This window comes from Nesterenkonia muleiensis, from assembly GCF_003600155.1.
Taxonomy (GTDB): domain Bacteria; phylum Actinomycetota; class Actinomycetes; order Actinomycetales; family Micrococcaceae; genus Nesterenkonia; species Nesterenkonia muleiensis.
In genome coordinates, this window is sequence record NZ_QWLD01000046.1 from 55,947 (window position 1) to 109,492 (window position 53,546).

General features: G+C 63.6%; 48 protein-coding genes and 2 pseudogenes (1 of these 50 only partly in view). 16 read left to right on the forward strand and 34 right to left on the reverse strand.

Features of this window, described 5'->3' with window-relative positions; translation table 11 throughout:
• The 3 genes from DVO78_RS13920 to DVO78_RS13930 all read left to right on the forward strand — a co-directional run.
• A protein-coding gene (locus tag DVO78_RS13920; RefSeq protein ID WP_120005582.1) for an HhH-GPD family protein crosses the window boundary here: on the forward strand, positions 1–612 show its 3' portion. The gene continues 336 nt to the left of window position 1, outside the view; the window shows 612 of its 948 coding nt (coding positions 337–948); its start codon lies beyond the left edge, outside the window; the stop codon is at positions 610–612.
• An 87-nt stretch (positions 613–699) separates the two neighbouring features.
• Positions 700–1,848, forward strand: coding sequence for an FUSC family protein (locus tag DVO78_RS13925; protein WP_238385317.1), 1,149 nt, complete (start codon positions 700–702; stop codon positions 1,846–1,848).
• A gap of 213 nt (positions 1,849–2,061) precedes the next feature.
• Entirely contained in the window at positions 2,062–3,585 is a 1,524-nt protein-coding gene (locus DVO78_RS13930; protein ID WP_120005584.1) for a hypothetical protein, read from the forward strand.
• Positions 3,586–3,654: 69 nt separating this feature from the next.
• Here DVO78_RS13930 and radA read toward each other — a convergent pair whose 3' ends face one another.
• Positions 3,655–5,028, reverse strand: a complete 1,374-nt coding sequence (radA, locus tag DVO78_RS13935; protein WP_202912200.1) for a DNA repair protein RadA — start codon at positions 5,026–5,028, stop codon at positions 3,655–3,657.
• A gap of 136 nt (positions 5,029–5,164) precedes the next feature.
• Between radA and DVO78_RS13940 the strand changes: the two genes are divergently transcribed.
• A complete protein-coding gene (locus DVO78_RS13940) occupies positions 5,165–6,040 on the forward strand; it encodes an AraC family transcriptional regulator (RefSeq protein WP_120005588.1) in 876 nt (291 codons plus the stop codon).
• Positions 6,041–6,290: 250 nt separating this feature from the next.
• On the opposite strand, the gene DVO78_RS13945 is transcribed toward DVO78_RS13940, so the two are convergent.
• The 4 genes from DVO78_RS13945 to DVO78_RS13960 form a co-directional block, all read right to left on the reverse strand.
• Positions 6,291–7,418, reverse strand: coding sequence for an alcohol dehydrogenase (locus DVO78_RS13945; RefSeq protein ID WP_120005590.1), 1,128 nt, complete (start codon positions 7,416–7,418; stop codon positions 6,291–6,293).
• Positions 7,419–7,526: 108 nt separating this feature from the next.
• Entirely contained in the window at positions 7,527–8,276 is a 750-nt protein-coding gene (locus tag DVO78_RS13950) for an SDR family NAD(P)-dependent oxidoreductase (protein ID WP_120005591.1), read from the reverse strand.
• An 81-nt stretch (positions 8,277–8,357) separates the two neighbouring features.
• Positions 8,358–10,013, reverse strand: a complete 1,656-nt coding sequence (locus DVO78_RS13955) for a flavin-containing monooxygenase (protein WP_120005593.1) — start codon at positions 10,011–10,013, stop codon at positions 8,358–8,360.
• A gap of 33 nt (positions 10,014–10,046) precedes the next feature.
• Entirely contained in the window at positions 10,047–10,952 is a 906-nt protein-coding gene (locus DVO78_RS13960) for an alpha/beta hydrolase (RefSeq protein WP_120005595.1), read from the reverse strand.
• A gap of 279 nt (positions 10,953–11,231) precedes the next feature.
• Here DVO78_RS13960 and DVO78_RS13965 point away from each other — a divergent pair, with 279 nt between their 5' ends.
• Positions 11,232–13,067 (forward strand): sigma-54-dependent Fis family transcriptional regulator, encoded by a 1,836-nt coding sequence (locus tag DVO78_RS13965; RefSeq protein ID WP_120005597.1) that lies wholly within the window; start codon positions 11,232–11,234, stop codon positions 13,065–13,067.
• 235 nt (positions 13,068–13,302) lie between these two features.
• Here the strand turns inward: DVO78_RS13965 and DVO78_RS13970 are convergent, their stop codons facing one another.
• The 5 genes from DVO78_RS13970 to DVO78_RS13985 all read right to left on the reverse strand — a co-directional run bounded on the left by DVO78_RS13970 (position 13,303) and on the right by DVO78_RS13985 (position 20,281).
• On the reverse strand, positions 13,303–15,822 hold the full coding sequence (locus tag DVO78_RS13970) for an ATP-dependent Clp protease ATP-binding subunit (protein WP_120005599.1): 2,520 nt from the start codon (positions 15,820–15,822) through the stop codon (positions 13,303–13,305).
• Between the two features lie 212 nt (positions 15,823–16,034).
• Complete coding sequence (locus tag DVO78_RS13975; RefSeq protein ID WP_120005686.1) at positions 16,035–16,337, reverse strand: histone-like nucleoid-structuring protein Lsr2; 303 nt, start codon at positions 16,335–16,337, stop codon at positions 16,035–16,037.
• Positions 16,338–16,524: 187 nt separating this feature from the next.
• Positions 16,525–16,692, reverse strand: coding sequence for a hypothetical protein (locus DVO78_RS17670; protein ID WP_162301596.1), 168 nt, complete (start codon positions 16,690–16,692; stop codon positions 16,525–16,527).
• A gap of 16 nt (positions 16,693–16,708) precedes the next feature.
• Complete coding sequence (lysS, locus tag DVO78_RS13980) at positions 16,709–18,223, reverse strand: lysine--tRNA ligase (protein WP_120005688.1); 1,515 nt, start codon at positions 18,221–18,223, stop codon at positions 16,709–16,711.
• Positions 18,224–18,259: 36 nt separating this feature from the next.
• Positions 18,260–20,281 carry a M13 family metallopeptidase gene (locus tag DVO78_RS13985; protein ID WP_120005601.1) on the reverse strand — a complete coding sequence of 674 codons (2,022 nt, stop codon included), beginning with the start codon at positions 20,279–20,281 and terminating at the stop codon, positions 18,260–18,262.
• A 177-nt stretch (positions 20,282–20,458) separates the two neighbouring features.
• On the opposite strand from DVO78_RS13985, the gene DVO78_RS13990 reads away from it, so the two are divergent.
• The 6 genes from DVO78_RS13990 (at position 20,459) to dmpG (ending at position 26,696) form a co-directional block, all read left to right on the forward strand.
• On the forward strand, positions 20,459–21,265 hold the full coding sequence (locus DVO78_RS13990; protein WP_120005603.1) for an IclR family transcriptional regulator: 807 nt from the start codon (positions 20,459–20,461) through the stop codon (positions 21,263–21,265).
• A 61-nt stretch (positions 21,266–21,326) separates the two neighbouring features.
• Complete coding sequence (locus DVO78_RS13995; RefSeq protein ID WP_238385318.1) at positions 21,327–22,769, forward strand: MFS transporter; 1,443 nt, start codon at positions 21,327–21,329, stop codon at positions 22,767–22,769.
• A gap of 126 nt (positions 22,770–22,895) precedes the next feature.
• Complete coding sequence (locus tag DVO78_RS14000; RefSeq protein ID WP_120005605.1) at positions 22,896–23,837, forward strand: 3-carboxyethylcatechol 2,3-dioxygenase; 942 nt, start codon at positions 22,896–22,898, stop codon at positions 23,835–23,837.
• Positions 23,834–24,664: a 2-keto-4-pentenoate hydratase gene (locus DVO78_RS14005; RefSeq protein WP_120005607.1), complete on the forward strand. Its 831-nt coding sequence runs from the start codon at positions 23,834–23,836 to the stop codon at positions 24,662–24,664. Before DVO78_RS14000 ends, DVO78_RS14005 begins: the two co-directional genes overlap by 4 nt.
• A gap of 46 nt (positions 24,665–24,710) precedes the next feature.
• Positions 24,711–25,649 (forward strand): acetaldehyde dehydrogenase (acetylating), encoded by a 939-nt coding sequence (locus tag DVO78_RS14010; protein ID WP_120005609.1) that lies wholly within the window; start codon positions 24,711–24,713, stop codon positions 25,647–25,649.
• Positions 25,650–25,658: 9 nt separating this feature from the next.
• Positions 25,659–26,696 (forward strand): 4-hydroxy-2-oxovalerate aldolase, encoded by a 1,038-nt coding sequence (gene dmpG / locus DVO78_RS14015; protein ID WP_120005611.1) that lies wholly within the window; start codon positions 25,659–25,661, stop codon positions 26,694–26,696.
• Between the two features lie 43 nt (positions 26,697–26,739).
• On the opposite strand, the gene DVO78_RS14020 is transcribed toward dmpG, so the two are convergent.
• On the reverse strand, positions 26,740–27,714 hold the full coding sequence (locus DVO78_RS14020; protein WP_120005613.1) for a zinc-binding dehydrogenase: 975 nt from the start codon (positions 27,712–27,714) through the stop codon (positions 26,740–26,742).
• Between the two features lie 163 nt (positions 27,715–27,877).
• Here DVO78_RS14020 and DVO78_RS14025 point away from each other — a divergent pair, with 163 nt between their 5' ends.
• Positions 27,878–28,351 carry a PaaI family thioesterase gene (locus tag DVO78_RS14025; RefSeq protein ID WP_202912201.1) on the forward strand — a complete coding sequence of 158 codons (474 nt, stop codon included), beginning with the start codon at positions 27,878–27,880 and terminating at the stop codon, positions 28,349–28,351.
• 49 nt (positions 28,352–28,400) lie between these two features.
• On the opposite strand, the gene DVO78_RS14030 is transcribed toward DVO78_RS14025, so the two are convergent.
• The 7 genes from DVO78_RS14030 to DVO78_RS14060 are packed head-to-tail and all read right to left on the reverse strand — an operon-like array spanning position 28,401 to position 35,003.
• Complete coding sequence (locus DVO78_RS14030) at positions 28,401–28,877, reverse strand: hypothetical protein (protein ID WP_120005615.1); 477 nt, start codon at positions 28,875–28,877, stop codon at positions 28,401–28,403.
• Complete coding sequence (locus tag DVO78_RS14035; protein WP_120005617.1) at positions 28,864–30,456, reverse strand: AMP-binding protein; 1,593 nt, start codon at positions 30,454–30,456, stop codon at positions 28,864–28,866. The genes DVO78_RS14030 and DVO78_RS14035 overlap by 14 nt, the downstream gene beginning before the upstream one ends.
• On the reverse strand, positions 30,453–31,304 hold the full coding sequence (locus tag DVO78_RS14040; RefSeq protein WP_120005619.1) for an SDR family NAD(P)-dependent oxidoreductase: 852 nt from the start codon (positions 31,302–31,304) through the stop codon (positions 30,453–30,455). Before DVO78_RS14040 ends, DVO78_RS14035 begins: the two co-directional genes overlap by 4 nt.
• Before the next feature lie 49 nt (positions 31,305–31,353).
• Positions 31,354–31,947 carry an aromatic-ring-hydroxylating dioxygenase subunit beta gene (locus DVO78_RS14045; RefSeq protein ID WP_120005621.1) on the reverse strand — a complete coding sequence of 198 codons (594 nt, stop codon included), beginning with the start codon at positions 31,945–31,947 and terminating at the stop codon, positions 31,354–31,356.
• 26 nt (positions 31,948–31,973) lie between these two features.
• On the reverse strand, positions 31,974–33,194 hold the full coding sequence (locus DVO78_RS14050) for an NAD(P)/FAD-dependent oxidoreductase (RefSeq protein WP_120005623.1): 1,221 nt from the start codon (positions 33,192–33,194) through the stop codon (positions 31,974–31,976).
• A 45-nt stretch (positions 33,195–33,239) separates the two neighbouring features.
• Complete coding sequence (locus DVO78_RS14055; protein WP_120005626.1) at positions 33,240–33,581, reverse strand: non-heme iron oxygenase ferredoxin subunit; 342 nt, start codon at positions 33,579–33,581, stop codon at positions 33,240–33,242.
• Positions 33,582–33,626: 45 nt separating this feature from the next.
• A complete protein-coding gene (locus DVO78_RS14060) occupies positions 33,627–35,003 on the reverse strand; it encodes an aromatic ring-hydroxylating dioxygenase subunit alpha (protein WP_120005627.1) in 1,377 nt (458 codons plus the stop codon).
• A gap of 307 nt (positions 35,004–35,310) precedes the next feature.
• On the opposite strand from DVO78_RS14060, the gene DVO78_RS14065 reads away from it, so the two are divergent.
• Complete coding sequence (locus tag DVO78_RS14065) at positions 35,311–35,769, forward strand: PaaI family thioesterase (RefSeq protein WP_157984051.1); 459 nt, start codon at positions 35,311–35,313, stop codon at positions 35,767–35,769.
• Between the two features lie 18 nt (positions 35,770–35,787).
• Positions 35,788–37,482, forward strand: coding sequence for a bifunctional 3-(3-hydroxy-phenyl)propionate/3-hydroxycinnamic acid hydroxylase MhpA (gene mhpA, locus DVO78_RS14070; protein ID WP_120005631.1), 1,695 nt, complete (start codon positions 35,788–35,790; stop codon positions 37,480–37,482).
• A gap of 58 nt (positions 37,483–37,540) precedes the next feature.
• Here mhpA and DVO78_RS14075 read toward each other — a convergent pair whose 3' ends face one another.
• From DVO78_RS14075 to DVO78_RS14130, 13 genes and pseudogenes are all read right to left on the reverse strand, one after another.
• On the reverse strand, positions 37,541–38,407 hold the full coding sequence (locus tag DVO78_RS14075; protein WP_120005633.1) for an alpha/beta fold hydrolase: 867 nt from the start codon (positions 38,405–38,407) through the stop codon (positions 37,541–37,543).
• 133 nt (positions 38,408–38,540) lie between these two features.
• Positions 38,541–38,813, reverse strand: a complete 273-nt coding sequence (locus DVO78_RS14080) for a hypothetical protein (protein WP_157984052.1) — start codon at positions 38,811–38,813, stop codon at positions 38,541–38,543.
• A gap of 44 nt (positions 38,814–38,857) precedes the next feature.
• Positions 38,858–39,802: a DUF4097 family beta strand repeat-containing protein gene (locus tag DVO78_RS14085; RefSeq protein WP_157984053.1), complete on the reverse strand. Its 945-nt coding sequence runs from the start codon at positions 39,800–39,802 to the stop codon at positions 38,858–38,860.
• A gap of 36 nt (positions 39,803–39,838) precedes the next feature.
• Positions 39,839–40,339 (reverse strand): hypothetical protein, encoded by a 501-nt coding sequence (locus DVO78_RS14090; protein WP_120005640.1) that lies wholly within the window; start codon positions 40,337–40,339, stop codon positions 39,839–39,841.
• Between the two features lie 47 nt (positions 40,340–40,386).
• Complete coding sequence (gene panC / locus DVO78_RS14095; protein ID WP_238385319.1) at positions 40,387–41,376, reverse strand: pantoate--beta-alanine ligase; 990 nt, start codon at positions 41,374–41,376, stop codon at positions 40,387–40,389.
• Positions 41,377–41,503: 127 nt separating this feature from the next.
• Positions 41,504–42,424 carry a Rossmann-like and DUF2520 domain-containing protein gene (locus tag DVO78_RS14100; RefSeq protein WP_120005644.1) on the reverse strand — a complete coding sequence of 307 codons (921 nt, stop codon included), beginning with the start codon at positions 42,422–42,424 and terminating at the stop codon, positions 41,504–41,506.
• Positions 42,408–44,192 carry a PH domain-containing protein gene (locus tag DVO78_RS14105; RefSeq protein WP_120005646.1) on the reverse strand — a complete coding sequence of 595 codons (1,785 nt, stop codon included), beginning with the start codon at positions 44,190–44,192 and terminating at the stop codon, positions 42,408–42,410. Before DVO78_RS14105 ends, DVO78_RS14100 begins: the two co-directional genes overlap by 17 nt.
• A complete protein-coding gene (locus tag DVO78_RS14110) occupies positions 44,192–44,704 on the reverse strand; it encodes a PH domain-containing protein (protein WP_120005694.1) in 513 nt (170 codons plus the stop codon). The genes DVO78_RS14105 and DVO78_RS14110 overlap by 1 nt, the downstream gene beginning before the upstream one ends.
• Complete coding sequence (locus DVO78_RS14115; RefSeq protein ID WP_120005648.1) at positions 44,694–45,233, reverse strand: DUF3180 domain-containing protein; 540 nt, start codon at positions 45,231–45,233, stop codon at positions 44,694–44,696. Before DVO78_RS14115 ends, DVO78_RS14110 begins: the two co-directional genes overlap by 11 nt.
• Before the next feature lie 5 nt (positions 45,234–45,238).
• Complete coding sequence (gene folK, locus DVO78_RS18445; RefSeq protein ID WP_420799097.1) at positions 45,239–45,712, reverse strand: 2-amino-4-hydroxy-6-hydroxymethyldihydropteridine diphosphokinase; 474 nt, start codon at positions 45,710–45,712, stop codon at positions 45,239–45,241.
• A 291-nt stretch (positions 45,713–46,003) separates the two neighbouring features.
• Positions 46,004–46,357: pseudogene (folB, locus tag DVO78_RS18450) on the reverse strand (dihydroneopterin aldolase); the annotation flags it as partial.
• Between the two features lie 258 nt (positions 46,358–46,615).
• Positions 46,616–47,338 carry an ABC transporter ATP-binding protein gene (locus tag DVO78_RS14125; protein WP_120005652.1) on the reverse strand — a complete coding sequence of 241 codons (723 nt, stop codon included), beginning with the start codon at positions 47,336–47,338 and terminating at the stop codon, positions 46,616–46,618.
• 54 nt (positions 47,339–47,392) lie between these two features.
• On the reverse strand, positions 47,393–48,034 hold the full coding sequence (locus tag DVO78_RS14130) for a GntR family transcriptional regulator (protein ID WP_120005654.1): 642 nt from the start codon (positions 48,032–48,034) through the stop codon (positions 47,393–47,395).
• Between the two features lie 113 nt (positions 48,035–48,147).
• On the opposite strand from DVO78_RS14130, the gene DVO78_RS14135 reads away from it, so the two are divergent.
• Positions 48,148–49,152 (forward strand): 1-aminocyclopropane-1-carboxylate deaminase, encoded by a 1,005-nt coding sequence (locus DVO78_RS14135; protein WP_120005656.1) that lies wholly within the window; start codon positions 48,148–48,150, stop codon positions 49,150–49,152.
• On the opposite strand, the gene DVO78_RS14140 is transcribed toward DVO78_RS14135, so the two are convergent.
• The 3 genes from DVO78_RS14140 to ftsH form a co-directional block, all read right to left on the reverse strand.
• Complete coding sequence (locus DVO78_RS14140; protein WP_120005658.1) at positions 49,149–50,138, reverse strand: dihydropteroate synthase; 990 nt, start codon at positions 50,136–50,138, stop codon at positions 49,149–49,151. The genes DVO78_RS14135 and DVO78_RS14140 overlap by 4 nt on opposite strands.
• 7 nt (positions 50,139–50,145) lie before the next feature.
• Positions 50,146–50,733 (reverse strand): GTP cyclohydrolase I FolE, encoded by a 588-nt coding sequence (folE, locus tag DVO78_RS14145; protein WP_120005660.1) that lies wholly within the window; start codon positions 50,731–50,733, stop codon positions 50,146–50,148.
• A 111-nt stretch (positions 50,734–50,844) separates the two neighbouring features.
• Positions 50,845–52,875 carry an ATP-dependent zinc metalloprotease FtsH gene (gene ftsH / locus DVO78_RS14150; RefSeq protein WP_120005662.1) on the reverse strand — a complete coding sequence of 677 codons (2,031 nt, stop codon included), beginning with the start codon at positions 52,873–52,875 and terminating at the stop codon, positions 50,845–50,847.
• Positions 52,876–53,299: 424 nt separating this feature from the next.
• On the opposite strand from ftsH, the pseudogene DVO78_RS18065 reads away from it, so the two are divergent.
• Positions 53,300–53,546, forward strand: a pseudogene (locus DVO78_RS18065) (hypothetical protein); the annotation flags it as partial.

The following is a 53,546-nucleotide window of genomic DNA, read 5'->3' on the forward strand; positions in this document are numbered from 1 at the left end:
GTCCCCTCTGCGGCGGACCAGCTGCGGGCGCTGCCGGGAATCGGCGAATACACCGCGGCAGCGGTGGCCTGCTTCGCCTTCGGGGCACCGGAGGTGGTGGTCGACACCAACATTCGGCGGGTCCACGCCAGAGTGTTTTCCGGCCATGCCCTTCCCGGCAAGACCTACACCGCCGAGCAGCGGAAGCTCGCCCGCGATGTCTTTCCGGACCCTGAGCGCGACGGCGGGCAGTTCGCCTGTGTCTGGAACATCGCAACCATGGAGCTGGGTGCGCTGGTGTGCACCGCACGCTCCCCGAAGTGTGATGAGTGCCCTCTTGCGCAACTGTGTGCCTGGCGCCTGGCCGGATCACCGCCGCCGACCGATGAGCAGCAAACCCGGGGGCAGACCTGGGAAGGCACCGACCGGCAGGTCCGCGGGGCACTGATGGCCGCTCTTCGCGCCGGCGGGCCGGTCCGGCGGCAGCCACTGATCGAGGATCTCCCGCTGCCGGCTGCGGACATGGATCAGCGGCACCGCTGCCTGGAATCTCTGCTGGGCGACGGTCTGGCCGAGCAGCGCGGTGGCGTCGTGGCCCTTCCCGGTGTGCTCCCTGACCCAACCCATGTGTGAAAACTGGAGGACCACCCCACTGGAGAGTTCCCATTCCCACAGTTTTCGCGCACCGCTTCTGAGACGAGACCGCTCTAGACTTCTCCTGTGAGCACACGTCCTGGCCATCTGAAGCACCTGCTGCGTTCGGCACGCCGGGTGGTCGCCAACCGCAGTCGCGCAGGTGCTGTGCGTGCCCGCCGTTCGATGCTGCCGGCGCTGCAGATGACCGCCGCAGGCGTGGGGGCTTATCTGGTCTCCGAACAGGTGCTGGGCCATGAGACACCACTGTTCGCCGCCGTTGCCGCGCTGATCGCCATGGGCTTCACCAAGGAGCCCCGCCTGCGCAAAGTGCTGGAGGTTGCCGTGGGATGCACCCTGGGGGTGCTGCTGGCGGACATGTTGACTCTGGGGCTCGGGGCGGGGATTCTGACCGCTGTGTTCGCGGTCTTTCTGGCGGTGATGCTGGCGCGCTTCCTGGATCCAGGGCCGATGCTCGCCATGCAGATGGGGCTGCAGGCTCTGCTGGTGGTGATGGTCCCGGTCCCGGCCGATGCCGCACTCGGACCTTTCACCCGCTCGGTGGACGCCGTGGTCGGCGGCACCACTGCTCTGCTGATCACTCTGATCACGCCCAAGGATCCGCGCGGAGAACCGGTCCGGGAGCTCAAGGGCGTTGCCGATCAGCTCACCGCCTCACTCCGGGACACCGCTGCGGCCCTTCGCACCTCGGATTCCCGGCAGGCCTGGCATGCGCTGATCCGCGCGCGGGGCCTGCAGGCGCAGGTGGACGACACCACCAAGGCTCTTTCGGCCGCCAAAGAGCTGACCGGGTACTCTCCGGCGCACCGGCGGCACCGGCACTATGTTCGCCGTCTGGACCGGACAGCGGACAAACTGGATCTTGCCGTGCGAAGCCTACGAGTGGTGGCCCGGCGCACAGTGAGCACCATCGACCATGCCGCGCTCAGCGATGCCGGCACCATCAACCTGGCCACCGCCCTGGATGACCTGGCCGATGCCACAGTCCAGCTCTCCCGGGCGTTCAGCGAGTCCGGGCCGGGCTTCGACCGCTGGATGGACACCGCCCGGGACTCCCTGGCGGCTGTGGCCACCCAGATGCATCCTCAGCGGCTGGACATTCACGATCTGGAGGGCGAGGCACTGGTGCTGCTGGTCCGGACCATGTTGGTTGACCTCCTGGAGGCTGCCGAATGCGAGCACGACGACGCCGTGGCGTACCTCCCCGGCCTCTAGCGCGCGCTCATTATCCAAGGTCTGGATGGGCCTGCCTCACCATTTCGATTCTCTGAGCTCCTGGCAGCGTAAGGCGAGACACAGGGTACGATTTCTCACATCGGGGACCCACCGCCCAAGGGCGAGTCCACGAATCAAGGGGAGAGTTCGCATACCTCGACAAGATGTTGAACGCGGAACATATGCACTGCAGAAGAGTTACGAAGAAATCGGATGAATGAAGTGAGAAGATCCCGAGACATCACTGTTTTTGTTTCCTCAGCCAAGAACACGCTGCTCTTGATTCGTCGCAACAAAGAGAACCGCCAGGGAAGAGTTACCCGGATAAATGACGCTGACGGCACCTCAGGTATAGCGAACGCGGAACCGGCGTCACATGGCAGTTCCAACCAGTATCCGAACACAGTCGCTGATTCGGCACCGACGGAGGAGAAGCCCTCACCTAGCGGTCCTCGGGAAGCAGAGCACACTCCGAAGGATGAACAGACTATAGCCGATGAAAGAGATCGCCTGGCAGAAATCATCGCTCAGCGAATCTTCACGTACCTGCTTGTTGGCGTTTTCACCTTTGTGCTCTACGCGGTGTTGGCACAAATGACCGCAAGTCTTGACCTCACCCCGAGAATAATTGCGCCTCAATATCGCGCAGATCTGGTTTTGGGAGCCATGGCCATCGTCACCACAGCAGCAGTGGCGCTCCAGGTGATGGTGCGAGTACCGGGAATCACGCGACCCAGAGATCATGAGTTTTTAGCCAGACGGCGAATATACGCGCTGGTCGGCGATATCGTTGGCATCGTCGCGGGCCTACTCACCGTTCAAGGTTTGAGACTCGCAATGAACACAGCGCCGGATGAAGGTGATTACACAAGCCTATTCGGTGTACTCGCCCTCGGTGGGCTGACTATATTCTTTGCCGCCGATGTGAGCGCGGCGGGAGATATGAAAAACATCCGCCATATCGTGACAAAGGTCAGTCGAAACCGTGAGATAGCGCGCTTAAGAGCTCTTCAGGAATCACTCGGCGAAGGGGTCGGCAAGACCATCGGTAAACGCTGGTGGGCGCTGCATATTGCGCTCGTTCTCCTTGTGCTTGGTCTCTGTGCAGGAATCGCGTGGCTGCTTACTTCCCAATCTTCCACAACACAGGCTCAGCTGTCTGCGTGGCTGATGAGTAGCTCCCTGCTCATCCTGATACCTGTCACCTACGGCTTCGTCTGTGTGCGATCCAGGAAACCGTGGGAGGCGACTCTCAGCTCTTTCGCCGCCATTGGCCTGACATTCGTTTTCCTGTCCTTTTCAACAGAGATTCCTGTAACGCTTGACGTTCCCGACAGACAGCTTGCTAGCCTGATAGGCACCCTCGGCGTGTATCTTTCTGTATGGATAATCGGCTTCGCTCAAGCCATCATCCCACGTAGCGCAGTAAGTCGCCTTCAATACAGCGCGCTGGAAAAACGAGTGAGAAACCTGGAAAACGGAAATGCGAAACAGAACGATAAAGAATCTTCCAGCGAAATAAGAACTCGACTATCGTGCGGCTGCTTGCTATCTATAGTGCCCGTAGTGGGCTTGATTTACTCATACGCTGCCATGCAATGGTACAAGGCGCTCCCGCCATCGGAGCAGACAGAGGATGATCAGCGTCGATTCACACGCCTCGTCCGGTGGAACATCATTATCAGAGTCGTCGTGGTCATCATACTTATCACGACGTTCATCATGTTGAGCGTCTGACGTCTTTAGATTGTCTACTGTGCACAAAAGGTCCAGTACCCCCATCTTCGTGCGAGCAGAGTTCACCCTTTAGAACAGCACGAGATCCAGCGCTTCGGGAAGTGATCCGACTTCCCGCACCGCCAGTCCGTCGGGAATCCCGTAGCTGTCATCACTGCGGTTCTTGGGCAGAATGGCGTGGGTGAATCCCAACCGCTTGGCCTCCTGGAGACGCCGGGCCAGCCCCTGCACCGGTCTGACCTCTCCGGCCAGACCGACCTCTCCGAAGGCCAGGAACCTGTTGGGCAGCGGCTTCTCCAGCGCGGCGGAGGCCACCGCCATCGCCACGGCAAGATCCGCGGCGGGCTCGGTGATCTTGACCCCGCCCACGGTGGCCACATAGGCCTCGGACTTCATCAGGACCGCCAGCTTGGCGCGGCGCTGCAGCACCGCCAGGAGCATCGAGACCCGTGGCGAGTCCAGCCCGGAGACCGCGCGCCGGGGCTGGGCGGCTTGAGACTCAGCCACCAGGGCCTGCACCTCGGCGGTCAGCGGTCTGCGGCCCTCCAGGGTGATGGTGATGCAGGTGCCCGGCACCCGCTCGGTCATCGCGGAAACGAACAGTCCGCTCGGATCGGCCAGTGAGACCAGTCCGTCCTCGGTGAGGTCGAAGCAGCCGACGTCGTCGGTGGGTCCGTAGCGGTTCTTGACCGCCCGCAGCAGCCGCAGCCGGGAGTGCCGGTCGCCCTCGAACTGGCAGACCACGTCCACTAAGTGCTCCAGCATGCGCGGTCCGGCGATGCTGCCGTCCTTGGTGACATGGCCGACCAGGATCGTGGTCATATTGCGGCGTTTGGCGGCTTCGATCATTGAGGCGGTCACCTCACGGATCTGAGTGACACCGCCTGCGGCACCGTCGGCCTCTGCTGAGGACAGGGTCTGCACCGAATCCATGATGGTCAGCTGCGGGTCAACCTCCTCGATCTGCCCCAGCGCCTGACCCAGATCGGACTCGGCGGCCAAGTAGAGTCCATCGGCCAGTGCGGTGATCCGCTCTGCCCGCTTCTTCACCTGGGCGGCCGATTCCTCTCCAGTGAGGTAGAGGACCTTCTGCTGGGAGTGTTTTCTGGCGACTTCCGCCGCGGCCTGCAGCAGCAGCGTGGACTTGCCCACTCCGGGCTCACCGGCCATCAGGATGACGGCTCCGGGGACCAGCCCACCACCGAGTACCCGGTCCAGCTCTCCGATGCCAGTGGGCCGGAACTCCGCCACGGAGGAGTCCACCTCCGCGATGGCCTGCGCCGGAGCGGTAAGGTTCCGCGCGGGCGCGGTGCTCGCCGTCACCACACCCTTCTCAGCAACTGTTCCCCAGGATTGGCACTCCGGGCAACGGCCGACCCACTTGACGGTCTGCCAGCCACATTCAGTGCATTCGAATCCCGTGGTCGACTTCTTCTTGGCCATGACCATCAGCGTATCCGCAACCCCAGATGTCTCTGGGTGCGGTCACGTCCTGATCCGACATGATGGGGCACAGATAGTCGAACATGAGGCCCGTGAGCGCTTCTAATGTGGAATCTGTCAGAAAGGAGGTATCGGAATGGACCAGTGGAACGCCGCAGTCCTGAGCATTGAAGAGAGTCTTGAGGAGCCGATTGATGTGCGGGAACTCGCACGTCTGACCCTGACCTCGGAGTATCACTTCCGCAGGATGTTCTCGGCGCTGGCCGGGATGCCGGTCTCGGACTACATCCGGCGGCGCCGTCTCACCGTCGCTGCCGCTGCGGTGCTGGAGGGGCAGGACGCCATTCAGGACATCGCCGTGCGGTTCGGCTACGCTTCCGCCGATGCCTTCAGCCGCGCTTTCCGCGCCGTCCATGGGGTTGGGCCCCAGGACGCGCGCAGAGCCGGCACCGCGCTGCGGGCCCAGCCGATGCTGCGGTTCGCACTGAGCATTGAAGGGGCAGACCAGATGGAATACCGCCTGGAAACCAAGGACGCTTTCACCCTGGTGGGAAGGCGCCGCAGGATGCCGATGATCTACCACGGCCCCAATCAGGAGATGATCGCATTTCAGGAGGACGTCGGCGAAGAGACCCTGGAGGCGATCCATGCACTTTCTACCACCGAGCCCACAGGAGTGTTCTCGGTATGCGCTGAGTTCGAAGAAGGCCGCGATGATGGAAGCATGTTCGATTTCTGGCTGGCTGCCGCGACCAAGGTAAAGCCCGACCAGCAGATCATCAGCCAGCACGGACTGGAGACATCCCAGGTCCCTGCCCACACCTGGTTGGTGCTGGCCTCTGCTGATGCTGAGGTCGAATCGGTTCAGCAGCTGTGGCAGGATGCCTATGGTAAGTGGTTCCCGGCCAATCCCTACAGCCCGGTGGAGGGACCTGAGCTGGTGACCACGGTGTACGCGCAGGACTGGACGCCGCTGCACTCAGAGCTCTGGCTCGCGGTTCAGAAGGGGTAGAGCTCATGCCGCGTTTAGACCACAATCGAACATGTATGCTAAGTCGACTCATTCCTCGAATGAGTGATTAGGTATCGTTCGATACTGTTTGGCAACATTCGAATACGTGGAGAGTTCCGCGAGATCGTTTACATGCTTTCAACTGCTGTAATGCGCTGTAGGGGCCAACGCGTAGTGCGATCTCGGCAGCTCTCCGCTTCAAGTGCGCAGCATGTGCGCGATCGACCTTTTTGGGCGACGTCGTGGTCACTCATGATCTCAAGGGTTGGGACCTCGCCACTGGTGGTTGGATTAGCGGTGATGTATGCGCCCACCGGTTCTCCCCGCTCAGGACGATCCGGCCAGGAACTCCGCCAGCGGTGAGACGGTCAAGGGATTCGCGCACGCCATCGAGGTCCAGTCGGCCTTCAATAAGTGGGATCTCAGGGAGTTTTCCCTGCTGGGCGAGCCGCACAAATTCTTGCAGCTCGGCGAGCGATCCCACGAAGCTTCCTTCGATGGTGACCATCTTCAGGGCCAACAGTGCGGTGGGAATGGTGAGGTCTCCGCCGAAGAGGCCCACTTGAACCATACGGCCACCCTTGGCGAGCATGTCGAATCCCGCGGGGGCGGTGCGGTCGTTGTTGACAAAGTCAATGATGGCGGCGGCAGGGCCTCCGGTAGCCTCAGTGACATCGCGCACGAGGTCGTCGGTGTCGGCCAAAACGGTGGTCGTTGCGCCCAGGCCGCGCGCGAGTGTGAGGTTCTCGTCGGACATGTCGACTGCACAGATCGCCGGGTGGCCCAAGGCATGCAATGTGGCAACCGCGGTCAACCCGACGCCCCCCACGCCGATCACCACCACCGGGGACGCTGCTGGCAGGGGCAGAACCTTGTTGGCAGCACTGTAGGCGGTGAGTCCCGAGCACGCCATAGTTGCGGCCCAGCTGGGATCGAGCCCCTCGATGTCTAGGAGGTATCGCGGGTGCGGGACGAGAATGTAGTCGGCGTAGCCGCCGTGGCGTGCGACACCGAGGTGGCGGCCGCGCGGGCAGGCGTTCTCTCGACCGGCCTGGCAGGGAGCACACTCGCCGCACCCGAGCCAGGGAAAGATCAGTCGCGTCATCCCGGACTTGAGCCCGTCGACCTCTGGTCCGAGGTCTTCGACGACGCCGACAACCTCATGCCCCATCACGAGGGGATATGGAATCCCACGGTCGGAGAGGTTGAGCTTCCCGCGGCGGCCAAGGTCGTAGTAGCCGGCTCGTAGATGGGTGTCAGTGTGGCAGACGCCCGAGCGAATGACCTTCAAGAGAACTTCGGTGCCGTGAGGAGTGGGAGTGGGGATTGTGAGCTCGGAGATCTCGGTGCTTCCCTCGGAGATTGCGTACGCACGCATGTCGGGGCCTTTCGGGGCGACGGGTGATGGACGGGTCGTTGGTCGAAGCCGCTCTGCGGCCCAGCGACGCTCATGGCTGTCGCCGGGCCGCGGCGTTGGTTGCGCGGGTCAGCCGGTGGTGTAGCCGCCGTCGATGACGAGCTCCGATCCTGTGATGAACGACGCCTCATCAGATGCCAGGAACGCCACGCCCGCCGCAATCTCCTCCGGCCTGCCCTTGCGGCCCAGAGGTGTCGCAGCCAGAAGGGCGGTGGTCACCTCGTCCGGTACGCCGTCGGTCACCATCGCAGTGTCGATGACACCGGGGTGGACCGAGTTGACCCGGATCGGAACACTCGCAAGCTCGACTGCGGCCGTCTTGCTGAGCAACCGCACGGCGCCCTTGGTGCTCGTGTATGCTGCGGCGCCACCGCTGCCGATGAGGCCGAAGATCGAGGAGATGTTGACGATCGAGCCGCCGCCCGCACGCTTCATCGCGGGCACAACTGCCTTCATCCCGAGGAAGACGCCGGTCTGATTGACCGACACGACTCGGTTCCAGGTCTCCAGCGAGGTGTCCTCGACGCCGTTCATGTCGAGCATTCCAGCGTTGTTCACCAAGACGTCCAGCTTGCCGAACGCCGACTCGGCTCCTTCGACGGCGGACTGCCAGGCGGCCTCCTCGGTGACATCGAAGATATGCGTGATCGCCTCTGTGGGCAGTCCCTCGGACAGAATCTCAAGCTCAGCCATGCGAGAGGGCAGGTCGCACAGCACGAGGCGTGCTCCCTCCTGCGCGAAGCGTCGAGCCTCAGCTGCGCCCTGGCCCATCGAGGCTCCGGTGATGACCGCCACCTTGCCATCCAGTCGTCGAGTCATTGTCTGCTCCTTATGTTCTAGGTCATGGGGGGGGTGATTTGCGACCTGCGGCGTAGGTTGGGCTCCGCCGCAGGTCGAGTCTTAGGCGAAGGACGGCTCGGGCGTCTTGTCGAACTCGAACCCGCGGAAGCCGTCGTTCTTGACCTCAGCCAGCTGAGCGCGGTAGTTGGCCAGCCCACCCATGTAGAACATGACGGAGCGCTTCTTGCCCAGGATGTTCGCCCCGAAGATCCAGGAGTCCACCTTCGGGAACAGGGTCATGTTAGCGATCTCGTTGCAGGTCGCGTTCCAGCCGTCCTCCGCCTCCTTGGTTGGTTCAACGGTACGTGCATCGTTGCGCTCGGCGGCACCGATAATGTCGCCGATCCATTCGACCTGGGCCTCGATGCTCGGCGGCAGATTCGTGAACGGGCTGTTCGGTCCCAGGATCATGAACATGTTCGGGAAACCGGCCTTGGTGACGCCTAGGTAGCTGGTCGGTCCGTCCGCCCAGTGGTCGTTGATATGCTTCCCTCCACGACCGCGCAGATCCATGGCCCGGTAGTTGCCGTCCACCGCGTCGAACCCGGTGGCGAGGACCAGGACATCAAGCTGGTGCTCGACGCCGTCGGCGGTACGTACGCCAGCTGGCGTGATCTCCTCGATCGGGTTCTCCTTGATCGAGACCAGTTCGACGTTCTGCCGGTTGAAGGTCTCGTAGTAGCCCTCGTTGCACAGCGGACGCTTAGCGTAGAGGCCGGTCGGGGTGAGCTTGCGCGCGGTCTCTGGGTTCTTCACGATCTCGGCGATCTTCGAGCGGATGAACGCGGCGGCGGCAGCGTTCGCGTCTGGGTTGGTGGCGATGTCTGCAAAGGTCCCGAACATGAACCGGAACCCGTTGCCCTTGTCCCAGTTCTCCTGGAAGACCCGGTTTCGCTGCTCCTCGGAGACACTGGCCGCCTCGATGGCACTCTCCTCGAAACCGAAGGCGACGGCCGAGTTACGCACCTGGTCCCAGATGGCGTCGAAGTTCTGTTTCGTCTGCTCAACCTCGGCCTGGTCTACTGGACCGTTGCCGGACGGCACGCAGTACTGCGGCGAGCGCTGGAAGACGGTGAGGTGGCTCGCCATCTGTGCGGCAGCCACGATGAACTGGGTGCCGGTCGAGCCGGTTCCGATTACGCCAACCCGTTTGCCTGTGATGTCCAAGTCGTCTGGCCAGGCGTTGGTGTGCACCAGGTTGCCAGAGAAAGCACCAAGGCCGGGGATGTCGGGGATGTTGGTCCTAGCCAGCAGGCCCAGCCCGTTGACCACGTATCGGCTCGTGAACTGCTCGCCATTCGCGATGGTGATCGTCCACAGGTCGGTGTTCTCATCGAACATCGCGCCGGTCACTTCGGTGTTGAGCTGAATGTCTCGACGCAGGTCGTAGCGATCCACCACGTGATTCAGATAGGCGAGGATGTCTGACTGCTCCAGATATCGAGTGGCCCAGTCGTACTCCAGCAGAAGGTCCTTGTCGAAGGAGTAACGATACACGAAGCCCTCGGTGTCCGACTTGGCGCCGGGGTACCTGTTGAAGTACCACGTACCGCCGATGCCGCCGCCCTTCTCAAGCCCCTTGACAGATAGCCCTAGCTCGTCGCGCAGCTTGTGCAGCATATAGATGCCGCCGAATCCGGCTCCGATCACGATCGCGTCGTAATCGGGCGCAGAGACCGCGGCGGCGTTAGCATGGTTGCTATTTTGGGTGATCATCTCATCTTCTCCAATGCGATCTGACCAGGCCGCTCAGGCGCCGTACCAGGTGGCGATTCGGGTGATCTCGTCGTTTGCCGGTGTGGTCCGACCGGCATTGAAGGGAAAGACGTGTTGTTGCCCCTCGACGACGGAGAGGGTCACGTCAACCCCTGCCTGCTCGGCGAGCGTGGCGAGGCGGGTCGAGTTGTCGAGCAGGGACTCATCACCACCGACGGCGATGTAGAGGCGCGGGAAGCCCGTGAAGTCGCCGTAGAGGGGGTTGGCGAGAGGAGCCTTTGGGCTGGTCTGGTCGCCGAGGACTCCGGCAATCATTCCTTCGAGAAGCGGGACTGTGATCAGCGCGTCCGTGACGTCGTTGGTGACCAGCGTCTCGCCGGCGTTCTCCATGTCGAGCCAGGGCGAGAACACGATCACGCGACCCGGCAGCGGCTTACCCCGGTCCTTGAGCGCGAGGGCCGTCGCGACCGCTAGGTTACCGCCAGCGGAATCTCCGATCGTCGTGATGTTCTCGGCAGCTACTCCGGTGTCGTTGAGCGCAATGAAGACCGAGACAGTGTCCTCAAGACCGGCGGGGTGCGGGTGCTCGGGCGCGCGACGGTAATCGAGCACGAAAGCTTCGACGCCCAGTGCTTTAGCGATGTGAGCTGCAAGTTTGCGATGACTCGAGGCTGACCCGACAGCGAACCCGCCACCGTGGGTGTAGAGAAGCACCTTGGTGGTGTCAGCGCCGAGCGGTCGGCACCAGATCCCGGGAACGCCGCCCACGGTCTCCTCGGCGTACGTCACGCCCTCGGGCTCCCTGGTGGGCTGATGCCACTCGTCGAAGATGCTGCGGAAAAGCCGCATAGTCAAGTCAGGCTGTGTCGCGAGGATCTCAGACCAGTCGACGTAGAGGTCCTTGAGCGGGTCCTGAGAGACGGAAGTTGGGATCGTCATATGGTTCACTCCTTTCGGGTCTGTGACTGCCATCGCTCGGGGTAAGGAGTGTGATGCAAGCCACGTTGCTTGTGATACACAATGCTAGGTGTGCGGCTTGGCCCGACTTGTGTTCCATTTTGAAACAACATTTAGCACGCCGAGGACTCAAATCAAGGCTGCCCAGAAGTCACAGTGTGGCGAGATCTATGCGCCCACAGCATTAAAGACAGTGGGATTAGTCTCAATCGACACGCCTAAGCTCTAGTCAGGATGTGATGCTCGTTACATACTGGAAACGTGACCCACGTATCTCAACTCACGACGAGCGGCACGCTTATGCCCGACACCATTCGCTCCGCGAAGGAGACTTTGATTTCGCGCGGTCTGCTGCGAAGTGGGAGTGGGCATCCCGACTGGTTGCCGGAACAGATCGACCGTAGTTGGCGACGCTCAATAAGTGCGGGCGCAACGGTCGAACCCAACTCATTGCATTACGTCAATGACTTCGATTCAGATAGCGAACTGTATCGCGCCGCACGCCCAATTCTCGATCGGCTAGAGGGAACACTCCAGGATCTCGGCACCTCGGTATTTCTTGCTGACCGAACCGGTCAGATCGTGGCCCGTCGCGTCGCTGGTGACAGCGAACGTACCAGGTTCGACAATGCGTGCGCCGCTGAGGGTTTTGACTTCTCAGAGGAGAGGATCGGCACTAATGGACTCGGCACCGCCATGCAAGAGGGGGGAGCTGTCTTCATACGAGGTCCTGAACACTTCAACGAAGCGCTCGAACAGCTCGCTTGCGCCGGCGTGGGCATTCGGCATCCAGCAACAGGTCGGCTGGTTGGCTCGCTATCATTGGCCGCTCCGGCGGATGCAGCCGAGAAGCACATGCTTGCCCTAGTCCGTGAGGGCGCCCATCAGATCGTGGACAGTCTCGGCCGCAACGTCGGCTGGCGCGAACTCGCGCTTGGCCGAAGTTATCAACGTCATCGTGACAGAGGTCCGGTCATCGTTCTCAACAGCGATACCGTGATGAGTAACGTCACTGGGCTTTCGTTTTTGAACGTCGAGAGCCACGCGCGGCTGTGGGAGTCACTGATGTCCCAGGACTGGTCCGAAGGGCCACGCCTGCTGGACCTCAACCTCCACACCTTGCAGGCGAGGGCGCTCGCTCACCGGCTCGAAGATCTCGGCGACGAACCTGCCTTTGCCGTTGAGATCCTCAACCGACGACGGCCAGGCGAACCTCAGAAGCGAGAAGTCGACACGCCAACACACGATGAGTTCGTCACCCAATTGCACCGTGCAGCGACGCGAAACACAGCCGCACTTTCGATCACTGGACCCAGCGGTTCGGGGAAGTTGCATGTGGCACTCGACTGGCTGCGCTCGATCGGACAACCTGAGCCCATTATTCTCGAGGCAGGCGATCTTGAGTCACGACCATCCTGGCGGACCGAGGCCGCTGAAGCACTAAGCTCCCAGCGGGCTGTTGTCATCCGACGACTCGAGGACTTGCCCATCAGCCAGCTCAACGCGACGAAGGCTATCAGCGCCAGGTTCTCGAGTTGCCCCGATAACCCCATCGAGGCGTCGCCCGAGACATATGCGCGACTTATCATGACAGCGGACTTGAGCCGATGTTCGAACACCGCGCTTGGCGTTGTTGCCCAAGCAACAAGGGGTGCTGTCCTTCCCCCGTTGGCGAGCAGGAGCCAAGACATTCCAGGGATCACGGCCGCGCTGCTGGAACGGCTCGACCAAGATGAACATCCCATACTGTCCGCGGCAACGATGCAGGTTCTCTTGCGCTGGCACTGGCCAGGAAATATCGCCGAGCTGGATGGACTGGTCAACAATCTGGCAAGAGAATTCCCCGGCCAGCCGGTGAGTCCCTACCATCTCCCCGAACAAATGTGGGACGCGGCAAACCGACACACCTTGACTCGAATCGAATGCGCCGAACGTTCTGAGATCGTCACCGCCTTGCGTCAGGCGAACGGGAACCGCTCGAGGGCTGCTATCCTCCTCGGCATCGGACGCACAACGCTGTACCGCAAGATCTATGCCTTAGGGCTCGAGGAGGATGCTCTCCTAGTCTCCGCCGCCCAACAGCACCTCGCGGGTTGACCTTGCACTGAGCAATAGCTGGGCACCAGGACACCTCTTGACACTAGCAGTTCCTGCGCGGCGAGGCCCTGATGCGGACCAGAGCATGGTCGAGCGGAACGCTTGGCGGATGTGAGCCGAGCTGGGCACGTGGAGTTCGTTCAGAAAACCCAAACGCAGCAAAACGAAAAGACCGGGCCCGGGAGAGTCTGAAACTCTCCCGGGCCCGGTCTGCGGCGTCGTCGTGCGTTTTTCTCTACGCCTCGATCTCGGCAGGTTCCTCGGCCGCTTCGATCTGGTGGTCGGTCGGCACCGTCCAGTCGAAGGTGAGTTCCCGGTCGGCCCCGGACCCTTTCAGACCCACGCTGATCTCAGCGCCGTGCGGAATCTCGCCGTAGAGGATGCGCTCGGAGAGCTGGTCCTCGATCATCGATTGGATGGTCCGGCGCAGCGGCCGGGCACCCATGGAGGGGTCATAGCCCTTCTCGGCTAGGAACTCGCGGGCCTCGATGCTGATCTCCAACGTCATCGACTGCTCTGCCAGACGCTTGCGCAGGCGGTCCATGAACAGATCCACGATCGTGACGATCTCGTGCTGCTCCAGCTGCGGGAACACGATGGTGTCGTCCACGCGGTTGAGGAACTCGGGCCGGAAGTGCTGGCGCAGTTCCTGGGACACCTTGCCCTTCATCCGTTCGTAGTTGGTGGTGGTGTCGGTGGCGGAGGCGAAGCCGGTCATCACGCCCTGGGAGATGTCCTTGGTGCCCAGGTTGGTGGTCATGATGATCACGGTGTTCTTGAAGTCGACCGCCCGGCCCTGGGAATCGGTCAGCCGGCCGTCCTCCAGGATCTGCAGCAGAGAGTTGAACAGGTCAGCGTGCGCCTTCTCGACCTCATCGAACAGCACCACGGAGAACGGACGACGCCGCACCTTCTCGGTGAGCTGTCCGCCCTCCTCGTAGCCCACGTAGCCTGGGGGCGCGCCGAAGAGCCGGGAGACGGTGTGCTTCTCACTGAACTCGGACATGTCCAGGGTGATCAGCGCATCCTCATCGCCGAAGAGGAACTCCGCCAGCGCCTTGGCCAGCTCGGTCTTGCCCACACCGGTGGGTCCGGCGAAGATGAACGAGCCGGAGGGGCGGTTCGGGTCCTTGAGCCCAGCACGGGTACGGCGGATGGCCCGGGAAAGAGACTTCACCGCCTCGTCCTGGCCGATGACCCGCTTGTGGAGCTCCTCTTCCATGCGCTTGAGCCGGTCGGATTCGGCCTCGGTGAGCTTGAAGACCGGAATGCCGGTGGAGAAGGCCAGAACCTCGGCAATCAGGTCGCCGTCGACCTCAGCGATCTCATCGATGGAGCCGGACTTCCAGGCCTCTTCCTTGTCGTTGCGCTCATCGACCAGCTTCTGCTCCCTGTCGCGGAGCTGGGCAGCGCCCTCAAAGTCCTGGGCGTCGATGGCGGCTTCCTTCTCCCGCTTGACGTCCTCGATCTTGGCGTCGTACTCCTTGAGCTCCGGCGGTGGCGTCATCTTCTGGATGCGCAGCCGGGCGCCGGCCTCGTCAATCAGGTCGATGGCCTTGTCCGGCAGGAAGCGGTCATTGATATACCGGTTGGCCAGGCTGGCGGCCTGTTCCAGGGCCTCCTCGGTGATGGAGACTTTGTGGTGGGCCTCGTAGCGGTCGCGCAGCCCGCGCAGTATCTGCACCGTGGTCTCCACCGAGGGCTCGTCGACCTGGATGGGCTGGAAACGGCGCTCCAGAGCGGCGTCCTTCTCGATGTGCTTGCGGTACTCATCGAGCGTGGTCGCACCGATGGTCTGCAGTTCGCCGCGGGCCAGCATCGGTTTGAGAATGTTCGCGGCATCGATCGCGCCCTCGGCCGCGCCGGCTCCGACTAGAGTGTGGATCTCGTCGATGAACAGGATGATGTCCCCGCGGGTGCGGATCTCCTTGAGCACCTTCTTCAGGCGTTCTTCGAAGTCACCGCGGTAGCGGGAGCCTGCCACCAGGGAACCGAGGTCCAGGGTATAGAGCTGCTTATCCCGCAGCAGCTCAGGGACATCGCCGTTGACGATGGCCTGCGCCAGACCCTCGACCACCGCGGTCTTGCCGACACCGGGCTCACCGATGAGCACCGGGTTGTTCTTGGTCCGGCGGGAGAGCACCTGCATGACCCGCTCACGCTCGTAATCGCGCCCGACCACGGGGTCCAGCTGCGCCTCACGGGCGGCGGCGGTGAGATTGCGGCCGAACTGGTCCAGCACCACGGATCCAGAGGGGGTCCCGCCGGAGCTGCCCTGGCCCACCCCGGCACCGGCCTTCTCCTGCTGGTCGCCGCCGGAGTAGCCGGAGAGCAGCTGGATAACCTGCTGACGGACCTTGTTGAGGTCAGCGTTCATCTCCACCAGCACCTGGGCGGCCACACCCTCGCCCTCACGGATGAGGCCCAGCAGGATGTGCTCGGTGCCAATGTAGTTGTGGCCCAGCTGCAGGGCTTCACGCAGGGAGAGCTCCAGGACCTTCTTGGCGCGCGGCGTGAAGGGGATATGGCCTGACGGGGCGTTCTGCCCGGGGCCGATCTTCTCCTGCACCTTTTCGCGCACTCCCTGAAGGTTGATGTCAAGGGACTCCAGCGCCTTGGCGGCGACCCCCTCACCTTCATGGATCAGCCCGAGCAGGATGTGCTCGGTGCCGATGTAGTTGTGGTTGAGCATGCGGGCCTCTTCTTGGGCCAGCACGACGACGCGCCGTGCGCGGTCGGTGAATCTCTCGAACATAGCCAACTGACACTCCCTACAGCGTGATCTTCCGAGGGTTCAAGGCTACGGGCACATCCCGGATCGCCCTACCCTGTTCGCCACAGGGAAAAGAACACCACGCATACACCACCTCTCCGGTCACGCAGCGTCGACCTCTTTGCCTCGGACACGACGGAGCCCCGGCACCACCGCATAGGCGGTTCCGGGGCTCCAGGCAGAAGAGCCGGGGTTCAGCGCTTCTTGGCGTTGCGATATGCCTCGACGATGTCGCGGTGGAGGCGGCCCCGCTTAGCGACGGTGTGCCCGTTGGCCACAGCCCACTCCCGGATTTTCTTTGCCTCATTCTGCGGAGACGGCGGTGGCACGGCCTCCGCTTTGCGAATATATTTCTTCAAAGTCTCACGTAGCTCTTTTGCATTCTCATCCGAGAGGTCTATCGCGTAAAATCGGCTGTCCAGACCGAACTGCACGGTCTCCTTTGCCGGGGATCCATCAAGATCATCCACCAGTATTTCTTGCACTTTCTTCGCCAACTGCAATCACCTCACTGCATAGAATCGACAACCCGGAAGAACACAGCTTCTGATCAGCTCACTGTTGGGTTATCTAATGGTTAATTTTTGCCAGGATCGAAGCATCCTGCAACGACGTTCATTCTTGCAGGGAAATACAATTCAGGTCAACTCTGTAACGATCTGAAACACAAGCGACTTCGGTCACTCAGCGGTCGATATCCGCGTCCTGCTCGTCATGGTCTGTGAGCTCGTGACGGGTCTGCGCCTCAGCCGCGCGTTCATTGCGATCAGCCCTGAATATCGCGCGCATGGCGAGCCAGAAGACCAGCCCTACGCCGACAGAGGGGGCCAGCACCTGAAAATATGGCCACAAGTTTTCCATTATCAGTTCAGCTTTCTGGCTTCAGCAGCGGGAACAGGATGGTTTCACGAATGCCTACACCCGTGAAGAGCATCACAAGGCGATCAATTCCCAAACCGATTCCGCCCATTGGTGGTGCGCCGTATTCCAAAGCGCGCAGGAAGTCTTCATCGAGCTGCATCGCCTCGTCATCTCCTGCGGCAGCCTGCGCGGACTGAGCCACCAGGCGCTCACGCTGGATCACCGGGTCAACCAATTCGCTGAAAGCTGTCCCACGTTCCATTCCGCCGATGATCAGGTCCCAGGCTTCAATGACTCCGGGCTTCTCGCGGTGCGGACGAGCCAACGGTTGTGCTGCGGGCGGGTAGTCGCACACAAATGTCGGCTGGACCAGAGTGGGTTCCACGATCTCGCCGAAGAGCTCCAGGACCAGCTTCTGCGCGTCCCAGGCCGGGTCAACCTGCACCTGTTGTGCCTTCGCCACAGCGCGCAGGGTCTCGGCCTGTGTCTCCGGAGTAATCTGCTGACCGACGGCTTCGGAAAGAGCCGGGTAGACACTGACCCATGCCCACTCCCCATCAAGGTTGACCAAGCCCTGGTCAGTCTCGATCTCTCTGCCGGCTCCTACGGCATCAGCGGCTGCGAGGATCATCTCCTTCATCCGGTCAGCCATGACATACATATCTGCCCAGGCCTCATAGGACTCCAGGGTGGTGAACTCAGGCGAATGGGTGGAGTCCACGCCCTCATTGCGGAAGACCCGTCCGATCTCGAAGACTCGGTCGATGCCCCCCACCACGGCGCGCTTGAGATAGAGCTCGGTGGCGATGCGCAGTGTCATCGGCTGGTCGAAGGCGTTGAGGTGGGTGTCGAAGGGCCGGGCGTGGGCGCCGCCGTGGAGAAGCTGCAGGACCGGGGTCTCCACCTCCACGTACCCGTGAGAGTGCAGCGTGTCACGGATCGCCCGGGTCACCGCTGCCCGCGTATAGACCATTTCCCGTGCCTCATCCCGGACGATCAGGTCGGCGTAGCGCTGCCGGACCCTGGTCTCCTCATTGAGCTCGGCATGAAGCACCGGCAGCGGGCGGATCGCCTTGGAGGCAATGGTGAACGAGCGTGCCATGACGCTGAGCTCACCCCGTCGGGAGGAGATCACCTCACCGGTGATCTGCACGTGATCACCGAGATCCACCAGCGACTTCCAGTCCGCAAGCGCCTCCTGGCCCACCTCTGCCAAGGAGATCATGGCCTGAAGCCGAGTGCCCTGACCCTCGGGGCCGCCCTCCTGCAACGTGGCGAAGCAGAGCTTTCCGGTGTTGCGGATGAACATGATCCGCCCAGCGACCGAGACCGTCTCGCCGGTGGAGGCCCCGGGCTCCAGATCAGGGAAGCGTTCACGGACCTCGGCCAGCGAGGCGGTGCGCTCCACCGAAACCGGGTACGGCGGCACCTCTTTTTCCAGCAGGCGCGCGCGCTTGCCGATGCGCACTGCACGCTGGTCGTTGGTATCGATCTCTGCCGCCGCGGTTGTCTGCTCAGTCACCACGCCAGTTTACTTCTTCTACTCGACGTAGAAGAACTACCAAATGGTCACTCGCTGATCAGGAGCCAGGTACATGCCGTCGCCTTCGGCTGTGGCGAATGCCTGATGGAAAGCATCCACGTTCTTCACCGGCTGGGTGGCGCGGAACTCAGCCGGTGAGTGCGGGTCGATGCTCAGCAGGGTCAGGGCGCGTTCTGGCCGGGTGACATTGCGCCATCCCTGAGCCCAGGCGAAGAAGAACCGCTGATCGCCGGTGAGTTCACCCGCCGTGTCGGCGTCGTTCTCCTCCGGACCTTCGACCTCGGCCAGGGTCTTGCCCCGGTTCTTGGCAGCCAACCAGAGTCTATAGGCCTTATGGGCGATGCCGATGCCGCCGAGGTCACCGATATTCTCCCCCAGGGTGAGCTCGCCGTTGACGGTGTGCTCATCGTCCAGGACTGCGGGAGAGAGTTCGTTGAACTGGCCCACCAGCTGGGCGGTGCGCTCCTCGAAGGCGGTGCGGTCCTCTGCTGTCCACCAGTCGGTCAGCGAGCCGTCGGCGCCGTAGCGGGAGCCCTGGTCGTCGAAGCCGTGACCGATCTCATGTCCGATCACCGCCCCGATCGCCCCGAAGTTCTGCGCCATGTCTCGCTCCACCGAGAAGAAGGGAAGCTGCAGGATCGCCGCAGGGAAGCAGATCACATTCTCCAGCGGATGGTAGTAGGCGTTGACCGTCTGCGGCGTCATATGCCACTGATCCGGATCCGGACCGTCATCGATCTTGGCGACGTCGCGCTCCCATTCGGCTGCGGCGGCACGCGCCACATTGCCGACCACGTCATCGTCGGCCACGTGCACCGAGGAGTAGTCGACCCACTTGACCGGGAATCCGATCTTCGGCGTGAAGGCGTCCAGCTTCTCCAGGGCCTTGGCGCGGGTCTGTTCCCCCATCCACTCCAGAGTGGTGATGGAACGCCGGTATGCCTCAATGAGCGCGGCGATCAGCTCATCCATCGCCTCCCGCGCCTGGAGCGGATAGTGCCGAGCCACATAGATCTGGGCGATATCCTCACCGAGATGGGCGTTGGTGAGGGCGACGCCGCGCTTCCACCGCTCCTTGAGCTGAGGGGTTCCGTTCAGCGTCTTGGAGTAGAACTCGAAGTGCTCATCGACCAGTTCAGAGTGCAGCAGCGGAGCTGCCCAGCGCAGCAGTGCCGTGCGCAGCCAGTGCTTCCACGCCTCCAGGGGCTGCTCGGTGAGGGCTCTCTGGAACGCTGGCAGCACATCAGGCTGGGAGAGCACGATTTCGGCCGCCTGGTGCTCGGACAGGCCCCAGCCTTCGATCGCCTCGGCGATCAGCGGCATCGCCTCTTCCACCTCCTGGCGGGTGCGCAGGTTGTAGCGTTTCTGGGCGTCTCGTGTGGTGACCACGTCCCAGTGGTGGGAGGCCAGCTCAGTCTCCAGGGCGAGCACCGCAGAGGCGGCCGCCGCGGCGTCGTCGACGCCGGCGATGGTGAGGAACCTCTCCAGATGCGCCTGGTACTTCTGGCGGATCTCAGCATAGGACTCGTCGCGGTAGTAGGCCTCGTCCGGCAGCCCGAGACCACCTTGGAAGACGTGGAAGAGCTCGCGCTCCGGGTTGCCGGCGTCTCGGGTGGCACCTGCCAGCAATAGGCCCTCCACGCCGTGACACTGCCATGCGGCGGAGAGGTTCAGCAATTCACCGGGGGTGCTGATGGCATCGATCTGCTCCAGACGGTCCTGGATGGGGGCGAGTTTGAGCTGCTCAGCACGGTCAGCGTCCATGAATGCGGCGTAGAAGGTGCCGATCCGCTGCTGAATCGCACCGAAATCGGGATCAGCCTCGGCACCCTCACTGGTTGCCGCCCCGGCAGCCTCCTCCAGGATGGCACGCACGTCAGCCTCCGCCTTGTCGCGGAGCTCCAGAAAAGAACCATAGGCGTCCAGGTCGTCGGGAATGGTGGCGGTCTTGAGCCACTCACCGTTGACGTGCCGGTTCAGGTCATCCTGCGGACGGACGCCGGAGTCGAGGTACGGGAAATCAGTCGTTGTGCTCATGGATTCACCCTACCGGCCCAGCCTCCCGCTTCTCCGAGCGCCGCAGAGGCCCCACCGGTTGACCTCCGACCCAGGATCCGGCGTGGCAGCAGTCACACTGCGTATAGGATGGCCTCCACGAGGGGAAGGCTCCACCGTGTCCCCCAACTGCTCACGACCGCTCCTGAGTGAGGCCCCATGCCGAAAAGTGCCCCCCGAGACCCCCGCACGGCAGTGGACAAAGCGATGTCATTGCTCAGCGCCTTCGGCGACGAGGCCAACGTCGGTGTTGGCCTCAGCGTGCTGGCCCGCAGGGCGGGGCTGTCAAAGTCCACTGCCTTCCGTCTTCTGGCAACGCTGCAGTCGAACGGTGCGGTCGAGCGGGCTGGAAGCGCCTACCGGCTGGGCAGCATGATCCAGGACCTGGGGCAGACATCGGAGACGGAGTACCAGGGCTGGATCCGGGATGCGCTGACCCCCTATCTGACCGGCCTCTACGAGCACACCCGCCAGACGGTCCATCTCGCAGTTCTCGACGGCACCGACGTGGTGTACCTCAACAAGCTCTACGGCCACCTGGCCGTCAAGAGCCCCTCGCGCATCGGAGGCAGGGTGCCTGCCTACTGCACTGCTGTCGGCAAGATGCTGCTGACTCAGGACCCCACAGCCGTCGAAGAGTCGATCAAGTCAGGGCTGCGCAGCTGGACACCGCAGACCATCACCGACCCAGAAGCCTTCCGAGCCGAGATCTCAGAGGTCAAGCGACGCGGCCTGGCCTACGACCGGGAGGAGGTGACTCCTGGTCTTTGCTGCGTGAGTGCGCCGGTCTTCGACCGTCAGAAGAAGGTCGTCGCCGCACTCTCCATCTCTGGAGCTGCCGGGAAGTTCTCCCCGCAGAACGTCGAGGATGTGCTGCGCAAGGTGTGCTTCGAGGCCTCCCGTGCTGTATTCGCCCTGGGGGGACATCCGCCGGCAGCACGCAAACGACACACCGGCTCGGCGTAGCGACCGCACCGGTCCGTAGAACGAAACGCCCCTTAGGTGTCCTGTATCACATTCCCGGAGGATGACTCTCGACCTCGTCAACAGTCACTCCCCGGGAGAGAACATGCCGCAACGCGACAACAGAACACCTGGCAACATACTCGAGACCGACCCTGTGGCCCCGCCACCGACCGAAGCTTCGCAAGTCACCCCGAAGCAGCGACGCCGGGCACTGGTCTCATCCTTTCTCGGCACCACCGTGGAGTACTACGACTTCCTCCTCTACGGAGCTGCGGCGGGGCTTGTCTTCCCCATCCTGTTCTTCCCCGATGAGATGGACCACGCGGTCGGAGCGACACTTTCGTTCGTCATCCTTCTGGCCGGATACGTGGCACGCCCGCTGGGCGGTCTCCTGTTTGGGCATTTCGGGGACAAGTTCGGCCGTAAGAACATCCTGTTCATCACACTGATGCTGATGGGTGTGGTCTCGATCGCCATCGGCCTGATGCCCACCTTCGCCACGATAGGGTACGCGGCCCCGATCGCGCTGACTGTGCTGCGCGTGGTCCAGGGTCTGGCCATCGGCGGTGAGTTTGCAGGCGCCACCCTCATGGCCACAGAACACGTGAAGAAGGAGCGGCGCGGGTTCGCCTCCTCAGTGGCTGTGACCGGAGGCCCCACCGGATCTGTGCTGGCCACCCTGGTGCTGGGACTGTTCGCGGGAATGCCCGATGATCAGTTCCTCAGCTGGGGCTGGCGAGTGCCGTTCCTGCTCTCTGCGGCATTGGTGATCATCGGCCTGTACCTCCGTTACCGGGTCACTGAGTCGCCCGATTTCGAGAAGGCCCGGCAGGAGGGCAAGGTGGAGACCGGGGTGCCCATTCTCCGCGTGCTGAAGAAGTACCCCATGGAGACCGTCTACGGCATCGTAGGAGGCGCCGGTCCGCTGTTCATGCAGGCGCTGCTGGCGGTGTGGATGATCCCCCATCTCACCGCACAGGGTGTGGTGGAACGCCAGGAGGCCCTTTATATGCTGACCTTCTCCTCCTTCATCCACATCTTCGCGATACCGTTCTTCGCCACCCTGTCTGACCGTTTCGGCAGGCGGCGCATCATGCTGATCGGCGCGGCGATCTCCGTCACCCTGGTCTTTCCCATGTTCGCGATGTTCAACTCCGGGAACTGGTGGCTGATCGCGCTGGCCTTCGTGGTCGGCAACCCCATCATCCAAGCCTCCATGTACGGACCGATCGGTGCCTTCCTCGCAGAGAAGTTCGAGCCGGAGGACCGCTACACCGGCGTCTCTCTGACCTTCCAGCTGGCATCAGTCTTCGGCGCCGGCATCGCGCCGCTGACCGCCGCCTGGCTGTACGGCCTGGACAACGACCAGGGCACCAACAACATCGCCTGGTGGTTCATCGGCATGATCATTCTCGGCGCAGTGGCCGTGATCCTCTCCCGCAGCAAATTCCAGTCCCGGCAGAAGGACCCGGCCGCGCCCGTGGAGGTGGTGGCGGCCAAGTAGGGGGGGACCGCCGTCAGCGATACTGTGCCGATCTGCGGGACACGCAGATGCCCTGCCGGGGCAGCCTCAGGTGAAATAGACAGTAATTACAGGGAATCAAGCAACGAACAGAGCAAGGAGCGCCCAATGCCACAGGCTCTCGTGTGCATGTCACACAGCCCATTGCTGGAGTATACGAATCCGCCGGCCGAGGTCAAGGAGGCCGTGGAAGAGGCGTTCGACGCGGCGCGGTCCTTCGTCCGGGACTACGACCCTGATCTGGTCATCAATTTCGGGCCGGACCACTACAACGGGTTCTTCCAAGACCTGATGCCGCCCTTCTGCATCGGCTACCGCGCACACGGAACAGGCGATTACGACTCATTCGACGGCGAGCTCGACGTTCCCACCGAAATCGCCGAGGATCTCTCGCAGTTCCTGGTCGAGCAGGACCTCGACGTGGCCATCTCCAGGAACATGGAGGTGGATCACGGTGCCGTGCAGCCGATGGAGATCCTCTACAACGGCCGCCCCGACGCCAAGCCGATGATTCCGGTGTTCATCAACTCTGTGGCTCGTCCGTTCACGAAGGTCTCCCGAGTCCGCCGGCTTGGACAGGCCATCGGGGAGTACTTCAGCAACTCCGAGCAGAAGGTGCTCTTCGTCGGGTCGGGCGGGCTCTCTCACGACCCTCCGGTGCCCCGGTATCACGAAGCCACCCAGGAGCAGAAGGAGTTTCTGGTCTCGGGCCGCAACCCCACGGCTGAAGCCCGGGCCGCCCGGCAGCAGCGGACGATCGACACCGCAAACGCCTTTGCCGCAGGAGAGGCCGACATCATGGACCTGAACCCAGAGTGGGACAGGAAGTTCCTGGAGGTCTGCCGCTCCGGAGATGTGACGCAGTTCGATCAGTACCGCGCCTCTGACATGGACCAGGTGGCTGGCCACTCCTCGCATGAGGTCCGCACCTGGGTGGCCGCCTACTCCGCGCTGAGCGCAGCAGGTCCCTATGAGCTGAGCTATGAGTTCTACCGTCCCATCAAGGAGTACATCGCCGGTTTCGCGGTCACCACGGCGGTCCCGGTATGAGCCGCCAGCCGGTCACCTCTTCGGCACGCGCGGGTGGTGCCGCATCCCGGGCAGATCGTCTTCACGGCATCGGGGATGCGCTGCTGGAGGCCACTGCCTCCGGTGAACCGATCGCACCGCCGCGCCAGCTGCTGGAGGCGATGGACCTTGATGACGCGTACCGGGTACAGACTCACCAGCTGACTCGTCATCTCGGCGATGGGCGTCAGCTGGCCGGCCGCAAGATCGGACTGACGTCCTTGGCCATGCAGGCCCAACTCGGAGTCGACTCCCCAGACTTCGGTTTCTTCTTCAAGGACATGGTCTTCACCGCCGGTGACCGGATCCCCACCTCATCATTCATCAGCCCGCGCGTTGAGCCGGAGCTGGGCTTGATGCTCGGCCACACGCTGAGGGGACCCGGAGTGACTCTCGAACAGGCGCGTGGGGCCGTCGACACCGTTCTTCCCGCACTGGAGATCATCGACTCCCGGGTCCGAGACTGGGATATCACGTTGGTCGACACCGTGGCAGACAACGCCTCATGCGGTGCCATCGTCCTGTCAGAGACTCCCGTCGATACCCCGTTGGAGGCTCTGGCAGAGATCCCCTGCGCTCTGCGCATAGATGATGCGATCGTCGAAGAGGGCCGCGGCACAGCCGTCATGGGCGATCCCATCGAACCCCTGGTCTGGCTGGCCAATGTCCTCGGCGAGCGCGGGGAGTCCATCGCGGCCGGTCACGTGGTGCTGACCGGTTCCTTCACCAAAGCCGTGCCCGTGGTCGCCGGCCAGACCGTCACAGCGGACTTCGGCCGCTACGGCTCACTGACCATCGACTTCACCTGATACCGCCCCGGCACCGGGCAACGACAGCGACTCAAGAGGATGTACTATGCAGAAGAAGACGGCCGCCATCGTCGGCTCCGGCAATATCGGAACTGATCTGATGTTCAAGCTGATGCGCCGCTCCGCGCGGGTGGAGCCGAAGTACATGATCGGGATCGATCCCGAGTCAGACGGGCTCCAACGCGCAGCCCGGCTGGGCCTGACCACTTCTGCCGGAGGCGTCGACTGGCTGCTTGCCCAGCCCGAGAAGCCAGACTTCGTCTTCGAATGCACCTCCGCAAAAGCACATGCCGCCAATGCCCCCCGTTATGAGGCGGCCGGGATCCGGGCCATCGACCTCACCCCAGCGGCTGTAGGACCGTATCTGGCTCCGGTGGTGAACATCGACTCGCTCAGCGACGTCCCCAACGTCAACATGATCACCTGCGCGGGTCAGGCCACCACTCCCATCGTTGCCGCCGTCTCCAGTGTTGTCCCGGTGCCCTATGCCGAGATCGTGGCATCGATCGCCTCGAAGTCCGCCGGCCCGGGAACCCGCGCCAATGTGGATGAGTTCACCGACACCACGGCACGCTCACTGGAACAGCTTGGCGGAGCAGACCGCGGCAAGGCCATCATCATCATCAACCCGGTCGAACCTCCCATGATCATGCGCAACACCATCTACTGCATGATTCCCCCGGAGGCCGCAGAGCAGGGTCCGGCCCAGGACTCGATCGCCTCCGCCATCGCCAGCGCCGTCAGCAGGATCCAGGACTATGTGCCCGGCTACGAACTCAGAGTGGCGCCGCAATTCGAGGCTGCCCGGCCAGATTGGGGCGGTCAGGGCCGGGTCGGGGTCTGGGTCCAGGTCAAGGGAGCTGCGGACTACCTGCCGGAGTACGCCGGAAATCTTGACATCATCACCGCCGCAGCAACCCGTACGGCGGACCTGCTAGCCGAGAAGATGGACTCCGCTGTGCTGACAGCGGCGACTGGAAACTGAGGATCACCTGTGAGCGCACCGATTGATACCGCCTTCGACATCCGCCTGACTGATACCACCCTTCGCGACGGTTCTCATGCCATGCGTCACCAATTCACCGAGGACCATGTGCGCGGCGTGGTGCGCGCCCTCGACGACTCTCGGGTGGAGGTGATCGAGGTCACCCATGGTGACGGTCTCGGCGGATCGTCGTTCAACTACGGATTCTCCCTGACGCCCGAGCTCGACCTGATCCGCGCGGCGGTGGATGAGGCCAAGCAGTCGAAGATCGCCGTGCTGATGCTGCCCGGCCTGGCCACCATCCATGACCTCGACCAGGCTCGTGATGCCGGAGCGCGGGTGGCTCGCATCGCCACCCACTGCACCGAGGCCGACATCTCCATCCAGCACTTCGAGCACGCCCGGAAGATCGGCATGGAGACCGTGGGGTTCCTGATGCTCTCCCACCGCGCCACACCTGAGGAGCTCGCAGCTCAGGGGCGGATCATGGCCGATGCAGGATGCGAATGCGTCTACGTGGTGGACTCTGCCGGGGCGCTGATCCTCGATGGCGTCTCAGAGCGGGTCTCCGCCCTGGTGCAGGAGCTGGGCGATGATGCGCAGGTCGGCTTCCACGGCCACCAGAACCTCAGCTTCGGGGTGGCGAACTCAGTCTTCGCCGTCAGGGCCGGGGCCACACAGATAGACGGCACCCTGGTGGCCCTGGGAGCCGGGGCCGGCAATGCCCCCACCGAAGTGCTGGCGGCGGCGTTCGACCGCCTGGATGTGAAGACCGGGGTGGATATTCAAGGACTCATGTCAGCCGCAGAGGATGTCGTCAAACCCTTTATCACCCGGATGCCGGTGATGGACCGTGCGTCCATCATGCAGGGCTACGCCGGTGTCTACTCCTCCTTCCTGATCCACGCTGAGCATGCTGCGGAGCGCTACGGGGTGCCGGCCTACCGCATCCTCGAAGAGGTCGGCCGGGCCGGATACGTGGGAGGACAGGAGGACATGATCGTCGACGTCGCTGTCCAGCTCGCAGAGCGAGGCGTGACCGCCTGATCCTGCGGCCGCCGTGCAGTGCGGCCCCTGGGGCAGAGTCTGCTCAGGAGGCTACCTGCACCACGATCTTTCCGCTCACGGTGCCATCGATCATGCTCGCGAAGCCTTCATGGATGTCCTCCAGCGCGATGACCCGGTCGATGCGGGGGCGCAGTTGTTGGGCCTGGACCAAACGGGACATGGCCTCAGTCTCGGCTCTGGTCGAGCCTGTTGAACCGAGGATGCGAAGCTGCTGGAAGAAGATTCGTCCCAGCTCGGCATCGGGCTCGGTGCCGGTGGTCGCGCCGGCGACGACGATGCACCCGCCGGGCCGCAGACAGCGCAGTGAATGTGACCACGTGGCCTCGCCCACTGTTTCGATCACTGCGTCTACTCGGTGCGGCAGTCGGCTGCCGGCGGGAAAGGCTTCATGCGCACCAAGCCGGCGTGCCAGTTCTTGTTTTTCCGCCGTCCGGCTGGTGGCGTAGACGGTGACCCCTGCTGCCCGCGCCATCGTGATGGCTGCCGAGGTCACCCCACCACCTGCGCCCTGTACCAGTACGCTGTCGCCTGGGCGCAGCCGGGCTTGGGTGAACAGCATGCGGTAGGCGGTGCCCCATGCCACGGGCAGGCATGCCGCTTCTTCGAAGGACAGGTGTGCCGGCTTGTCCACCACACACCGCCGGGGAACAGCGATACGTTCGGCGAATCCACCGTGGTGCTTCTCTGACAGCAGTGATCGTCCCGGGTCCAGCGTCTCGTCACCTTGGCCCCCGTCGGGGTCTGCGATGACGGGGTGGACGATGACTTCTCGCCCCTCCTCGGTCACTCCGGCGACGTCGCAGCCGAGGATCATCGGAATGTTCTCAGGGCGGTGACCGACTCCGCGAAGTGTCCAGACATCATGCATGTTCAGAGAAGAGGCCTTCACCGAGACAGTTGTCCAGCCCGCCGGCGGCTCCGGCTCCGGCATGTCTTTGAGCCGCAGGCCGGAGAGCGGATCCTCCGGGTTCTGTGAGACGGCAACTGCTGCGCGCATACGATCCTCTTTTCGAATGGTGGGGGTATGACCATCTCATCACTGAGAGGCCGGGTCCTCACCGTATGCGTGCCGCACAGTGGAAAGTTGATGTGCCGCCGATCACATGCGTCCGTAGTCTGCTGTTCTGACATTCATCAGCGACGAAAGGGGAGTGCACCGTATGGGCTGGGTACAGGGAGAGATGACCGTTGAGGAGCTCAATCTGAAGTCACAGGGGTGTCTGAACGAGAATCTCGGCATCGAGATCACTGAGCTCACTGAGACCTCGATCAAGGGGCGCATGCCTGTCGATGGGCGCACCACCCAACCGGCAGGAATGCTGCACGGAGGGGCCTCTGTCGCCTTTGCTGAGACATTGGCCTCATGGGGTGCCCATTGCGCCATCGATCGCAGCGCCCAGCACGCGGTGGGCCTGGAGATCAACGCGAATCATGTCAGGCCTGTGTCCTCCGGGAAATGGGTCTACGGGGAGGGCACTCCCCTGACCAGAGGCCGCACCACACACGTATGGGATATCCGCATCACTGACGAGAACGGCAGACCAGTATGCATCAGTCGGTGCACGATGGCGGTGATCGCTGTGGCCAGCCAGTACGTGCGAGCCGATCAGCGCTCAACGCCGCCCTCTGCCTGAGAACTGCCCTTCGACGGCAGGGCTGAAGACAGAGCCGGCTCAGGCAGAGTCAGTCAGTGGGCACGATGTCAATGTTCCGCGACTGCTCCAACACCCACTGAGGCTCGGCGGTCATCAGGGACACCGAACGGTCTGGGAGGTCGACGTCGACCACATACCGGTAGCCGGCCTGTTCGGCTTGAGCGATCTGCTCGACGTCCTCCTCCGGGCAGGCGATCACCAGCCGCCGGCAGTGGGTCGCGTGTGCGAAGAGATGCTCCGACACGAGCTGAATCGCCTCAGCGGCAGCGTCATCGGATACCTCCAGCAGCCGGTCTTGAGTGCCGACGGGATAGGTCACCTCATATGCTGTCGAGACCACACGAGAGACTCTGATCCGGCCGGCAGCAGTGCCTCCGTGCCAGACCTGGTACACCGTGTCGACCGCGGAATCGTCGTCCTTGCTCAGTGTCCAGGCCTCCGGCAGGGGGGCGGGCCATTGCAGCAGGTCGACTTCGTCCGTGTGGTGGTGCTCATGCGCCGACATTGTCATGCTCCCTCTGCTTCGTCAGGTTCCGCACCGCGTTCTTGTCCAGTTTCCCGGCACCATTGCGTGGGAGTTCCTCGGAGAGCACCAATTTCCGAGGGAGCTTGTAGCGGGCCAGTCGCTCTGCGGCGAATTCCTGAAGCTCTTCCAGAGTGGGACTGACCCCGGCTTCGCAGGAAAGGACCGCGACGACGCATTCGCCCCATGTGGGGTCGGGTACGCCGACGACCGCGACGTCGAGAGCACCGGGAAATTCGACGAGCACACGCTCGATCTCCGCGGGATAGACGTTCTCCCCGCCGGTGATGATCATGTCCTTGAGCCGGTCGACGATGTAGTAGTAGCCGTCGGAGTCGACGTAGCCGATGTCTCCGGTGTGGAACCAGCCCTCGGTGAAGGACTGCTCCGTATTCTGCTCGTCGTTCCAGTAGCCGGGGGTCACATTCGGTCCCTTGACCCAGAACTCCCCGGTTGCCCCGGGTTCGATGATCTCCTCTGAGGTGAGCGGATCGGTCAGCCGGATCTGTGTATAGGGCATCGGCACACCGCAGGAGCCTGGTTTGATATGTGTGAGTTCGGCAGGCAGGTAGGTGGCGAAGGGGGAGGTTTCGGTCAAACCCCAGGCCTGCTGCACATCGATCCCCTTGGTCGCGTAGATCTTCAGCAGCACTGGAGGGACGGGCGCACCTGCACAGATCAGCGCGCGCAGGCTGGAGATGTCGTGCTTGTCGAATTCCTCAGTCTTATGCATCGCTGAGAGCATCGCCGCGACCATGAAGGCCTGATTCACGCTGTACTTCTCAATATCGCGCATGACCTGCCGGGGGTCGAAGGTCCGGTGGATCACGGTGCGCCCGCCGCGCAGGATGTTTCGGATGGTCAGGGCATTGAGCCCACCGATGTGGAAGAGCGGGGCCACCGCCAGATTGGTGTCGCCACGCCTGGTATCGACCATCGAGTCAACGTTGATGGAGTTCCACCACACATTGCCGAAGGTCAGCTGGACTCCCTTCGGGAGTCCGGTGGTGCCGGAGGTGAACATCAGCATGGCCAGATCCTCGTTGCCGCCAGGCTCCACCAGAGGCTGGTCGGAGTCGTCAATCTCGCGCAGCTGCGCACTCAGGGCGGTGGCGTACGGGGGCACCGAGCCCTGCAGAGGCGTCAGGTCGTCATTGTCGACCACAAGGACGGTGCTGCCCTTGAGGCCGCCGAGTCCTGCGATGGCCTCGATCACTTCCAGGTGTCCCGGTTCCACGATGAGCACCTCCGGCTCCGCGCGTTCCAGCAAACCTGCGATCTCTCGCGGAGCCAGCCGGAAGTTCAGCGGCAAGTAGACCGCGCCGAGCCACCATGAGGCAAACATCGCCTGCAGGAAAATGGGGCTGTTCAGTCCGAGGTAGGCCACGCGGTCGCCCTTGGCCAGGTCCAATCTCTGCAGCACCCGCGCAAGCTGTTGGGTCTCGGTGACAAAGTCCTGATAGGTCCAGACTCTGTCCCCATAGACGAGAACGTCATCAGAAGGGAAGTATCGCTGCTGCCTGAGCAGTTGAGCTGTCGGATTGATGTCTACAGTGCTCATAACTCGTCGCCTCCTGCGGCTTTGTCGCCGAATCCGCGCACTCCGATGCCTCCGTCTGCCTGGATGATCTGACCGGTCACGTTGCCGGAGTTCTCACCGGAGGCAAGCAGTACGTAGGAACCGGTGAAGTCCCGCGGGTCCACCGAGGCATCGTGCAGCGGAATCAATGGATTGTCGCCAGTGAGCTCTGACTTCTCGAAGGAGGCAGACAGCGAACGGTCCTTCAGCCCGATCGACTCCGGGCCGCGCAGGTCGGTGTTCATCGCCCCAACCGCCACACCGTTGACCCGTACTTTGGGGGCCAGTTCATAGGCGAACTGGCTCACCAGGCCCCGGCAGGCGAATTTGCTGGCCGTGTAGATCGACCCACCGCCGGCAGTGTAGAAGGAGGCATTCGACAGTGTCATCACTATGCATCCTCGCCGGGCGACCAGTTCACGCCATGTCGCCTCCACCGTGAGCAGGTATCCCTTGACGTTGATGGCGAACAGTTCGTCAAAGGTCTTCCCCAGCTCGTCGCCGCCAAGACGCGCGACGGAGCGGTTGTAGTCCCAGATCCCGGCATTCGGCACCACGACGTCGAGCCCTCCGAAGACGCTGAGGGTCTCTGCCACCGCCCGGTGGAGATCCTCCGAGGACCGGACGTCGCCGGCGACGGCGGCCCACCTCTCGGGTGCAGGACTATCGGCGATCACCGCATCCAGCTTCTGTTTTTCACGGCCGAATATGACGACATTGGCGCCCTCAGCGACGTATCGCTCCGCCACGGCACGGCCGATGCCAGAGCCTCCGCCGGTGATCAGCGCGGTTCTGCCTCCAAGCCAGCCATGGGTCTGTGTCTGCGTCATCGGATCAGTCTCTTCCTGGGTGCTTGCGGTTCATCAGGACTGTCAGGGTTCAGAAGAAGGTGCTCAGGTTCTTGGCCTGCAGCACATTGGCGTCGAACAGGATCTCCCGGCGCGATATGCGGAAGCCTCCATCATCTGTGATGCGCACCTGATCGGTGCGGCCGCCGGAGTAGAGATCGGTCTCGGTCTGCAGCCGGTTCCGGTAGACCAGAAAGGCCGAGCGAACCAACAGCTCGTTCTGGGACTTCCACCGCGCGGTGATGTTGCTGATCAGGTGACGGGTCCGGGAAGGCGGGTCCTCCGCCCACGCCATTCCTGAGTCATAGCGGCGGATTCGCCACGCCAGAGAGTCGCGGGTTTCGTCGAAGTAGGCGGCCTCGCCCTCGGCCCCGATGGACAGGGCGGCCTGCCTGCGGAGTCTGTTGGTCCTCAGCGGTGCCCAGTAGAAAAGGTCGTCGTCGAAGATGTCCAACCAATCGGCGTACCGGCCGTCATCGAGTAGTTCGGCCTCGAGGAAGTAGAACTGCTGCACGCGATAGGCCAGTTCAGCGTCGACGAGTTCGCCGGACTGCTCGAAGCTGGTGTCCACGGCCTCTGCAGATCCTGCAGCATCAGCCGGTGCGGTGTTGTTGGGGGGTGCCATAGACGAGCCTTTCTCCTGGACTGGCCTCAGCCGCGCTGCCTGGCCAGCTTCTTCAGCGGAACTTCTGGGTCCTCGAGCTGTTCGACGGTCATGGGGATGCGGCGGTCGATGATGCGGCGGGCGGCACGGACGCTGTATGAATCGTCGATCACCGCACAGCCCAGCAGCAGGCCCTCTTCGGAGACTCGGAGGGCAACGCTCGGCTTTCCCTCCACCTGACGAAGGACGGTCTTGCCTTCGGCGGACATGGATCCGACGCCTTCGACGTGAACGCCGTAACGGTCAGACCAGAACCATGGAGCACCATGCTGTGGTGCCTCCACCTCCTGGATCACGGAGGCAACGGTCATGCCGGTGTTCATGGCATGCTCCCAATGCTCGGCCCGCCGCTGATATGTCCCGTCCTCATTGCGGGTCCGGGAACAGTCTCCGATCGCGAAGACACGCCGATGACTGGTGCGTTGGGCGTGGTCCACCAGGATTCCGTTGTCCACCAGCAAACCGGCCCGTTCGGCGAGGCCGGTTTCGGGGATGATCCCGATGCCGACCAGGACCACGTCGGCTTCAATGCTCTGCCCGTCCTGCAGTCGAATGCGGTGGACCGATCCCTCAGCCTCGATCTGCGCGGAAACGCCTGTCACCGCCCGGACCCCGTGCTTGGCGTGCATGTCATGGAGGTGTCGCGCGATCTCGGGTCCGACGGCCGGTTCCAGGGGCGGGTCCAGCGGGTCGATGAGAGTGACCTCGGCGCCGAGGGACTTCAACGAGGACGCGACTTCAGCGCCGATGAGTCCTGCACCGATAATGGCTACCCGGGTTCCCGCCTCGATTCGGCTGCGCAGAATGTCGGCGTCTTCCCGGGTGCGCAGGGTGAGCACACTGTCAAGATCACCTCCGGGCACCGGAAGTCTCCGCGCCGCCCCGCCTGTGGCGAGAACAATGGCATCTGCTGTGCGCTGCTCACCGGAGTCGGTGGTGACGGTCCCGGATTCTGGATCCAGATCGGTCACCTCGGCAACCAGAACCTCGACGGCGTTGTCCTGATACCAGGACTCCGGGGCGAGCAGAATCTTCTCCTGGTCGTAGGTTCCCAGCAGGTACTGCTTACTCAGCGGTGGCCGGTCATAGGGCAGCCCCTGCGGGTCGATGATGGTCAGTTCGCCGGCGAACCCTCTGGTACGCAGCTCCCGTGCTGCGGTGAAACCCGCGAGGCCGCCTCCGATGATGATGACTCTCTGCGCTGGCATCTTCTCTCCTGGTGTCTGTCTCTGCTGAGGCTGTTCAGTGCCGGTTCAGCCTGCTGCGCCCATGCCGGGATAGAGCAGCACCTGGTCATCGACGACTTCGACCTTGTGCGTACGGGCGGCGATAGTTGCCGGCATGCACAGCGCCTCACCGGAGAGCAGGCAGAATTTTGCCGAGTGAACCGGGCATTCGACCTCGGTTCCCTCAACCCAGCCGTCACCCAGTGAAGCGGTTTCATGGGTGCAGTTGTCATCGAGGGCGTAGAAGTTTCCGTCCTCTGCGTGGAAGACCGCGATGGCCTCCCCGGTTCCGGTCTGCTCGGCCTCGACGACCTGGGCTTCGCCCTCCTCAATGTCATCGATGCTGCCGACGGTGATCGGTTCACTCATGGTGGTTCCTCTTCTCAGGTGCTTGCGCGGCCGCGGGGTAGCGAATCACTGGTCGGACTCGGCCTGGTCCTCAGCAGTCTTGTGCTGAGTCTCGTGCCAGGCCGGGGTGTTCATCTGGGTGGCCCAATGGCGGTAGAAGGACCGTCCAGCGGCGTCGGAGTACAGCTCAGAGGTGGTGCCGGGGTAGACCCCGTCCTCACGTTCGCTGCCGACACCCATCTGGAAGTTCAACGGGACGGAGTTGGTGACGAATCCGTGGGAGATCGCCTGCACCTCGGACCAGTTCTCACCGTCATCGGCTTCGAAGATGCCGGAGGGCCCGAAGGTCCTGAGGTTGTAGAGCCGCTGGGCGTCCTTGACCTCCTGAGGCATGGACTTATCCACCAGAATCCATGCCCAGACCTCCATCTTGTCCGGACCCTTCGGGTGCCAGACACGGATGGACCCGTTGACAGGAAGGTAGGAGAAGCTTGGAAAGACTGTCGCGTGCCCGGTGGTCAGCGGGCCCTCGACCCGCTCATCGCCAAGACGTTCCCGCAGCGCATCGTAGTCGTAGTATTCGTGCACCGGCGCGGCATCGAAGCGGGACTTCGGGTGGGTGGGGAAGCCTGCGCCATGGCCCTTGGGGCTGAGGTACTGGCGGCCAGGGGTGGCCACGACCTCTGGTTTGGGCCCCTTGCCGGTGGGGGAGAGAACCATCAGGGCCGAGGCATGGGACATATTGACGTGGTACCAGTCGGTGGCGAACTGCTCGGCAGCGAGCTTCCAGTTCCCCTCCAGCTGCCATTTCATCACTCCGCCGACCACCTCGGTGCCTTCTGGATCACGGTCCAGCATGGCGTCCATGTAGTAGCGCATATCCCCCAAGGTCTCCTCCAGGGGTTCGGCGTCCGGGTCCCAGCTGCCGAAGATCAGGCCTTTGTAGACCGCCAGGCTGGGAACCTCGATCAGTCCCCAGTTCTCCTTCTGGAAATCCTCTGGATAGGCGTCCTGATTCGGGACCGACTGCAGTGCGCCGGCTAGGTCGAATGACCATCCGTGGTAGGTGCAGGTGAACATCTTGGTGCGCCCTTCATCGGCTCGGCAGAGGCGGACGCCCCGGTGCCGGCAGGAGTTCAGATAGGCGCGGATGTTTTTCTGTTTGTCCATGGCGACCAGGACTGGATCCTCACCCATGAATGTGGTGAAGAAGTCACCGGGCTTCTGGAACTGACTGGTATGGGCCAGAAAGAGCCAGTTGCGGGCGAAGATTCGCCGCATCTCCTGACCGTAGATTTCTTCATTGGTATAGATGGAACGGTCGATCAGCCCTTTGTCCGCATCCACCAGGGTGGAGACATCGATGTTGCGGCTGAGTGGGGGACGGCGCATGGTGCCAATCGCCTGGTTGGCAGGTGAGGTATTCGAGCTGTCGGAGCTCATGTGGACCATTCCTTACTCACGAGGGTGCAGATCTTGTGGCCAAACGGGTCTGGACTTTGACCTACATCACACCTCAGAGTCCTGCAAACCACCGAATTGGTGTTCCAAACCACAAAATGGCACCTTCTGTCAAGGCGCGGCGACAATCTGGTGTCAGCGTGAAAAGTGTTCCGGTCTTCGGCACTGTCAATCTCAGCCCCCGGTGGAGACACCGTAAGGTCTGTGGCGGAGCTTACACTCACCAGCGAACCCTGCGGTGCCTCCGCAGCATCCTGCCGGGGCTGCGCGATCGACGAAGGGACTTTCAGTGGCCGTACCGACAACTCTTGAGGAGTTCACCGACTTCTTCGAGAAGTTCACCGAGAAGCGGGGATTCGACGATATCGCGGCGACCCTGGGGCTGGAGCCCGCAGCGGCTGATGGCGAGACGATCAGCATGACCATGCCGCTGAGCGACCCGATCGCTCAGGCCAATGGCATGTTCTCCGCGGCTGCGCTCTTCGGCGCCGCCGACATCACCGGAACCCTCTTGGCCATGCAGGCCTATGCCGGCTCCGGTCAGTTCCCGCTGGCGGTTCAGTCGAACATCAACTTCATGTCCAACACCACGGCATCGCCCGCCGTCGCCACCGCCAGCATCCTCCGGGGCGGCAGCACCATGGCAGTAGTCTCCGCGTCCGTAGCCGATGCAGAGGGCAAAGCCCTCGTGCATTCAACGTTCACCTATGTCATCAAAGAACGCTCCCTGGGCAGCCAGCGGGGCTGAGCGCAGGTGAGTGTTGCCATGTCAGAGAAGAGCATTGATGCTGAGGTTCTGATTGTCGGAGCCGGTCCCGCCGGGCTCATGCTGGCCAATATGCTTGGCATGTACGGCCGCAGCGTCATCGTCTTGGAAGAACGAGACGAGCTGATCGACTTTCCACGAGGGGTGGGAATCGATGACGAGTCACTGCGGACCATCCAGACCATCGGGCTCACCGAGGAGGTTCTGCCCCATACAACGCCGCAGCACATTATGCGGCTGGTCGACGGCTCTGGCCGGACCATGTTGGTCAATGACCCGAAGACCACGGTCTTCGGCTGGGGACGCAAGCACGGATTCATCCAGCCCGAGGTCGATCGCGTGCTGTGCAAAGGCCTCGACCGGTTCGATACGGTGGACATCCGGTTCGGGCACCGCGTCACAGAGGTCACCGAAGACGCCGATGGTGTGGTCGCCACCGTTGAGACCACAGCAGATGCCGTGGCGGGAAAGCCCTCGACCCGCTCAGTGCGCGGCCAATACCTGGTCGGCTGTGAAGGCGGGCGGTCGGAGACCAGGAAACGCATAGGTGTCGAATTCACCGGTGATTCTCCCCCCACCCGGTGGCTGGTGGTCGATGTGAACAACGATCCTCTGGGCACACCCAATGTCTTTCTCGGTGCGGACCCCCGCCGCCCCTATGTCTCCATCGGCCTGCCGCACGGGGTGAGGCGTTGGGAGTTCATGCTCCACAAGGACGAGGACGCCGAGCAGATGCTGGCCCCGGACACAGTGGCCTCCTTGCTGAGAGACCATGTGCCGGACCCGGAGAACCTCGATGTCATCAGGCATCGGGTGTTCACCCACCACGGCCGGGTCGCCTCGAGTTTCCGCAGAGGCCGGCAGCTGATCGCCGGTGATGCTGCGCACCTGATGCCGGTGTGGATGGGACAGGGGTGGAACTCCTGCCTCCGTGACGCCACGAATCTGGGATGGAAGCTTGCCGCGGTGCTCTCCGGGCAGGCCGGCGATAAGCTGCTGGACACCTACACCAGTGAGCGCCGAGATCACGCCCAGGCCATGGTGGACCTGTCGATGACCTTCGGTTCGGTCATCAAGATCACCAATCCGGTGGCTGCTGCCGCTCGTGATGCCGCAGCCCGAGTCCTCAACTACCTGCCCTCAGTCAAGAGCTACTTCGCAGAGATGCGGTTCAAGCCCATGCCCAGGTACCACCAGGGGGTGCTCGCCGATGCCGCCGATTTCAGCTCGGGGCGGGCCGCGGAGAGTATCCGGCGTTCGCTGATCCCGGTGAAGACCTCACAAGTCCTTGTCTCCCCGGTGGGCACGATGTTTCCACAGCCTGATGTGATGTTCGGCGACCAGCTGCGCAAATTTGACGATGTGCTCGGCACCGACTGGGCAGTGGTGGTGTGGGGCAACGATCCGGCCCAGGTTCTTCCCGAACGCTCGCTCAGACTGCTGCGGCACCTTGAGGCGCGCCTGGTCACCGTCGTTCCGGAGACCCAACGGCTGTGGTCTCAGCATTCGATGAGCCCCGACACGTTGGTGCTCGGGGACAGCACTGGCTCATTGAAGACCTGGTTCGACGACAGACCGTCTCCGGTGGTCTTCCTGCGTCCTGATCGTTTTGTCGCCGGGGCCAGCCTGATCCAGGAGGCGCCGAAGACCCTCGATGCGATTCTGAAGGCGATGAGCTTCCAGGGCGCCGCCTAGCGGATCGCACCACGGCCTGTCCGCTGCGGGAATACCTTGCTGGCAGCCAACCTGCGCCTCACCCTTGGTCGACTCCATGTGCTCGGAGATAGTCGGCGATCAGTCGGTTGAAGTCTTCGGCACGCTCCACCTGCGACCAATGTCCGCACTGGCTGAAGATATGCGCATCGGCGTGCGGAACCACGTTGAGCAGATCCCAGGTGCGGGACACCGGAATGACTTTGTCCTGGACCCCATGAATCAGCAGCACGGGAATGTCCAGAGCGGCCAGTTTCTCAAAGTCCAGAGGCAGCTCAGTGCGGTCACGGTCCCGGGCTGCGACGACGTCTTTGAGCCGGTCCGAGGCCGTGTCGTTCAGCGCTGAGGCGTGGCGCAGCCTCACCAGCTCATCGGTGACCAGGGACTTGTCCACCACAAAGAGCTCCAAGGTGTCCCGGACGCCTTCTTCGGTGAGCGTCGGATTGGCATGCCCCTTGAGCGCGCCGGTCAGCTTGGCACCGCCGGTGCCCATGGACACGATGCCCAGCAGTCGTTCCGGGTAGTCAATGGCGAATTGAAAGGCCAGCCAGCCTCCCAATGAGTTGCCCACAATCCAGGTCTTCTCGATGCCGAGAGCGTCGAGCACCCGGACCGCGTGACGAACCCACTCCTTGATGCCGTACTCGGTCCCCTCAGCAGTGATGGACTGACCATAGCCGATGGAGTCGATGGCAATGCACCGCCCGGTCTTGGACAGCTCCGACAGATTGAGCCACCAGTTGGCCGCTGCGGTGACTCCTGTGCCGGAGCCGTGGAGGAACAGAACAGGTGTTCCTTCACCGAGCTCGTGGTAGTGGGTCAGCTCGCCGGGCGCGGTCTCGACCCATTGGTCCTCAAGGCCGAAGAACGAATCAGTGGTGTAGTCCGGAACAGTCGTGGTGGACATATGTGGTCTCCTGAGCGATCGGCGGCGAAGGGCACAGCTGTTCTGCTGGCTCTCAATGGTGCCAGGCTAAAAGAGGACGGCGCTGCCGTTCTTGTCACTGTGCCGAAGACTGGAACGGTGCACAAGAGGCAGATCAGAACTGCCGGGGCATCAGGAGCCGCTGATTGATCGCAGCCTCACGCCCGAGTTCGGCCTCATGCGCCCGGCCACTGCGCCGGCGGACCGCCTCAAGGGGCTCCGCCGCAGACCCCTGCCTGCGTGCGGAGGCTTCTGCCCATGCGGCCAGCGCGGCCGATACTGTCAGGGCCGCGCGCTGAAGATGACTCCGCCGCAAGGGTGCGGGGTCTGAGGCCGGAAGCTGCTGAGCTGTTTTGAGGCGCGCTGAACCAAGGGACATATCACTCATGACGCGACTTTCTGTGTGAGGGCGAGCGTTGTGGGACGGTGGCGTCAGCTGGCGCGGTGCACCGCGATATCGCCGCTGACGGTGCGGGCGCGCAGCTCAAGGCGCTGCTCGGCCTCGCCGGGGCCGTCTGCCTCGTCCAGTGCGGAGCTGAGGCCGCCGGAGACGGTGGAGCAGTCCTTGAGCACCGCTGTGCCCAGGGGTATCCCCACGCTGATGTCTCCTGAGGCTGCGGTGGCTGCTACCACTCCGGAGACTGCCCGCTGAACAGTGACATCGCCAGAACCGGTCTTGGAGCTGAACTGCCCGCTGAGCTCCCCCACCTCGATGTCACCGGAGCCTGCCAGTGCCGAAGCGCTGGCGACTCTCCCGAGGCGGATATCACCGGAACCGGTCTTGAGCTCCAGGTGGTGGTCTGCGGCACCGACGCGGAGAGTGCCTGACCCGGCTGTGAGATGGGCTTCACCCAGAGTGCTGGCGGTGATGTCCCCGGAGCCTGCGGTGGCCTCGAGCTTCTGAGCGCGCTCAACGGTGATGGTTCCGGATCCGGCCTTGGCGTAGATCTCGCGGGCTTGCTCCACAGAGATCCGGCCGGACCCGCATTTGGCCAGCACACTGTCCATCCGGCCGACGGCGGTGATGCCGCCGGACCCGGCCTGAGCCCTGATGCTGGAACCCTCCGGAACCTGGACGTCGATGTGATACCGATGGGAGGTGAAGTTTCCGATCTGGATCGGCCCGAACTTCAGTCCGCCGCCTTGGGTTTCGGGGACTTCGATCCGCAGGGTTCCGGCTGAGTGTTCGACGATCACCTCCTGCGGATCCGAGTTGACGTGGACGCCCTTGGCCAGGGCAACCTCCACGGTAATCTGGTCCACCGTGCCGGCGGTGACGCTGAGGGTGCTGGAGCGCAGGTGGGCGTCCAGATGCAGAGGCCCTCCCACGTCAAAGGTGTGGAGAACGGCAGTTTCGTTGGCCCTGGTAGCAGCCATGGAACTCATTCCTGTCAGTGTTGGGATATGGAGGGATCAGCGCGCCCAGCCGGACATCCGCCTGCCGGTGCGCCTGGATGTGGGTGATGGCGGTCCGGCCAGCGCCTGATGCGCTGCCTGGACGAGCCAGGTGTTGGTGGATCTGCCCTCAGCGGCTGAGGCCTTCTCGATCTCGGCCTTCAGCGATTCGGGCAGGCGCAGGGTCAGCCGCGCGGTGTTTCCCTCCTCGCCGGACCCTGGGGGCACCGGTGGAGAGGGCGGCGCAGGCGCCTCTGGCGCCGGTTCGGAGGAGACCTCCGCCTGGTGGACCACCACCGCAGGCTCACCGCCGCGGATATGCACTTCCACCACCGCGCCCTCAAGCTCGGCAGTGATCTCCTCGGCGAGGTCGGAGGCGAACCGGGTCAGCGCCAGACGGGCTTCGGGCTCCAGTGCCTCGCCGATCAGCTCAGCGGTGCGCTGGACTTCTTCGGGAGCCAGGCGGGTGGCCTTCGCGAGCCCCTGCTGCAGGGCTGTGACATATTCGTCGAACTGCATGACATCACTATAGCGCCATAATGATGTCATGTGAAGTCATAGTGGTGTCATAGTGGTGCCGCTGCGTTGAGATCCATCGTGTCGATGAGACGGACAGGACCTACTCGGGCTGCGATCAGGACAAGTCCATCAGGAGCATCATGGCGGACAGCATCCAGCATTCCGCGCGGCGCCTCGCCGCTGCCACGGCACGACGACGCCCCCAGCACCCCCTGCCCGGTCAGCGCCCCCCGGCCAGGAACCAGCTCATGGAGGCTCAGCGGATCGACGACCACCAGGTAGTCCAGTTCAACCCCATCAGCTGCCTCGAGCTGTGTGCGCAGTCCCTCAACATCCAGCGGCTGGCCAGACTCGGCACGGGCTGCCAGGGTGAACAGAGTCTGTGACAGGTGCAGTGCGGCGTCGTAATCCGCTGCAGACAGCCGCAGGTTGCGGCTGGAGAGTGCGAGCCCGTTCTCATCGCGGACCACCGGCACCGAACGGATTCCCACCGGCAAATGCAGGTCAGCAACCATCCGGCGTATCACCGCCAGCTGCTCAGCGTCCTTCTCCCCGAACCAGGCCTCGAATCGCGCAGGCGCAGGGGGTTGGATGATCGTGAACAGCTTGGTGACCACCGTGGCCACGCCGTCGAAATGCCCCGGGCGGGACCGGCCTTCCCACCTGCGGCCGAGCTCGCCGGCGCTGACCCGGACCAGAGGCCCGAACGGATAGTCTGGATAGATCTCCTCAATCTCAGGGGCGAAGACCAGGTCGACCCTGTGCCGAGCCAAGTCCGCGATATCCTGCTCCAGCTGACGGGGATAGTGCTGATAGTCGGCGGCGTCGTCGAACTGCAGCGGATTCACGAAGACGCTGGCCACCAGCACATCGGCGCTGGTCCGAGCTGCCTTCAGCAGCGCCGCGTGCCCTGAGTGCAGCGCTCCCATGGTGGGGACCAGTGCGACCACCGGCTGGGCCAGTCCGGTCTCCGCCACAGCCTGAGCCACTGCGGCGCGGAGCTCGCGGACAGTCTTCAACACATGAGGTGTGCTCACCCGAACAGTGTAGTCTCGCGCTATCGCGCTCAAACCCTCAATCGCCTCGGAAGTATCGCCGCAAGCGGCACATTTCACTCGGCTCAATCGGGTCTCCGGCGGCGGTGGGAGGACCGGGCGGGCGCTGCTACTCGGCGAGCAGGTCGAGGAGTTCGGCAGCCTTGGCCTCAGAGAGGCGGCCCAGCGCCAGCGCCCGCTGCACAGCCGATTGTGCCATGACCGCATAGGCGCTGCGAGCGTCCGCGGGCAGAGCCGAATCCGCCAGCACCCGCAGATGATGCCGGACAGTGCCGGCGTCGCCGCGGGCCACCGGACCGGTCAGCGCCCCGGCGCCGGAGGCCAGCGCATTATCCAGTGAGGCCTGCATCAGCGGGCCCAGCACCCGCGAAGGATCATCGACTCCCAGGCGTTCCAGCACCTCGGCCGACTGCGCGGTGAGGACATTGAGGTGGTTGGAGGCATGCGCCAACGCCGCATGGTAGGCGCCTCGGTGCTCCTCCTCCACCACCACCGGCTCTCCACCCATCTCCACGGCGAGCGCCTGCGCCACCGGAAGAACCTCCTGGTCAGCGGTCACTGCGAAGGAGCAGGCGTTGATCCGCTGAAGATCCAGGCTCATCCCGGTGAAGGTCATGGCCGGATGTATTGCCACACCGATCGCACCGGCCCGTTCAGCAGGGTCCAGCACCGAGGTGCCGTAACGCCCGGAGGTATGCATCACCAATTGGCCGGGCTGGAAGTGCCCGGCTTCCGCGGTGCCGGCGACCACCTCGGAGAGTGCGTCATCCGGCACCGCCAGCAGCACCAGCTCCGCACGCCGGAGGATCTCCGGAATCTGGAGCACAGGCACTCCGGGAAGCAGGCTTTCGGCACGGTCCTGGGAGCCTGCGGAGACCGCATGCACCCCGACCACCTGATGTCCGGCGCTGCGCAGCGCCGCGCCCAGCACCGCCCCGACTTTTCCTGCTGAGATGACGCCCACCCCGAGCCGACCATCCCGCGCCGAGGGAGGGAGCTCGGCGGCGTAGGGATCAATCGGCTGGTTCACGAACCGTGGCCTCTCCGACCATCTTCTCGAACTCGCGCAGCTCCTCCGGCATCATCCACTGATTGCGGTCGGTCATCCTGCGTGCCACTGCGGCGTAGCCGGACTCCTGCTCGAACAGGCCGGTGATCTGCTCCAGGTCCTGATTCTTGGCCCGCACGGTGATGGGCCCGGCCGGTATGTGGATGTTCAGCGTGGCGGTCCTGGCAGACCGAGCAACTGGCCCTTGATGCAGCGCAGCGGACTGAATTCGCTCATGCGGGACCATGATCAGTTTGCGGTTGAGCCGCCCGTCGCGGATCATCAGCGCACTGGGGGTGGCGAAGAACCCGCGGCGGCGGCGCACCAAAGGGTCGAAGGCTTTGGCCCGGGCCGGGACTTCGCTGAATCCGAGTTGGGTCCCCCGGCCGCGAAGGCCCTCGGTGAACATCTGCTCGGGATTGTCGATCCTCAGGTCTGGGAACATCTCAGCGGCCAGTCGCATGACATCCTCGACCTTCCCCACCGGCAGCAGCGTGGAGCGCGAATCCAGACCGTAACCGGCCACGGTGACGACCACCTTGTACCAGCCGAAGGGCCGCCACAGCAGCCCCTGCTGAATCTGGATGGCCTGCACTCGCCCCGGCGGCACAGTCTGCGTATTGGTGGTGGTCAGCCCGTATTTCAGCCGCAGACCCGCACTGGTCATGGTGGCCGTAAAGTTCCACCCGCCCGAAAGCTGTCCCCAGTAGGCGACGATGCCGCCGATGATCAGGGGGATGAAGAAGGGAAGTTCGATATTCCATACCGCCTCGGCCAACGACCTGTCGGTGAAAAACGCAACTCCGAGGGCAATGCCGCCAGTCACGACCAATAGTGCCAGGGCCAGCAGAATAACCAGAATGGACACCATCCCCGCCAGCATGGAACCGATGAGCCGGCCGATAGGGACCCGGGCGATCACACGATCCGCCACATCTTCCTGCGCCGGCACGCCGGCAGGTACGACGATTCCCCCGGAAGCCTCCGCACCGATCGCTTCGCCCGCATACACCCCGGGGGTGCTAACCGAGGCGGTCTGCGGCGAGGTGCCAGGGGCGGCGTCGTACTGTTGAGTGCCCTCGGGATGGTGCGGCTGCTCCGGCGAGCGACCGGCCGCGCGGTTCATGATGTCACTGCGCAGCTGCTCGGCCTCATGCTTGCGAAGAAAGGCCAGGGTAGCTGCGGTGCCGTCGCCCTCAGCCACCTCGAACCGCAGCTCGGCCAGTTTGGCGAACCGGGCCAGCAGCGGCTGCCTGAGATCGACTGCCTGGACGCGGTCGATACGGGCCTGCCGGTGCTGGCGGAAGAGGATTCCGGACTTCACCATCACATGCTCGTCTGTCACCTGATAGCGGGTGAACCACCAAGAGAGGGTGAAGCCCACAAAGATGAGCACGGCCAGTCCCAGGAAAACTCCGCCGCCGATGAGGTAAGGGGTGGGGTTGGCCTGAAGGTTCTCCACCAGTTCACCGGAGCGCCAGGCGTTCCAGAGATCAGACCAGAACTCCCAGTTGTAGGTGAAGAAGGCTGCAGGAATAGCCACAATGGTCACCCAACCGCGCACCAAGGGGCTCAGCGGGTGAACTTTGGTCCAGGACTCGTCGAACCACGCCTCGCCGGTGCTCGGCTGATCAGCGCCGCCGGCCGCCTGGTGCGGTCCAAGAGCGTGCCCGGAGGCAGTCTCCGAGGAAGGAGAGCGCACATGCGCTTCATCACCCGGCTCCATCGGGCTGTGGGAACGCTCAGTCATCACAGACCTGCCAGACGCGCCTGCCCACGGGCGGAGAGCTCATCGCGCAGCCGAGCGCCCTCCGAGCGGACCGCCCCGGGGATCGACGCGTCAGTGGCTGCCGAAGCAGTCTTCAGCTGGACCGTGCAGAGCCCGAACTTCCGCATCAGCGGACCGGCCTCGATATCGACGTACTGCAGCCGCCCGTACGGCACGGCCACCACCTGCTGCCAGAGCAGCCCTTTACGGATGAGCAGGTCATCGCTGCGCTCGTGGTACCCGATGGCACGCACTCGCCGGGGGATCAGGACGATGTCCGCCACGGCCCAGACCAGCGCGCCGGTGATGACCAGAATCTGCAGCCAAAGTGGGAACTCCATCCAGACCCCGGTCCAGCTCAGCACCAGCGGCACGCCGATCACCGCGAAGGTGACCAGCCAACCGAGGATCCCGGTGATGAGTTTGACGCTGATGTACTTCTCATCTACCCGCGTCCATTCAACCCCTGCCGGGTCAATGGCCTCAGAGTGCAGCATGCGGCTCCGTTCCGTCGTCGTCGAATCGTGTCTCGCCCAGCCCGTCACCACGGTCTGGCGGAATCCTGCAGAGCGTCTCCACCACAAAGCCGATGATGACCCAGAGCAGACCTCCGATCACCACCACCAGTGCCGCAGTGACATTGGGGGTACCGACCCCTGCCGCCGGAGCGAGGTCGATCAGCACACCAGCATGCCACCCGGTGATCAGCGCACCCGCGTAGGCGCAGGCCTGACCAGCGGCGACCACCCGGACCGCCTGCAGGGGATGCAGCCTCCGGGCGGGGCGGGACCCACCGGTGCTCTCCTGGCGCCGGGTCCGGTCAGCAGCGTCTTCGATCCGCCGCTGGTCCCGCCAGACCACCAGGCCCAATCCCAGCACAATAAGACCCACCGCGGCCAATGTGATCACCGAGGACAGCGGCAGCACCGGAGAGGTGTAGCCCAGAGCGGCCATCACTACTGTACCGAGATATCCGGCAAGGGCAGCACCGGAAACGATGATCAGCAGCCACAGCGGACGCATCTGTGTCACTGATCAAGCCTCACCACGTCGTCGTAGTCCTGAGCCTCCCGTGCCAGTTCCCGCACCGGGCGCCCGCCCAGCAGCGCCACCGGGTCCATCCAGCTCCAGGGCAGCAACACGAAGGCACGGTCTGCGGCCGAGGGGTGCGGCACCTGCAGCCGCGGGGAGTCGATAGTGGCCGAGGCATAGGTCACGATGTCCACGTCCAGGGTCCGCGGACCGTTGCGCTGGGACCGGACGCGTTTGTGGTCAACCTCGATCTGCTGCGCGAGGTCCAGCAGCTCATGCGGCGAAAGCCTGGTCTCGATCTCCACCACCTGGTTGAGGTAGTCACGCTGATCAACCGGCCCGCCCACCGGCTTGGTCCGCGCCAGCGGGGAGGCATTGACTACGACGACGCCCTCAGCCGCCTCCAGTGCCTGGACAGCTGAGGCCAGCGCAGACCTGGAATCCCCCAAATTTGAGCCCAGGGCCAGCACACTGCGGACCGGGAATGCGGCGGAGAGATCAGGATCACGGTAGTGGTCTGCGGCCGCGTCGTCGTGCCCCAGCTCAGCCAAAGAGGTGCGGCCGTAATAGCCCAGGCTCGCGGTGGGGGTGGAGACGGTGACCTCATGCTCAGCACCGGGCGGCGAGGCCGCTGAGACCGCTGAGGCGGGGTCATCGTCGACCAGTTCACCGTCATAGACTCCGGAGACCTCCGGGCGCGGCTGCGGCAGCCCAGCCCTTCCGGTCACCTCAGCACTGCCGGTGACCTCGGCACGGCTGCGGTGGACGGTCACCGAGACATCCTCGAAGGTCTGCGCGAGAGGGGCCTGGGGTTTGTGCACCGTCACCGCAGCGGCCTCGATGCGGGAGTCGGATCTGATGATGGCCTGGACAAGGGTGACGGCCAGAGTTTCGATGAGGTGGAAACTGCGGCTGGTCACGATGCTCTCGATGAGGTCTGCGACATCGGCGTAGGAGACAGTGTGGGCCAGGCTGTCACTGTCACCAGCAGCGTTGAGGTCCAGGCGCAGCTCGGCGTCGACTGCCAGCGGCTGGTCAACGGCCTTCTCCTGGTCAAGCACACCGATGCGCGCCGAGAGCTGCAGTCCGCTCAGCCGAATCACGTCGTAGCCCATGTCTCCAGGCTACGCCACTGTGCTGGTGTCGCGCCTACGGCGCTCCAACCCTCAATCGCCTCGGGAATGCCTGCGCAAGCGCAGCATCCCGCTCAGCTCAATCGGGCTCCCGGCGGCGGGGAAACCCCGCCTGCCTCTCGGCGAGCTTGCGCTCGCCATCACGCCTGAAGTCGGCCCGGCCGCTTCACTTGGGCCTCACCCATCACCCTCAATCGGGCTCCCGGCGGCGGGGAAAACCCCGCGCGCCTCTCAGCTGCCTCAGACCAGGCGGGTCACCGTATGCGAGGAGCTGATGACCTCTGGGTCGTGGCTAGCCACCAGAACTGCCGCACCTGATCTGGCAGCGGTGTGCATGGCGTCGATGACGGTATTAGCGGTGGTGCGGTCCAGACTGGCGGTCGGCTCATCCAGAGCGATCGCCGTGGGCTGCAGCAGCAGACCCCGGACAATGGCCAAGCGCTGCCGCTCACCCCCCGAAAGGCTGCGGGCCTTCTGACGCCGGGCCGAGGCAAGTCCGAAGAGCTCCAGCAGCTCATTGGCCCGCTCTGTGATCTCCTTGGTGATGCCTTGGGGCATGGCGGGGATGAGCACATTGTCCAGCACAGTCAGCTCTTCGATCACCGTGGCTCCCTGGTCCACATAGCCCATATGCTTGCGCCGCGCTTCAGCCAGCCGTTTGTGGTTGAGACCCGCAATGGGCTTCTCCGCCCAGGTGACCGAACCCGCCGTGGGCGCCTGTGTGGCAGTGGCCACCCGCAGCAGAGAGGTCTTTCCCGAGCCGGAACGGCCAGCCAGGCAGTGCACCCTGCCCTGGGGAATGGTGAGGCTGAAGTCCTTCACGATCACCCGCTCTGCTCCGTCAGCCTCGGTGTACCTGATGGTCACCTCATGCAGTTCCACAGCGGGCGGCCCGGTCGGAGCCTCTACCGTGGAGGAATCCGATGGGGCGTGACGTCCGCGGCGCTTGAGGAGTCCTTTCATGCCTGTCTACCCTACACAGTGGAGACTTCGCAGAGGGCTTCACCCGCCCCTGACTCAGGCTTCCAGGGCCAACCAGTTCTCACGGGTGAGATCAGCGCACAGGTCGGCGTCGCCCTGAGCTGCCGCATCGATGATCTGCTCATGATGTGCCACAGACGCGCGGGCCCGGGCAGAATCAAAGTGCAGATACTCTGCACGCCGGAGCACAGGCATCACCTGCTCCAACTGCGCGGTGAGCGTGGAGTTTCCACTCACATGGGCGAAAACCTCGTGGAAGGCGTCATCGGCTTCCACGCACTGCTCAGGGTCTTGGACATCGAGTCCTTGACGGAGGCTATCGTTGGCTGCCCTGAGCCGCTGCAGATCCGCGGGCTCCAACCGGGGCGCGGCCAACCGAGATGCCAGGGCATGCAACTCCGCGGCAACCACGCGCGTCTGCTCCACCGCGGTCTCATCATGAGGGGTGACCACGGTCGACCGCCCAGGAACCGCGGTGACCAGTCCGGTGCGCTCCAAACGCAGGAGAGCTTCCCTGATGGGAGTGCGGGAGACCGCCAACCATTCTTGAAGCTGGGTGTCCACCAGCTTCTCCCCCGGTCTGAGCTGGCCTCGAACGATGGCATCGCGAATGGCGCGGTAGACGTCGTCGCGCAGCAGCGTCCGGCGCCGCACGGGGCTTGTTGTTGGGACCGGCATGCCAAGAATCCTATGTCAGCTATTGACGAGAGAGACTTTCTGATATGCAATATATTGCATGTTGGACCTGTTCCCAGCCATCTGTCCTGCCTTCGACCCGAGGAGAACCAACCATGGCCTTATCCGATTTTGAACGCTATCCCCTGACCTTCGGACCCAGCCCGGTTCACCGGCTGGACAGGCTAACCGCGCATCTGGGCGGGGCGACGATCTGGGCGAAACGGGAAGATGTCAGCTCAGGACTGGCCTTCGGCGGAAACAAGACCCGCAAGCTGGAGTACATCGTTCCGGACATTCTCGCCTGCGGCGCCGACACCTTGGTGAGCATCGGCGGCTACCAGTCCAACCACACCCGACAAGTGGCTGCGGTGGCCGCCAAACTGGGCCTGAGAGCACGTCTGGTGCAGGAGAAGTGGGTGGACTGGCCCGATGCGGTCAACGACAAAGTGGGCAATATCCTGCTCTCCCGGCTGATGGGTGCCGAGGTGACTCTGCACCCCGCCGGATTCGACATCGGCATCCGGTCCAGCTGGCAGGAGGCCATCAGCGAGGTGGAGGATGCCGGAGGGGTTCCCTATGCCATTCCGGCCGGCGCCTCCGAGCACAAGTACGGCGGACTCGGCTTCGCCAACTGGGCCTATGAGGTCCAGCAGCAGGAGGAGGAGCTCGGCGTCTTCTTCGACACGATCGTGGTCTGCACCGTCACGGGATCGACCCACGCCGGGATGGTCGCCGGATTCGCCGGCCAGGACCAGCCCCGCCAAGTGCTGGGCATCGATGCATCGGCCACCATCGAGAAAACCCGCGAGCAGGTCGCCCGGATTGCCCGGAACACCGCGGAGCTGATCAGCCTGGGCCGAGACCTGCGCGATGATGAGATCACCGTGCTTGAAGGCTGGGCGGGGGATCTCTATGGAGTTCCGGTGGAATCGACTGTCGAGGCCATGCGGACCAGTGCCCAGCTGGAAGGGATGATCATCGATCCGGTCTACGAGGGCAAGTCGATGGCCGGGCTGATAGACCTGGTCAGCTCAGGCCGGATCGGCAGGGAGTCGAACGTTCTCTACGCGCACCTGGGCGGCCAGCCAGCATTGAACGCCTACTCCGGAATCCTCTAAGCGAAGGGACCGAGGCCGCCCACTGCGCTCATCACCTGCAGGACGTCGGCGGTGGGCCTGGGGGCATGGACCCGGACTGCCCAACAGCCGGCCCGGGCGGCATAGAGGCTGAGTGCAGCAGTGGCGGTGTCGCCTTCACCAGAGGGTCGGAGGCCGGAGTCTGCCTCGGCTAACAGCCTGCCGAGGAATCCTTTGCGTGAGGCGCCGAAGAGCACCCGGTGACGCATCCCTCCCGCCTCAAGCGCGGTGAACCTGTGCAGGTTCCGGATCAACTCCCAGTTCTGCTGGTGGGTCTTGGCGAAACCGATGCCCGGGTCCAGGATGACACGCTCAGGAGCCACGCCGGCGTCCAGGTACCTCTGCCGGACTCCCAGGAGTTCGGACAGCACCACCACGACGACGCCGGGCGCATCTGCCAACCCATCAACTGCCAGGCCCTGGCGCTCCAAGCCGCTCAACAGAGCAGGTGAGGCGGTGCCGTCGTAATCAGTCTTCTCCTGCATGGTCTTGGAATCGCCGCGGTTATGCGTCACCACAATGCTGCAGCCGTACTCAGCGACCAGCGGCGGCATGGCCTCGTCGGTGAGCAGCCCGGAGACATCGTTGATGATCAGCCCGCAGGCGCGGTCTCCGGCTAACTGGAGTGCAGCGCGGGCCGTTGCCGGGTGCCGGGTATCGACCGACAGCCGCAACACATCCTCCTCAGGGGCAGCGGTCTCCCGGTCTGCGGCGAACCCCTGGACCAGCAGCGCCTCCAGGACGGGCAGAACACGCCGCTGCTCCTCATCCGGCTCGACTGGATCAGCGCCGGGACGGGTGGACTCGCCGCCCAGGTCGATGATGTGCGCGCCCTGGGACACCAACCGGCGGGCTTCAGAGACTGCCCGCTCCACATCCACTCCCGCGGCAGCCGACTCCGGGAGGAACCGCCCGCCGTCGGAGAAGCTGTCCGGGGTCAGATTGAGGATCCCCATCACCAATGTCATAGCGGCCTCAACTGTGCAGGATGAGGCTCATCGCCTCTGAACGGGTAGCGGCGTTGCGCAGTGCTCCGCGGACCGCGGAGGTGACGGTCTTCGCCCCAGGCTTAGAGGCCCCCCGCATGGACATGCACAGGTGTTCGGCCTCCATCACCACAATCACCCCTTGGGGCTGCAGATGCTTCATCAGCGCATCGGCCACCTGGGTGGTCAGCTGCTCCTGGATCTGCGGACGCTTGGCGAAGATGTCCACCAGCCGGGCAAGCTTGGACAGCCCGGTGACTTTGCCCTCCTCGGCCGGAATGTAGCCGACATGCGCGTTTCCGTAGAAAGGCACCAGATGGTGCTCACACATGGAGTAGAAAGGGACATCGCGGACCAGGACCAGCTCCTGGTGGCCGATGTCGAAGGTGGTGCCCAGCAGCTCGGCCGGATCCTGGTGCAGACCTTTGAAGGCTTCGGCATAGGCGCTGGCCACCCGGGACGGGGTCTCCCGCAGCCCCTCACGGTCCGGGTCCTCCCCCACCGCCAGCAGAATCTCGCGCACCGCCGCTTCAATGCGAGGAAGATCGACGACGCCGTCGCTCGCCTCAGTCACCATGCCCTCCTTGTTCAACCGCCGTCCACCCCCGCCGACTGGCCGCGTGCGCCGCTAATTGTGCCAGGTTCATCGCGAATTACGGGTCTACGCGGCCAGTCGATATCTGAGGGGTCAATCATTGGCGTCCTGGCCGCCAGAAGGAGTGGTCTCCCCCGGCTCGGTCCCAATGAACTCAGGCTCTGTCGCTGCCTCGACACCGTTGGTGGAGGCAGCCTCACCGTCGGCGGCCTCCTCCGCCACGACCGTACCCTCCATCACGATAGGCCGGGCGGGGCTGGACTCCCAGACCTCGCGCTTGGGCCGCTTGGTCACATCCTTGAAGATCTCGGCGACCTCCTTGGCGTTGAGCGTCTCGACCCGCAGCAGCTCCTCAGCCAGGGTGTCGAGGATGTGCCGATTCTCGTTGAGCGCCCAGTAGGCCTCATCGTGGGCCTCGTCGATGATGGCGCGCACCTCGGAGTCGATGATCGCGGCGAGCTCCTCGGAGTAGTCCTTCCCGGTGGTCATCTCCTTGCCCAAGAACGGGTTGGAGTCCCCGGTCCCGAGCTTGACCGAGCCGACCTTGGAGCTCATCCCGTATTCGGTGACCATCCGGCGCGCGGTGTCGGTGGCTTTCTGGATGTCGTTGGCCGCACCGGTGGACGGGTCGTGGAAGACGATCTCCTCGGCGACCCGGCCCCCCATGGCATAGGCGATGGTGTCCAGCAGCTCGTTGCGGGTAGTGGAGTACTTGTCGTCCTCGGGGATCACCATGGTGTAGCCCAGTGCCCGGCCGCGCGGCAGGATGGTGATCTTGGTGACCGGAGCCGAGTAGTTCAGCGCAGCAGCCACCAGGGCATGGCCGCCTTCGTGGTAGGCGGTGACCCGGCGCTCGTGGTCCTTCATCAGCCGGGTGCGCTTCTGCGGTCCGGCCATCACCCGGTCGATGGCCTCGTCGATGGCCCGGTCGTCGATCAGGTCGGCGTTGGAGCGGGCGGTGAGCAGCGCGGCCTCGTTGAGCACATTGGCCAGATCGGCCCCGGTGAATCCGGGCGTCTTGCGGGCCACCTGCCCCAGATCCAGATCGGAGACCATGGGCTTGCCCTTGGCGTGGACATTCAGGATCTCTTTGCGGCCGTTGAAGTCGGGCGGCTCGACCGGGATCTGTCGGTCGAACCGTCCTGGGCGCAGCAGAGCGGGGTCGAGCACATCGGGCCGGTTGGTCGCTGCGATGACGATGATGTTGGCGTTGGCGTCGAAGCCGTCCATCTCCACCAGCAGCTGATTCAGGGTCTGCTCGCGCTCGTCGTTGCCGCCGCCCACACCGGCACCGCGCTGACGCCCGACGGCGTCGATCTCGTCGACGAAGATGATCGCCGGGGAGTTCTCCTTGGCCTGTTTGAACAGGTCCCGGACCCGGGAGGCGCCCACGCCGACGAACATCTCGACGAAGTCCGAGCCGGAGATCGAGTAGAAGGATCCTCCTGCCTCACCGGCCACCGCTTTGGCCAGCAGGGTCTTGCCGGTGCCGGGCGGGCCGTAGAGCAGCACACCTTTGGGGATCTTCGCCCCCAGCCGCTGGAACTTCTCCGGCTCGGAGAGGAACTCCTTGATCTCGTGGAGCTCCTCAACGGCTTCCTCGGCTCCGGCGACGTCGGTGAAGTTCACCTGCGGCATGTCCTTGTCGAACATCTTGGCCTTGGACTTGCCGAACTGCATGACCCGGGACCCGCCGCCGGACATTCGCATGATCAGCCAGATGAAGATGGCGGCGATGATCAGAAACGGGATCATGAACCCGAGCATCGACAGCAGCCAATTCGACTGCTCCGGCTCGTCGGTGTACCCCTCCAGGTCGGCGGAGGCAATCGACTCCACCACGGTCTCTGCGCGGGCCTGGGAGAAGTGGAAGTGGACGGCGTCGTCGTACTCGGTGCCATCCAGCTCGAAGGACTCCGCCAAGGTCAGGTCCACCCGCGAATCGCCGTCGTCGATCCTGGCTTCGGTGACCTGCCCCTCGTCAAGGAGCTCCATGCCGATATTGGTGTCCACGCGCTGACCGGAGCCGGAGGTGCTGAACAGGGCAGGCACCGCCACAAGCAGGATCACCACTGCCAGAAGAATCCAGAACAGCGGGCCGGTGAAGATTTTCTTGAAGTTCATTAAGCTCCGTGAAAAGCGTGCGAGCAGAAAGTAAGGGATCAGCTCTACACGGTACTAGAGCACGACGACGCCCGCGAAGCCCAAGCGCCGGCGTTCGCCTCAGGCGGAGGGCTACCTAACAAGAACGAGGGCTCAGCACGGTCAGAAGAATCTGGCAGCTGTGCGTCGCTACCACTTCCCTAAGCCTGACCGCCTTGCGACTCAATGGTCGCGTGCGCCGAAGACCCTCGAATAGCTGAGTCGCATCGATGGAGCGACTTTACCTGTTAAGGATATCTGGCAGGAAAGCCACTCCATCTCAAATTAAAATCTCAGGAAACAGCTACAAAGTAATCTCTATCGACGTTCACCGCGAGATAATCTATGCCTGACCCCGATGAGAACAGTCGCTCCAATAGTGAGTAAGACAATGATCCCTGCCGCGATGAGTGGCATATTGGCTGCGGTTCCTGTAGCGGCGAGAGCTGATCCGAGAGATCCGCTTTCGCTAGCGGCCGGACTGTCTGCGGCTGGCGAAGCTTCAGCCGCTGGGGGAGTCTCCTCTGCCGGAGGAGGACTCTCCTCAACCGGCGGGGAGGACCCCTCTACCGGAGGAGTACTCTCCTCCTCAGCAGGCACCGACACCGAAGGAGACGGCTCCTCAACCGGCGGAGAGGACCCCTCTACCGGAG

Excerpts from the sequence above, each read along its gene's own strand:
- DVO78_RS13930 (WP_120005584.1), top strand. The coding sequence starts at position 2,062 with ATGAATGAAGTGAGAAGATCCCGAGACATCACTGTTTTTGTTTCCTCA.
- radA (WP_202912200.1), bottom strand. The coding sequence starts at position 5,028 with ATGGCCAAGAAGAAGTCGACCACGGGATTCGAATGCACTGAATGTGGC.
- DVO78_RS13940 (WP_120005588.1), top strand. The coding sequence starts at position 5,165 with ATGGACCAGTGGAACGCCGCAGTCCTGAGCATTGAAGAGAGTCTTGAG.
- DVO78_RS13945 (WP_120005590.1), bottom strand. The coding sequence starts at position 7,418 with ATGCGTGCGTACGCAATCTCCGAGGGAAGCACCGAGATCTCCGAGCTC.
- DVO78_RS13950 (WP_120005591.1), bottom strand. The coding sequence starts at position 8,276 with ATGACTCGACGACTGGATGGCAAGGTGGCGGTCATCACCGGAGCCTCG.
- DVO78_RS13955 (WP_120005593.1), bottom strand. The coding sequence starts at position 10,013 with ATGATCACCCAAAATAGCAACCATGCTAACGCCGCCGCGGTCTCTGCG.
- DVO78_RS13960 (WP_120005595.1), bottom strand. The coding sequence starts at position 10,952 with ATGACGATCCCAACTTCCGTCTCTCAGGACCCGCTCAAGGACCTCTAC.
- DVO78_RS13970 (WP_120005599.1), bottom strand. The coding sequence starts at position 15,822 with ATGTTCGAGAGATTCACCGACCGCGCACGGCGCGTCGTCGTGCTGGCC.
- DVO78_RS13985 (WP_120005601.1), bottom strand. The coding sequence starts at position 20,281 with ATGAGCACAACGACTGATTTCCCGTACCTCGACTCCGGCGTCCGTCCG.
- DVO78_RS13990 (WP_120005603.1), top strand. The coding sequence starts at position 20,459 with ATGCCGAAAAGTGCCCCCCGAGACCCCCGCACGGCAGTGGACAAAGCG.
- DVO78_RS13995 (WP_238385318.1), top strand. The coding sequence starts at position 21,327 with ATGACTCTCGACCTCGTCAACAGTCACTCCCCGGGAGAGAACATGCCG.
- DVO78_RS14000 (WP_120005605.1), top strand. The coding sequence starts at position 22,896 with ATGCCACAGGCTCTCGTGTGCATGTCACACAGCCCATTGCTGGAGTAT.
- DVO78_RS14005 (WP_120005607.1), top strand. The coding sequence starts at position 23,834 with ATGAGCCGCCAGCCGGTCACCTCTTCGGCACGCGCGGGTGGTGCCGCA.
- DVO78_RS14010 (WP_120005609.1), top strand. The coding sequence starts at position 24,711 with ATGCAGAAGAAGACGGCCGCCATCGTCGGCTCCGGCAATATCGGAACT.
- DVO78_RS14020 (WP_120005613.1), bottom strand. The coding sequence starts at position 27,714 with ATGCGCGCAGCAGTTGCCGTCTCACAGAACCCGGAGGATCCGCTCTCC.
- DVO78_RS14025 (WP_202912201.1), top strand. The coding sequence starts at position 27,878 with ATGGGCTGGGTACAGGGAGAGATGACCGTTGAGGAGCTCAATCTGAAG.
- DVO78_RS14030 (WP_120005615.1), bottom strand. The coding sequence starts at position 28,877 with ATGTCGGCGCATGAGCACCACCACACGGACGAAGTCGACCTGCTGCAA.
- DVO78_RS14035 (WP_120005617.1), bottom strand. The coding sequence starts at position 30,456 with ATGAGCACTGTAGACATCAATCCGACAGCTCAACTGCTCAGGCAGCAG.
- DVO78_RS14040 (WP_120005619.1), bottom strand. The coding sequence starts at position 31,304 with ATGACGCAGACACAGACCCATGGCTGGCTTGGAGGCAGAACCGCGCTG.
- DVO78_RS14045 (WP_120005621.1), bottom strand. The coding sequence starts at position 31,947 with ATGGCACCCCCCAACAACACCGCACCGGCTGATGCTGCAGGATCTGCA.
- DVO78_RS14050 (WP_120005623.1), bottom strand. The coding sequence starts at position 33,194 with ATGCCAGCGCAGAGAGTCATCATCATCGGAGGCGGCCTCGCGGGTTTC.
- DVO78_RS14055 (WP_120005626.1), bottom strand. The coding sequence starts at position 33,581 with ATGAGTGAACCGATCACCGTCGGCAGCATCGATGACATTGAGGAGGGC.
- DVO78_RS14060 (WP_120005627.1), bottom strand. The coding sequence starts at position 35,003 with ATGAGCTCCGACAGCTCGAATACCTCACCTGCCAACCAGGCGATTGGC.
- mhpA (WP_120005631.1), top strand. The coding sequence starts at position 35,788 with ATGTCAGAGAAGAGCATTGATGCTGAGGTTCTGATTGTCGGAGCCGGT.
- DVO78_RS14075 (WP_120005633.1), bottom strand. The coding sequence starts at position 38,407 with ATGTCCACCACGACTGTTCCGGACTACACCACTGATTCGTTCTTCGGC.
- DVO78_RS14080 (WP_157984052.1), bottom strand. The coding sequence starts at position 38,813 with ATGAGTGATATGTCCCTTGGTTCAGCGCGCCTCAAAACAGCTCAGCAG.
- DVO78_RS14085 (WP_157984053.1), bottom strand. The coding sequence starts at position 39,802 with ATGGCTGCTACCAGGGCCAACGAAACTGCCGTTCTCCACACCTTTGAC.
- DVO78_RS14090 (WP_120005640.1), bottom strand. The coding sequence starts at position 40,339 with ATGCAGTTCGACGAATATGTCACAGCCCTGCAGCAGGGGCTCGCGAAG.
- DVO78_RS14105 (WP_120005646.1), bottom strand. The coding sequence starts at position 44,192 with ATGACTGAGCGTTCCCACAGCCCGATGGAGCCGGGTGATGAAGCGCAT.
- DVO78_RS14115 (WP_120005648.1), bottom strand. The coding sequence starts at position 45,233 with ATGCGTCCGCTGTGGCTGCTGATCATCGTTTCCGGTGCTGCCCTTGCC.
- DVO78_RS14125 (WP_120005652.1), bottom strand. The coding sequence starts at position 47,338 with ATGAAAGGACTCCTCAAGCGCCGCGGACGTCACGCCCCATCGGATTCC.
- DVO78_RS14130 (WP_120005654.1), bottom strand. The coding sequence starts at position 48,034 with ATGCCGGTCCCAACAACAAGCCCCGTGCGGCGCCGGACGCTGCTGCGC.
- DVO78_RS14135 (WP_120005656.1), top strand. The coding sequence starts at position 48,148 with ATGGCCTTATCCGATTTTGAACGCTATCCCCTGACCTTCGGACCCAGC.
- DVO78_RS14140 (WP_120005658.1), bottom strand. The coding sequence starts at position 50,138 with ATGACATTGGTGATGGGGATCCTCAATCTGACCCCGGACAGCTTCTCC.
- folE (WP_120005660.1), bottom strand. The coding sequence starts at position 50,733 with ATGGTGACTGAGGCGAGCGACGGCGTCGTCGATCTTCCTCGCATTGAA.
- ftsH (WP_120005662.1), bottom strand. The coding sequence starts at position 52,875 with ATGAACTTCAAGAAAATCTTCACCGGCCCGCTGTTCTGGATTCTTCTG.